The organism is Streptomyces sp. OR43, from assembly GCF_008042275.1.
Classification (GTDB): Bacteria; Actinomycetota; Actinomycetes; order Streptomycetales; family Streptomycetaceae; genus Streptomyces.
This window is the reverse complement of sequence record NZ_RDBK01000025.1, coordinates 456,322-513,754: the sequence shown is the minus strand read 5'-3', so window position 1 is coordinate 513,754 and position 57,433 is coordinate 456,322. Positions and strand designations below refer to the sequence as shown.

Below are 57,433 nucleotides of genomic sequence, written 5' to 3'. Positions count from 1 at the left end.
GGTACGCGTGTACGGGAAGGTCCGCGACCACCTCGACGCGTACGCCGTCGCCGACCACCTGGTGCCGGAGCTGATCTCGAAGCCCCGCTGGATTCCGGAACTGGAGGCGGAGGCGCTGCCGCTGCAGCGGATCTTCCTCGCCGAGAAGTGGATCGTCGCCCGGCTGCACTACGGCCATGTCGACCCGCGCGAGGCGGGCAGCGGGAACATCGTCAACTGCGGTGCGGCGATGTACATGGCGCCCGTCGGCCTGGTGAACGCGGCGGATCCGCAGGCCGCGTACGCCGAGGCACTGGAGGTCGCAAGCGCCCATCAGTCGTCGTACGGGAGGGAGGCGGCGGCAGTCTTCGCGGCTGCCGTCGCCGCGGCCTGCGTCCCGGGCGCGACGCCCACGAGCGTCGTCGAGACGTGTCTGTCGCTCGCCAAGGACGGCACCCGGACCGCGATCGACGCGGTCTGCGAAACGGCGGTCGGACACCGGGACTTCGAGTCGGCGCTCGTCCCGCTGCGGGAGGCCATCGCCCCCTTCGACACGGTCGGCCCCGACTACCGCGCCCCCTCGCTCGGCGCGCGCCGCCCGTCCCGGCTGCACGCCATCGAGGAGCTCCCCGTCGCGCTCGGGATGCTGCTGGTCGCGGACGGGGACTACCGGCAGACGGTCCTCGGGTCGGTCAACTACGGGCGGGACTGCGACTCGATCGCCACGATGGGCGGCGCGATCGCGGGCGCGCTGCACGGCGAGCGGGCGGTCCCGGCCGACTGGGCGAAGACGGTCGGCGAGGCCAGCCGGCTCGATCTGCGTGCCCCGGCCCACACCCTGGCCGAGGTCGCGCGCGAGGTGTTCGCCCATGACACGGCCCGCCGCCGCGCCCACGAGGCCGCCTTCGCCGCACTGGCCCGGCCGTGACCGCGACGGTGCGGGCGACCTGGGTCCAGCCCGAGGACCTGGTCGGGCACGAGTTGCGGCAGGCGGCCGAGGACGGGCGGGACGTCCGGGACATCGAACGCCGTTGGTACGAGGCCGGCGGCTCGCCGGCCCCGGACCGCGCGGGCGCCTCGGCTCCCCCGGCTCCGCCCGGGCTGCGCGCGGTCGCCGTACGTCTGCTGGACGAACTGGCCCTGCTGGACTCGCCGCTGGCCGACGACGAACCGACCGCCCTCGCCGCGATCCGGGACGCCTGCCCGCAGTGGCCGCGCCCGCGCACGGAGCCGGGCGCCGTGGACCGCGAGCGGCTGCACGCGGCCTGGCTGGGCCGCGCCGCCGGCTGTCTGCTCGGCAAGCCGGTCGAGAAGCTGCCGCTGGAGGGCATCCGCGCCCTGGCCCGGGCCACCGGCAACTGGCCGCTGAGTACCTGGTTCACCGCCCGCGGCCTGCCCCCGGCGCTGGCCGCCACCTACCCCTGGAACCGCCGCTCGGCGCCCACCTCGCTGGCCGAGAACATCGACGGGATGCCCGAGGACGACGACCTCAACTACCCGCTGCTCACCGTGTTGTTGCTCCAGCGCCACGGCAGCTCCTTCACGACCGCCGACCTGGCCGGGCTCTGGCTGGAGGAGCTTCCGGCGGGCCGGACGTTCACCGCCGAGCGGGTCGCGTACCGCAATCTGCTCGACGGCCTCGAACCGCCGGACACCGCCCGCCACCGCAATCCGTTCCGGGAGTGGATCGGGGCGCAGATCCGTGCCGACGTCCACGGCTGGACCCATCCCGGCGATCCCGGCGCGGCGGCGGAACAGGCGCATCGCGACGCGGTCCTCACCCACACCGGGAACGGGGTGTACGGCGCCATGTTCACCGCGGCGGCGCTCGCGGAGGCGGCCGGGGGCGAGGCCGATGTGCACGGATGCCTCGCCGCCGGTCTGCGCGTGGTGCCGCCGCGCTCGCGGTTCGCGCAGGCCGTGCGGGACGGTATCGCCACGGCCCGCGAGGAGGACCGTTTCGATACCGTCGTCGACCGGCTGCACGCGGCGTACGGCAGGTATCACTGGGTACATGTGCTGCCCAACGCCGCTCTGCTCGCCGCCGCCCTCACCCATGCCGACGGCGACTTCAGCGGCTCGGTCTGCCGTGCGGTGTCCGGCGGCTGGGACACCGACTCCAACGGGGCGAGCGCCGGTTCGCTCGCCGGCCTGCTGGCCGGACGGCCGGACGCGCTGCCCGACCGGTGGACCACCCCGCTGAAGAACCGGCTCGCCACGTCCGTCCCCGGTTTCGACTCGGTCGGCTTCGACACCCTCGCCGACCTGACCCACCGGCTCACACCGCTCGCCCGGCTCACCCACGAGGAGGCACTCCGCCCATGACCAAAGTCGCGGTGCTCGGCAGCACCAATATGGATCTTGTGGCCTACGTCGACCGGGCCCCGGAGCGCGGGGAGACCGTCACCGGGCGGGAGTTCCGCACCGTTCCCGGCGGCAAGGGCGCCAACCAGGCCGTCGCCGCCGCCCGCGCGGGCGGTGACGTGATGATGATCGGCGCGGTCGGCGACGACGAGTACGGCGTCCGGATGCGGGAGAACCTGGAGCATTCCGGCGTCGACACCGATCTCCTGCACACGGCGGAAGGACCCAGCGGCACCGCGCACATCGTGGTGGACGGCAAGGGATCCAACGCGATCGTCGTGATCCCCGGCGCCAACGGCACCGTCACCGCGCTCGGCCCGGGCGAGATCGCCGCCATCGCGGAGGCCGATCTGCTGCTGCTCCAGCTCGAACTGCCGCTCTCCGCCGTGATCGAAGGCGCCCGCGCCGGTCACGCCCAGGGCGTACGGACGATCCTCACCCCGTCCCCCGTACAGCAACTGCCCGCCGAACTCCTCGACTGTGTCGACCTGCTGATCGCCAACGAGTACGAGGCGGCTGAACTGTCGGGACACGCCGAACCGCACGCGGCGGCCGAGATCCTGCTCAGCCAGGTGCCCGCGCTCGTCATCACGCTCGGTTCGAAGGGCTGCCTGTACGCAGCACGGGGCAGCCGGACCGTCCACTTCCCCGCCCCCGAGGTCATCTCCGTCGACACCACCGGGGCCGGGGACACGTTCGTCGGCACGCTCGCCGTGGCACTCGGCGAGGGACGGCCGGTGCCGCGGGCCATCGCCTGGGCCTCGTCGGCCGCCGCGCTCTGTGTCCAGAAACCGGGTGCCTCGATCTCCATGCCGTACCGCACCGAAATCGACGCCGCGTGAGCGCGCCGGGAGCGGCGCCCCTGACGGGGCTGCGCGTCATCGATCTCGCCACCCTGTTCGCGGGCCCCCTGTGCGCCACGATGCTGGGCGACTTCGGCGCCGATGTGATCAAGGTCGAGCATCCGAGCAAGCCCGACCCGTCCCGGGGGCACGGCCCGACGAAGGACGGCGTCGGTCTGTGGTGGAAGCTGCTCGGCCGCAACAAGCGCAACCTCACCCTCGATCTGGCCTGCCCGGGCGGCCGCGATCTGCTGCTCCGGCTCGCCGCCGACACCGACGTGATCATCGAGAACTTCCGGCCGGGCACGCTGGAGCGGTGGGGCCTCGGGCCGACGGAGCTGCACGCCGTCAACCCGCGTCTCGTGCTGGTCCGGGTCACGGGCTTCGGCCAGTTCGGCCCGTACGCGCACCGGCCCGGCTTCGGCACGCTCGCGGAGGCGATGAGCGGGTTCGCGGCGATCACCGGGGAGCCGGACGGCCCTCCGACGCTGCCGCCCTTCGGTCTCGCCGACTCGATCGCGGCGCTGGCCACGTCGTTCGCCGTGATGGCGGCGCTGGCCGGCCGGGACCGCACGGGCGAGGGCCAGGTCGTCGACATGGCGATCATCGAACCGATCCTGACGGTGCTCGGCCCGCAGCCTCTCTGGTACGACCAGCTCGGATACGTCCAGCCGCGCACCGGCAACCGTTCGCGCAACAACGCCCCGCGCAACACCTACCGCACCTCGGACGGGCAGTGGGTGGCCGTCTCCACGTCGGCGCAGTCCGTCGCGGAGCGGGTGATGCGCCTGGTGGGCCGGGAGGAGCTGACCGAGGAGCCGTGGTTCGCCTCGGGCACCACCAGGGCCGAGCACAGCGACGAACTCGACGAGGCGGTCGGCCACTGGATCGGGCGGCGCACCCGGGACGAGGCGATCTCGGCGTTCGAGAAGGCGGAGGCGGCCATCGCGCCCATCCACGACATCCGTGACGTGATGGAGGATCCGCAGTACCGGGCCCTGGACTCCATCACGGAGGTGGACGATCCGGAGCTGGGCCCGCTGCGGATGCAGAACGTCCTCTTCCGGCTCTCCGGCACCCCCGGAGGCATCCGCTGGGCGGGGCGGCCGCACGGGGCGGACACGGAGGAGATCCTCACCGGGCTCGGGCTGAGCGGCGAGGAGATCGCGGCACTGCGGTCGGAGCGTGTCCTGTGACCGCCGAGACCCCGCTGACGTGGCTGTACGTGCCCGGGGACCGGCCGGATGTGGTGCGCAAGGCGCGGGACTCAGGGGCGGACCGGGTGATCGTCGACCTGGAGGACGCGGTCGCCCCCGACCGCAAGGAGTACGCACGGTCCGCCGCCGTCGAGCTGCTCTCCGATCCGGCCTCCCCCACGGCGCCGCCGGTCCACGTCCGGGTCAACGACGAGACGGACGTGCTGGCCCTGGCAGGGCTGCCGGGCCTCGCCGGACTGCGGCTGCCGAAGATCACGCATGCCGCGTCCGTCCACCACATCGCGGCACTGGCCCCGGGGGTCGCGCTCTGTCCGCTGCTGGAGTCGGCGCTCGGCATCGAGCACGCGTACTCGGTGGCCAGTGCCCATCCGCAGGTGCGTTCCCTCGCCCTCGGGGAGGCGGACCTCCGGGCCGATCTGGGGGTGCGCGAGGACGCGGGGCTCGACTGGTCGCGCAGCCGGGTGGTGGTCGCGGCAAGGGCGGCCGGGCTGGCCCCGCCCATCCAGTCGGTGTTCCCGGACGTCCGGGACCTGGACGGGCTCTGGGCGTCCTGCGCCCATGGGCGGGCGCTCGGGTTCCTCGGCCGGGCGGCGATCCACCCCCGCCAGCTCCCGGTGATCGAGCGGGCGTTCCGGCCGACTCCGCAGGAGGTCGAGGCGGCTCAGGAGATCGTCGAGGCGGCCCGGGTCGAGGCGGGTGCCCTGGCCCTGCCGGACGGCCGCTTCGTCGACGCGGCGGTGGTCGCCCAGGCCCACCGCACGCTGGCCCTGGCGGAATCGAGCCCGTCCGGCGATTGAGGACACCGTGCCGCAGCCACGGACATGACGAGGGGCCGCCGTATCGTCCGGCGGCCCCTCGTGGTCGTGCGTGCGGTGTCGGCGTCAGCCCTTGGCCGTCTCCGCCTCACCGTTCGTCTTCGGCGCGTCCTCGTCGGCTTCGGCGTCGGTGTCGGCCTCGGCCTGCTTCGCTTCGGGGGACTCCGTGTCCTCGGCGGCCTCGCCGTCCTTGGCCTCGGGCGTCTTTGACGCCTCCGGCTCGACGATCTCCTCGCGCCCCGGCCGTACCTTCGCCGAGATCACGATGTACGTCACCGCCAGCACGAACATGATCAGCGCGGTCCACACGTTGAGCCGCAGGCCCAGGATGTGGTGGGCCTCGTCGACACGCATGTACTCGATCCAGGCACGGCCCGCGCAGTAGGCCGCGACGTACAGCGCGAACGCCCGCCCGTGTCCGAGCTTGAAGCGGCGGTCCGCCCAGATCACCAGGAGCGCCACACCGATGCACCACAGCGACTCGTACAGGAAGGTCGGGTGGTAGGTGCCGGCGACCCGGTTGGGACCCTCGCTGATCTTCAGCGCCCATGGGACGTCGGTCGCCTTGCCGTACAGCTCCTGGTTGAACCAGTTGCCCCAGCGGCCGCAGGCCTGGGCCAGGGCGATGCCCGGGGCGAGCGCGTCGGCCCAGGCGGGCAGCGGGATCCCGCGGCGGCGGCAGCCGATCCAGGCACCGACCGCGCCGAACGCGATCGCACCCCAGATACCGAGGCCGCCCTGCCAGATCTTGAAGGCGTCGACCCAGTTCTCACCGTCGCTGAAGTACAGCTGGTAGTCGGTGATGACGTGGTAGAGCCTGCCGCCGACCAGGCCGAAGGGCACGGCCCAGACGGCGATGTCGGCGACCGTGCCGGCTCTGCCGCCTCGGGCGATCCAGCGCTTGTTGCCGAACCATACGGCGACGAAGACACCGATGATGATGCAGAACGCGTAGCCGCGGAGCGGGATCGGTCCGAGATCGATCACGCCGGTCGACGGGCTGGGGATGTAGGCAAGATTCATGGCACGGTCGACGCTACCCTGCCGGGCGGGACGTACGGCAACCCGCCCGACAACGTCTGGGTAACGAGCCGGTCATCGATTCCCCCGGCTGCCCTCCGCTCAGGACCCCGAGGGGGCGGGGGTGACGGTCCCCGGCTTCTTGCCCTTGTTGGCCTCGGCGACCCACTTCTTCAGGTTGGCCACGGTGATCGGCTCGTCGCCCTTCTTGGGGAAGATCGACTCGCCGTTGAGCAGCGCCGTCGGTGTGCCCTGGAATCCGCCGTTCTCGAACGCGGTGTTGGACTTCTCCACCCAGGCGTCGTGCGCCCCGTCCTCCACACAGCTGCGGAACGCGGGCGTGTCGAGGCCCTCGACCTTCTTGGACAGCTCGATGAGCTTGCTGTTGTCGCCGAAGGCGTCGTCGGACTCCGGCGGCTGGTTGCTGTACAGGACGTCGTGGTAGGCGGGGAACTTGCCGGCGTCCTGGGCGCAGGCTGCCGCGTTGGCCGCCTTGAGGGAGCCGCTGCCGCCGAGGTTGCCGTCGATCAGCGTGGCGAAGTGGTACTCGACCTTGAGCTGCCCGCTCTGCTCCATCTGGTGGATCGTGTCGCGGAACGCGTTCTCGAACTGGGCGCAGACCGGGCAGCGGAAGTCCTCCCAGACCGTGAGCGTGGACGGGGCGTCGTCCGCTCCCACCGGAATGGTCAGGCTGTCCTTGCCGGTGGCACCGGACGGTGCGACGGCGGGGCCCGACGCCTTGGCCTTGTCGCCCTTGCCGCCGCTGTTGGCCGCGATCAGGCCGACGACGGCGGCCAGTCCCAGGATTCCCACCACGGCGGCGGAGACGATCAGCGTGCGGCGGCGGCGCTCACGCGCCCGCGCCAGCTCGCGCTGCTGGTTCAGCCGGTCTCGCGCGGCCCGTTTTCCCTCTTGGTTCTTCTCGCTCACACCCGCAGCAACGAACCGGGGAGGCACGCGCGTGCCTCCCCGGTCCCAGGTCCACCCATTCGGGTGAGGCAGGGTGTCAGCGCTTTCGAACACCTTCGGCCAGGTCGGCCGCCAGTGAGCGGACGGCCGTGAGGCCCGCCGCCTCGTCCGGCGCGTCGAGCATCCGCTTGACGAAGGCGGAGCCGACGATGACGCCGTCGGCGAAGCCCGCGACCTCGGCGGCCTGGTCGGCGTTGGAGACGCCGAGGCCGACGCAGACCGGGATGTCCGTGGTGGCGCGAGTACGCCGCACCAGGTCCTGGGCCTGTTCGCCGACCGAGACACGGGTACCGGTGACCCCCATCAGCGAGGCGGCGTACACGAAGCCGGAGCCGGCCGCCGTGATGGTGGCGAGCCGCTCGTCCTTGCTGCTGGGCGCGACGACGAAGACGGTCGCCAGACCGTGCTTGTCGGCGTGCTCACGCCACAGGGCGGACTCCTGGACCGGCAGGTCGGGCAGGATGCACCCGGCGCCGCCGGCCTCGGCGAGTTCGGCGGTGAAGCGCTCGACGCCGTACCGGTCGATCGGGTTCCAGTACGTCATGACGAGGATGGGGATGCCGGTCGCCTCGTGCGCCTCGCGGACCGTGCGCATCACGTCGGCGATCCGCACCCCGCCGCGCAGCGCGATGTCGTCGGCCGTCTGGATGACGGGCCCGTCGAGCACGGGATCGCTGTGGGGCAGCCCCACCTCGACGACGTCGGCGCCGCCCGCGGCCACGGCCTTGACGGCCTCGATGGCGCCGTCCACGGTCGGGAACCCGGCCGGCAGGTACGCGATCAGCGCGGCCCGGTTCTCGGCCTTCGCGGCGGCGAGCGTGGTGTTCAGCAGTTCGATGTTGCCGCTCACTTGGCGTCCCCCTCGATCTCGGCGCCTTCGCTGCCCGCGTCGGCCTCGACGGCGGCGTCGGTGTCGTACAGCCCGAAGTAGCGCGCTGCCGTGTCCATGTCCTTGTCGCCGCGGCCGGACAGGTTGACCAGGATCAGACCGTCCTTGCCGAGCTCCTTGCCGACCTCCAGGGCGCCGGCCAGCGCGTGCGCGCTCTCGATGGCCGGGATGATCCCCTCGGTGCGCGAGAGCAGGCGCAGCGCCTGCATGGCCGCGTCGTCGGTGACCGCGCGGTACTCGCCGCGGCCGACGTCCTTCAGGTAGGCGTGCTCCGGGCCGATGCCCGGGTAGTCCAGGCCGGCCGAGATGGAGTACGGCTCGGTGATCTGGCCCTCGTCGTCCTGGAGGACGTAGCTGCGCGAGCCGTGCAGGATGCCGGGTTCGCCCTCGGTCAGGGTCGCCGCGTGCTCGCCGGTCTCCACCCCGTGCCCGGCGGGCTCGCAGCCGATGAGGCGGACGCCCGCGTCGGGGATGAGGGCGTGGAAGAGGCCGATGGCGTTGGAGCCGCCGCCGACGCAGGCGATGGCGGCGTCCGGCAGCCGGCCGGCCCGCTCCAGGATCTGGCGCCGGGCCTCGACGCCGATCACGCGGTGGAAGTCGCGGACCATGGCGGGGAAGGGGTGCGGGCCCGCGACCGTACCGAAGAGGTAGTGGGTGCGGTCGACGTTGGCGACCCAGTCGCGGAACGCCTCGTTGATGGCGTCCTTCAGCGTGCGGGAGCCAGACTTCACCGCGATGACCTCGGCACCGAGCATCCGCATGCGCGCCACGTTCAGCGCCTGGCGCTCGGTGTCGATCTCACCCATATAGATGGTGCATTCGAGCCCGAAGAGCGCGCAGGCGGTCGCGGTGGCGACGCCGTGCTGGCCGGCCCCGGTCTCCGCGATGACGCGGGTCTTGCCCATGCGCCTGGTGAGCAGCGCCTGGCCCAGCACGTTGTTGATCTTGTGCGAGCCGGTGTGGTTCAGGTCTTCGCGCTTGAGGAAGATCCGCGCGCCGCCGGCGTGCTCGGCGAACCGCTTGACCTCGGTCAGGGCGCTGGGCCGGCCGGTGTAGTTCACCATCAGCTCGTTGAGCTCGGCGGCGAAGGCCGGGTCGGCCTTGGCCTTGTCGTACTCGACGGCGACCTCGTCCACGGCGGCGACGAGCGCCTCCGGGATGAACTTTCCGCCGTACGCGCCGAAGTAACCCTCGGCGCTGGGGATCAGACCCTCCGGGTCCGGAATGAAGAAGTCGGACGACATCTCGACGTTGCTCCTCGGCATGGCAGTGGGTGGGTTCACCGTATTGCGCCGTGAGCGGAGCGCCGCCGCGGCCGTGGCAGGCCGGGCGGTGCGGTCGTGCGGATCCGCCGGGTGGGGCGGGGGTGCGACGGCCGGGGCTCGCTCTACTGCGCGGACCCCGTGCGCCATCGCATGCCGTTGACCTGTCCTGGTTCGTCGCCGATCACGTACCGCACCCGCCGTCCGTGCACGCGGCGGGCGGGGGCGCGGCAGCCGCGGGGGCGGCWGCCGCGCGCCAGCGGCGCGTGCGGGTCGCGTCCCAGCGTCCGCCGTGCCCGAGCGGGGCACAGGCCCGCCCGGGGACGGAGCGCGGAACGGTCGGGGGTCACGGGCAGGGCCTTTCGTTCGGATCAGGCCGGATCGGGAGCGGGTCCGGTGCGTGCGGCTGCAAGGCGGAGGAGGGAGTCACCGCGAGCACTGGCGGCCGACGACGCGGCAGGTGCGCGTGCCGGGGCCCACGAGCCCGGCTCGATCCCAACGAAAGGCCCTGGGTCAGCTCCGTCCGTGCCGGAGCGCCGGGTGGGCGCCGGCGGCGACCAGGTCGGCGACGGCCGCCCGCGGGTCGCGGCCGGTGACCAGGGACTCGCCGACCAGCACACCGTCCGCGCCCGCGTTGGCGTAGGCGATGAGGTCGTGCGGGCCGCGGACGCCGGACTCGGCGATCTTGACGATGTGGTCCGGGATCTCGGGTGCGACGCGCTCGAAGGTGGAGCGGTCGACCTTGAGGTCCTTCAGGTTGCGCGCGTTGACGCCGATGATCTTCGCGCCGGCCTCCACCGCGCGCTCCGCCTCCTCCTCGTCGTGGGCCTCGACCAGCGGCGTCAGGCCGATGGACTCGGCACGCTCGATCAGGGAGACGAGGGCCTCCTGGTCGAGGGCGGCGACGATCAGCAGGGCGAGGTCGGCGCCGTACGCGCGCGCCTCCCACAGCTGGTACGAGGTGACGATGAAGTCCTTGCGCAGGATCGGGATGTCGACCTTGGCGCGGACGGCCTCCAGGTCGGCCAGCGATCCACCGAAGCGGCGCTCCTCGGTGAGGACCGAGATGACGGACGCGCCGCCGGCCTCGTAGTCCGCGGCGAGCGCGGCCGGGTCGGCGATGGCGGCAAGGGCGCCCTTGGAGGGGCTGGAGCGCTTGACCTCGCAGATGACGGTCACGCCCTCGCCGCGCAGGGCGGCGACTCCGTCCTTGGCCTGGGGAGCGCGCGCCGCGCGTTCCTTGAGCTCGTCGAGGCTGACGCGCGCCTGCCGCTCCGCGAGGTCGGCGCGAACGCCGTCGATGATCTCGTCGAGCACACTCACGCGAGAGGCCCCCTTCCGGGACGTTGACAGGGGAACAGGATGGGACATCCCGATGGTATCCGCAGGAGGCCAATGGGCCCGCATCCGCCTGGCGGATGTCCCACTACCTGGGCATTCACGGCGCCAGCGCCGATCCGAACGGCAGGTTCCGCACCACCGTGAAGACCAGCAGTACGGCTCCGATCGCCCACCAGTGGACAGGTTTCGGTTCGATCCGCACCGGCCGTCCGGCGGCCGCGCGGACCATCCAGAGCGCCCAGAGCACGGCGAAGGCCACGTACCCGATGACGGCGACGGCGTTGGAGCCGAATGCCGCCGCGATGTCACCGTGCGCGAAGGCGTGGGCGCTGCGCAGTCCGCCGCAGCCCGGGCAGGAGATGCCGGTGAGCCGGAGCAGCGGGCAGACGGGGTAGTGCCCGGGTTCGTTGGGGTCCACGGTGCCGACATAGGCGAAGGCGGCGACGACGCCCGCCATGACGGCGGCGGGCCTGGCGTTCGGATCGGCGCTGGCGCCGTGAATGCCCAGGTAGTGGGACATCCGCCAGGCGGATGCGGGCCCATTGGCCTCCTGCGGATACCATCGGGATGTCCCATCCTGTTCCCCTGTCAACGTCCCGGAAGGGGGCCTCTCGCGTGAGTGTGCTCGACGAGATCATCGACGGCGTTATCATCGACGGCGTTTTGCGGGGGCGCGGGGTGCCATCGCGCTCGTACCTTCCGGACATCGTGGGCCAGCGGCTGCCGAAGCGCAGGGCGAGCAGCCCGGCGACGAGGATCAGCAGGCCGCCGGCCGCAGTGACGTAGGGCCAGGCGGTGTGGCTGAGTGCGTGGATGGTGGCGGAGGTGTCGCCGGTGGTCTGCGCGGCCTTCTCGTCCAGTGCGGCGCTGTCGGACGCGCCGAGGAAGGCGCTCAGCGCGGCGCCGAAGCCGCTGAGGGCCAGCAGTCCCGCGACGGCCAGCCGGCCGGCGCCGCGGACGGCGAAGACGGCGACGAGCGCGGCCAGGCCGACTATGGCGAGGGCCGCGGGAAGGCCGGTGACGTCCTGCCCCTCGGCGTTCAGTGCCAGGGTGCCGCCGCCGACCGCGGCCTTGCCCCCGGCCCAGGTCTGCCCGGAGGCGAGCAGCACGACGGTGGCTCCGGCTGCCCCGAGGAGCAGGCCGGCGGCCAGGCTTCGGCGGCTTCCCGCGCTGTCGGGCGCGGTGGCGGCTTCGGCACGGGGCTGGGGTACGGGGACAGCGCTCACGTACTCCACTATCCCTTACGGCCCCGCAGAGGCCGACCGCGCCCCGTGTGCCGGTCGTCTCGGGGCATCCGGCAACGGGGGCGGCGAAAGGAGCCCGCGTCGCCGCCCCCGTTGCCGGATGCGCTCAGTTGCCGCCGAGCCGGTTGGCGGTGTGCACGGCGCGCAGCACCGCGGCGGCCTTGTTGCGGCACTCGGTGTCCTCGGCGACCGGGTCGGAGTCGGCGACGACCCCGGCTCCGGCCTGGACGTACGCCGTGCCGTCGCGCAGCAGGGCGGTGCGGATCGCGATGGCGGTGTCGGAGTCCCCGGCGAAGTCGAGGTAGCCGACGCAGCCGCCGTACAGGCCGCGGCGGGTGGGTTCGAGCTCCTCGATGATCTGCATGGCGCGCGGCTTGGGGGCGCCGGAGAGGGTGCCCGCCGGGAAGCACGCGGTCAGGACGTCGAAGGCGGTGCGGCCCTCGGCGACCTTGCCGGTGACGGTGGACACGATGTGCATCACATGGGAGTACCGCTCGATCGACATGAAGTCGACGACCTCGACGCTCCCGGGTTCGCAGACCCGGCCCAGGTCGTTGCGGCCGAGGTCGACGAGCATCAGGTGCTCGGCGCGCTCCTTCGGGTCGGCGAGGAGTTCGTCGGCGAGCGCCTGGTCCTCCTGGGGGGTGGCGCCGCGATGCCGGGTGCCGGCGATCGGGTGGACCATCGCGCGGCCGTCCTCGACCTTGACGAGGGCCTCGGGGCTGGAGCCCGCGACGTCGAAGCCGTCGAAGCGGAAGAGGTACATGTACGGCGACGGGTTGGTGGCGCGCAGCACCCGGTAGACGTCCAACGCGCTGGCCGTGCACGGGGTTTCGAAGCGCTGGGAGGGGACGACCTGGAAGGCCTCGCCGGCCCGGATGCGCTCCTTCACGTCCTCGACGGCGTCCTGGTAGGCCGGGCCGCCCCACAGGGCGGTGTACGGCGGGAGCTCGGAGGGCGGGAGGGCGGCCGGAGCGTTCTCGACGGGGCGGCTCAGGTCCCGTTCCATGGCGTCGAGCCGGGCGACGGCGTCGGTGTACGCCTCGTCGACGCCGGTGGCCAGGTCGTTGTGGTTGATCGCGTTGGCGATCAGCAGGACGCTGCCGTCCCAGTGGTCGAGGACGGCGAGGTCGGAGGTGAGCAGCATCGTCAGCTCGGGGAGCTTCAGGTCGTCGCCGCCGCTCTCGCCGATCTTCTCGAGCCGGCGCACGATGTCGTAGCCGAGGTAGCCGACCATGCCGCCGGTGAAGGGCGGCAGCCCGGATTCCTGGTCGTGCGGGGTGTGGAGGGTCTCGATGGTCGCGCGCAGGGCCCGGAGCGGGTCGCCGTCGACGGGGACGCCGACGGGCGGGGTGCCGAGCCAGTGGGCCTCGCCGTCGCGGGTGGTGAGCGTGGCGGCGCTGCGTACGCCGATGAAGGAGTAGCGCGACCAGGTGCGGCCGTTCTCCGCGGATTCGAGGAGGAAGGTTCCGGTGCGTTCCCCCGCGAGCTTGCGGTAGAGGCCGACCGGGGTGTCGCCGTCCGCGAGGAGCCGGCGGGTGACGGGGATGACGCGCCGGTCGACGGCCAGCTTGCGGAAGGTGTCGAGGTCCATGGCGGCAGACCCTACTGTCCGGGGAACAGGACGTCGGCGTCGAAACAGGTGCGGTCGCCCGTGTGGCAGGCGGCGCCCGTCTGGTCGACCCTGACGAGGACCGTGTCGGCGTCGCAGTCGAGGGCGACGGACTTGACCAGCTGGATGTGGCCGGACGTGTCGCCCTTGACCCAGTACTCCTGGCGGCTGCGCGACCAGTAGGTGCAGCGGCCGGTGGTGAGCGTGCGGTGCAGCGCCTCGTCGTCCATCCAGCCGAGCATCAGCACCTCGCCGGTGTCGTACTGCTGGGCGATGGCCGGGACCAGCCCGTCGGCGCCGCGCTTGAGACGGGCGGCGATGGCGGGGTCGAGGTCGCTGGCGGGCCGGGGCGTGCCGGGCGTGGGCGTGCTGGTCATGTGCCCATTGTGCCGTGGGTACGGAGCGCATTCGGGTGTGCGTCCACTGGGCGGACGGCGGACGGCGGTCGTACGCTGGCGGGCATGTCGACCCATGCGAAGCGCGAACGACTTCTGCTTGCCGACCTGTTGGAGGCCGTGGGCCCGGAGGCCCCGACCCTCTGCCACGGCTGGACCGCCCGCGATCTGGCGGCCCATGTGGTGGTGCGTGAGCGGCGGCCGGACGCGGCCGCGGGGCTGGTCATCGGCCCGCTGAAGAACCGGCGTGACCGGGTCATGACCGAGTTCACCGAGAAGCCGTACGAGGAACTGATCCAGCTCATCCGAACGGGTCCGCCGAGGATGTCCCCGTTCGGGCTGAAGCAGCTGGACGAGGCGGCGAACACCGTCGAGTTCTACGTGCACACGGAGGACGTCCGCCGGGCGCAGCCGGACTGGTCGGCGCGGGAGCTGGACCCGGTCTTCGCCGACGTCCTGTGGTCGCGTACGGAGAAGGCGGCGCGGGTCCTGGGCCGGAAGGCCCCGGTGGGGCTGGTGCTGCGCCGGCCGGACGGCCAGACGGCGGTGGCGCACAAGGGGACCCCGGTGGTGACGGTGACGGGAGAGCCGGGTGAGCTGCTGCTGTTCGCGTTCGGGCGGCAGGACGCGGCGCGGGTGGAGCTGGAGGGCGAGCAGGACGCGATCGGCCGGCTGACGACCGCGAAGCTCGGGATGTAGCCGCGCGGGCGGGCCTGGCGCGGCCCGCTACCGCGTGACGGACGCGGCGCGGTGCGGCCGCGGCCCGGCCGCTTCGCCGCGGCCGGTGCGGGAGCCGAGGTATCCCAGGAGGAATCCGGCCGGGATAGTGACCAGGCCCGGTGTCTGGAGCGGGAACCAGTGGAAGTCGCGGGTCGGGAACAGCGCGATGTGGGTGCCGGAGAACGCGGGCGAGAAAACCATCAGGAACACGATGAGCGGCAGTGTGCCGTAGACCGTCCAGCGGACCCCGCGCGCGTTGAAGCCCGGCCGGAACAGGGCGTACAGCAGGACCGGCGGCAGTACGGACGCGGCGGCCGCGAACGAGAGCGAGAGCAGCACCTGCGGATTGCGGTCGTGGGTGTACGTCGACACGTAGACGGCGAGCGCGCCCGTCAGGACGACGGCCAGGCGGGCGCGGAGGATCTCGCGCCCCGCGGACCGGTCGGAGCGGGCTGCCGTACGGGAGCGGGCCTTCGCGGCGAAGTCCCGGGCGACGGAGGAGGCGGCGGCCAGCGTGATGCCGGCCACGGCGGCCAGGGTGGTCGCGAACACCGCGCAGGCCACGAACGCGAACAGCAGGCTCTCGCGCGGCCCGTCGGCGCCCGGGTCGAGTGCGCCGGTCACCAGCAGGAGCGCGGTGCCGCCCGCCGGGTCCGCGGCCTGGATGATCTTGTGGCCGAGCAGCGCGGACGCCCCGAGGCCGACCACGACGACGCCGGCGCACAGGAAGGCCACCGGGGCCGCCGCCCAGACGGTGGCGCGGCGCACGGTCCAGCGGTCGCGCATGGGGTGCAGCCGCATCATGATGTGCGGCATGCAGGCGGCGCCGAGGACCAGGGTCAGCTGGAAGCCGATGAGGTCCAGGGTGCCGGCGAAGGTGTGGCCGAACTGCAGTCCGGGGAGCGCGTAGGACCCGCCGGCGCCGCTGCCCTGTTGGGCGGCGTCGAAGAGGGCGAAGGGGTTCCAGCCGTAACGGGCGAGCACCAGCCCGGCGAGCAGGGTCACGGCGGCCAGCACCACCGCGACCTTGACGATCTGGATGTAGCCGGTGCCGCGCATGCCGCCGACCGCCGAGTAGCAGACCATCAGGGCGCCGCTGGCGACGGTGCAGCTGGTGAGCGCGCCGTCGGGCAGCCCGAACATGGAGGCCATGACCCGTCCCGCGGTGGCGAGTTGCACCAGCAGCAGCGGGGCCAGCACGACCAGGGTCGTGATGCCCAGGGCGCGGCGTACGGTCGGGTCGCCGAGCCGGTCCGCCAGGAAGTCGCCGAGGGTGAACACGCCCTTGCGGCGCATCGGTTCGGCCAGGATCCGCATGACCAGGACCAGGGAGGCGACCGTGGCGGCGGCGAAGAGGATGCCGTCGAACCCGGCGAGGGCGACCGAACCCGTGGTGGAGAGCAGGGTGGCGGCCGAGATGTAGTCCCCGGCGATGGCCAGCCCGCTCCCGGCCGGACCGAGGGCGGAGCCGCCGCCCGCGTAGAAGTGTTCCGGGTCGTCCTGGTCCGCCGCGGCGAGCCCGCACAGCAGCAGCGACACGGCGACGAATCCGAGGAAGACGACCACGGCCAGCGACCGGGCGTCGAAGCCGCCGCTCACCGGCGCGGTCCCGGAGCCGGGGCAGGTGGGACGGCAGGTGCGCAGGCGCGCGCGGGGGCGCGAGGCGTGCGGGGTGTCGTGGGCGCTGAGGACATGCCGGTTACGGCATCAGGCGGCCGGGGCTGCGTACAGCGGCCGGAGCGGGGGCGCTGCGCGGGTACAGCCGGTGCGGGCGAGGTCTGTGCGCGAGCACATCGCGCCTGCCGCGCCCCCGGCCACCGGCCCGGGGCGCGAGCGCCTCGGCCGGTACCCCGGCGGACGCGAGCACGTCGTCCCAGGCTTCGGGGCGCCGGCGGTCCGGACGCCCGGCCGGACGCGGGCACGCCGTCCGCCGCCCCACCGCCCCACCGGACGACGGCACGGACGGTGCAGGCTTCCGGACGCCGGCGGTCCGGACGCCCGGTGGGCGCGGGCGCGTCGTCAACCGCCCCACCGCCCCACCGGACGACGGCACGGACGGTGCGGGCTTCCGGACGCCGGCGGTCCGGACGCCCGGTGGGCGCGGGCTCGTAGTGCCTGCCGGGCCGTCAGCCCGCCAGCAGTCGGCGGGCCGTCAGGGCGAGGGAGACCTCGACCGCGTCGGACGGGCGGGTCAGACAGCGGCCGGTCAGCTGCTCGAAACGGCGCAGCCGGTTCAGGACCGTGTTGCGGTGACAGTAGAGCCGGGCCCCCGCCCGCTGCGCGGAACCGTCCGAGTCGAGCCACGCCGTGAGCGTCTCGATGATCACGTCACGGTCGGCCGGATCCAGCCGGTCCAGCGGCCCCAGCACCCGTGCGGCCAGCGCGGAGCCGAGTCCCGGGGACGAGACGACCAGGGCGGCGGGCAACTGCTCGTCGAGCAGCACGACCCCGCCTCCGGCCGGGCAGGCCCGCAGCGCGGTCTCGGCGAGCCGCCGGGCGTCCCCGACGGCCGCCAGTCCGTCCACGACGGAGCTGATGCCGACCCGGCTGCCGGGCGGTGCGGACAACCCGGCGGCCAACGCGGCGAGTTCCGCGTCCCCGTCGACAGGTCCGCCGGGCTGCTCGTCGTCCTCCTCGTCGGTCGCCGGTCCGGTGAGCGGGGCGACGGATTCCGCCGCACCCTCGCCCCGGGACAGCGGCAGGATCGCGAACTCGGCGTCCGGGCCCGGGTGCCAGAGCGCGTCCGTGCCGGCGGGCAGCGTCATGGGCGGCTGCGCGGTGCCGTGCGGGGCGCGGCGGGCGGTGGAGACCGCGAGCACCGCGTACCTGCCGTGTTCCGGCAGCCCCAGCATCGCGGCGGCGTCCGGCAGTTCGGCGATCTGCGCGGTGCCGTCCAGCAGGGCCGCCGTCATCAGGCGCTGGCGGTTCTCCCGCCGCCAGGCCAGCCTGCGCTCGGTCTGGCGGTAGGCGTCCGCGACGACACCACAGTGCTCGTCCACGAAGTTCCAGACGTCCGCAGCGACGTGCACCAGCAGCCGGATGTCCTCGGGGTGGCGGCGCGCGGTGTCGTCCACCAGGTCCTGCCAGACCATCGCGCCGCCCATCCGGAAGGCGTGCAGGACCGCGTCGAGCGGCAGGCCCTGCTCGGCCCGGGCCTCACCGATCCGCCGGGAGGTCCGGTGGGCGGCCTCCCGGAACTCCCGGGGCTGGATCAGCGATCCCACGTTGTGGCGCAGCGAGTGGTGCACCTCCTGCCAGATCTCCGCCGCGTCGGCCTCGATGGCCGAGCGGTAGGCGGGCTCCTGCTCGCGCAGCGCTTCGACGAGCCGGTCCGTGAGCTCCGGCAGCGCCTCCATCAGCACCCGGGCAGCCCGGTGCAGTACGGCGACGGCCTCGCGATCGGCCAGCGAACGGAAGCGGCGCGGCATCGGCGCGACGGGGGGCGGCCCGTGCAGCGCCCTGACCCGTGAACGTACGACCTGCGGCATGGCGGCCTCCACCGGGATTCGGCCGGCTCCAGAAAACGACCGGCTCCGGTTCACCCAGCCCGGCGTTGGGCATGAGCACACCGAATCATCCTGACGCCCGCAGAATGGCATACCGCCCGGTCGGTACCTAGAGGTGTGCGGCGTACTTCTCATCACGGTCCTGCAACCTCCCGGACTCGGAGCCGAAACCGGTGGCGCCTCACCGGCACCCGTCAGCGGTCCAGCAGCCTGGCCAGTTCGGTCCTGGACCGCACGCCGAGCGCCGCGAAGACGTTGCGCAGATGGTGGTCGACGGTCCGCGTGCTCACCGACAGCCGCAGCGCCACCTCACGGTTGGTGGCCCCCTCGGCGACGCATCGGGCGATGCGCTGCTGCTGGGGGGTGAGCGCGGCCAGCGGATCCGTGCCGCCCGCCGCGGACGGGCCCTCCACGGCCTCCCCGGCGGCCCTCAGCTCACCGCTCGCCCTGTCGGTCCAGGCCCGCGCGCCGCACCGCTCGAAGGCCACCAGGGCGTCCCGCAGCGGGCCCCTGGCCTCCCGGGTACGGCGGCGCCGGCGCAACCACGCCCCGTACAGCAGCTGGGTGCGGGCGCGTTCGAAGTCGCCGCCCGCGCGGTCGTGGTGGGCGAGCGCCTCCTCGTACCGTCCGGCGACATCTGCCGGTGCCGCCAGCAGGGCGCGGCAGCGGGCGAGCTGGGCGGGGGCCTGCGGGTCGGTGGTGCGCGTGACCCACACGGCGAACTCCGCCACCGCGTCGGCGACCGGGTCCGCTCCCCTGCCCCGGTCCGCCCGCCCGGCCAGGACGGACGCCTCGACGTAGCACGGTACGGCGAGCATCCGGGTGGCGAAGTGCCCGCGCCGGGGTCCGGGCCGCACGAGCGGGTCGAGCCGGGCCGCGGCCTCGCCGGAGCGGCCCGCCGCCAGATCCGCGCGGGCGAGCGCCCAGGTGGCGAGGGTCGCGGCCTGGACGAGGCCGTGGGGGCCCGCCCCTGCGAGCGCCGCGTCGGCGTGGGCTGCGCAGGCCTCCGTGCCGCCCTCCACGGAAGCGGCGAGTGCGAGCACGGCGTGCAGGTGGGAGCCGATGTTGGGCTGTCCGGTACGCCGGGCCGCGTGCAGGCCCTCCAGCGCGTGGGCGCGGGCGGAGGCATGGCGGCCGGCCCGCAGCTCGGCGTACGCCAGGTGCTCCAGGGCCTGCGGCAGCAGGGCCTCCGGACCGGCCGACCGTACGGCGGCGAGCGCCCGGGTACCGAACCGGCAGGCGGCGTCCACATCGCCCAGCACCAGCGCCGACACCCCGCCGCGCAGCAGCTGGGCCGGGTCGTCCGCCCGGCCGGCCGAGTCGAGGCAGCGGCGCAGCAGCGCCTGCCCTTCGGCGATGCGGCCGCACAGCACCGCGCTCATGCCGTCGCAGTACTGGGCGAGGGCCGGCTCGGGCACGGAGACCGGCATCCGGGTCATGGCGTCGAGGTACGCGAGCGCGTCCCCCATCGCCCAGGCGGCCTCGGCGGCGCCGAGCCGGGCGTCGAGGGCACGGCGCGGGTCGTGCGGCGCGAGCAGCGCCGCGGCGGTGAGGAGGGCCTCGTGGGCGTCGGCGGCCGGTCCGTCGCGCAGGGCGAGCAGTCCGCGCACCAGGTGCGCGCCGTCGTGCGCGGGGCGGGCGCCGACCCGGGCCAGCAGCGCGCGGGCCCGGCCGGCGTCTCCCGCGAGCCGGGTGTGCTCGGCCGCGGCGGCGAACCGGGCGGCCCGCACCGCCTCGTCGCCGGAGAGCACCGCGGCACGGGCGAGCGCGGCGGCCCGCTCGGCAAACGGCCGCGGCGCCACGGCCGCCGCCTCCAGCGCGTCGGCCAGCGCGTCGTCGGGCCCCTCGGCGGCGCAGGCCCGCTGGACGAGCGCGGGCAGCCCGGCCGGTCCGGCAGCCAGGTACCCCGCCCCCGGCGGCAACGCCCCGCGCTGCAACGCGCCGGGCTGCAACGCGCCGGGCTGCAACGCGCCGCGCTGAGGGGACAGCGCCGGGCCGCCCAGGGGACGCTCACCCGCGCCGGTCACCCACCCCCCACCCGGGCGCAGGCCCGAACGGGTCACCGACCCATCCCCCGGTCGCAGGCCCGAACCGGTCACCGACCCATCCCCCGGACGCAGGCCCGAACCGGTCACCGACCCATCCACCACCCGCAGACCCGAACCCGTCACCRGCCCCTCCCCCGGACGGAGGGCGGAACGGGGCGCCCAGCCGTCGCCTGAACGGGCAGCGGGCCCGGGAGCCGTCACATACGGAACACCGGCCCCGGGCCGGGCCGTCTGACCGGCGGGGCCCAGTGCCCCGCTCCCCGCGCCCGCGGACCGCCGCGGTGGCCGGCGGACCCGCCCTCGGGCGCCGGGCGGGGCCGGCGTCAGTAGCGCGGCGAGCAAGCCGTGCACCGCGCGGCGGTGCTGCGGGGAGGCTCGGTGCAGGACCGCCCGGCGCAGCAGCGGGTGGCTGAAGTGGAGCCGGTCGCCCGCTCGTTGGAGGGCCCCGGCGGTCCCGGCCGGGCTCAGCAGGGCCTGGTCGAGCGCGGCGGGGCCGAGGCCCGCCGCGGCGGCGGCGCGGCGCAGGAGCGCGACTTCGGCGCCGGCGCCCTCCGGCTCGTGCTCGTGTGCCGCGGCGGCCAGCAGCAGGAGTGTGCGGGCGTCCGGGGGCAGCCCGTCCAGGCGGGCGGCGTGCGCCTCCAGGACGTCCTCGGCGCCGGGCAGCGGATACGGCGGAGGGGTGCGGCCCGCCAGTTGGCCGGGGGTGAGCCGGGCGGCCAGTCCGGCGAGCAGCCGGGGGTTCCCGGCCGCCTCCCGGATGAGCTCGCCGCGGACCACCGGGTCCACCTGGTCCGCGACGCCGGCGGCCTCGGTGATGCGGTCCAGGAGGGCCGCCGCCGCATCGTCGTCGAGGGGGCCGAGCCGGAGCGCGGGCAGCCCCGCGAAACTGGTCTCGTCACCCGCCCCGATCACCACCGCGACCCGGCTGCCCGCGCCGAGCCTGCGGGCTGCGAAGACCAGGGCGTCGCGCGAGTCGGGGTCCCAGGCGTGTGCGTCGTCCACACATACCAACAGAGGCCGCTCGGAACCGAGTTCGCGGAGCAGGACGAGGAGTTCCGCAGGGGCGATGCCCTCGCGCAGCACCCGGTCCGGCGGCAGGGGGAGCGGGCCCGGCGCGGAGCAGAGCAGAGCGTGCAGCCCGCTGTACGGCAGCCGTTGTTCGGCGGGGGCCGCGGTGGCGGACAGCACGGGGCCGGTATGCCGTTCGCGGTGCGCGGCCACGGCCTTGTCCAGGAGCGCGGTGCGGCCGACGCCGGGCAGCGCGGTCAGCACCAGCGCGCCGCCGTCGCCGTTGCGCAGCCGCACCAACAGGGTGTCCAGAATGGCGAGTTCACCGCTGCGGCCGTACAGCCGGAGCGGACTGTGCACGGTCGTCGATGGAGTCACACCAGCACGTTACTTCCGCGTAAACAGCGCCGGAAGACGCGCGTCCGGGCCCGCCCCGCCCCCGCCCGGTTGCGGGGCGCGCTCCCAAGGCGGGCGGCACTTGGCTGTGCAGGCGCACAGCGCGGGGCCGTTCGCGCGCGGGCCGCCCGTAATGTCGGGCCATGACTGATGAATTCCGCACGGACGACGGTCTGACGCTGCGCTACTGGTCCTGGTCCCGCGGGCCCCGGACGGCGCTGCCCCCGGTGATCCTGCTGCACGGCTTCGCCGCCCATGCCCGGCTGAACTGGGAGGGCCCCGGCGTGGTCGAGGCCCTGGTGGCCCGGGGCCGCCACGTCCTGGCCCTCGACGCCCGGGGGCACGGTTCGTCGGACAAGCCGCACGACGACTCCCTGTACGGCGAGCCGGTGATGGCCCGGGACGTACGGCAGCTGATCGACCGCACCGGGGCCGGCGAGGTGCATCTGGCGGGCTACTCGATGGGTGCGGTCGTGGCGCTGCTCGCGGCGGCCGGCGACGAGCGGATCACCCGGCTGGTGGTCGGCGGGATCGGCGCGGGCGCGGTGGAGGTGGGCGGGCTGGACACCCGGGTCATGCCTCCTGAGCTGGTGGCGGCCGCGCTGACGGCCGAGGACGCGGCCGACGCCCCCGAACGGACCCGGGGTTTCCGGGTCCTGGCGGACACCACTGGCTCCGACCGCCTGGCGCTCGCCGCGCAACTCCGCTCGCTGCACCGGGCACCGCTGCCGCTGGAACGGATCCGGATACCCACGCTGGTGCTCGCCGGGGCGGACGATCCGCTCGCCGTGCGCCCCGAGGTGCTGGCCGACGCCCTCACCGGATCGCGGCTGAAGGTGCTGCCCGGCGACCATCTCACCGCCGTCCGTGATCCGGGATTCGCCGCCGCTGTCGCCGGCTTCCTCACCGAGGACGACTGAAGCGCCCCAACGGCCGAGGGCCGGACCGCTGTGCACGGTCCGGCCCTCACCAGCTGTCAGGAACTACGAGGTGTGCGGGCAGTTGCCCCGCGACTCTGCGATCGTCAGGCTCGCCGCGGGCAGCGGGCACAGGAACTGCTCGTAGCGGGTGTCATTGTCGATGAAGCGCTTCAGCCACGAGATGCTGTACTTCGCGATCGTGGTGTTGGAGGAGTTCGGCGTGAAGTGCGTGGCCCCCCGCAGCTCCACGTACGCCTTGTCGAGCGAGCTCGGCAGCGACTGGTAGAAGGGCTCCGAGTGGGTGGCGACGGGGGCGATCGTGTCGCCGTCCGCACCGAAGATCAGCGTGGGTGTACGGACTTCGGGCCAGGTGGTGTCGAGGTTCCAGCCGGTCAGCGGGATGGCCGCCTTCAGCGAGGTGCGGCTCTTCGCCGCCTCCAGGGTGCCGCCGCCGCCCATGGAGTGGCCCATCACGCCGAGCCGGGAGGTGTCGATCCGGGTACGCACCGAGCTCGACTTCGTCAGGTAGTCCAGCGCTGCCAGGAGCTGGCGGCCCCGGCTGTCGGGCTGGTCCAGCGTGGTGTTGGTGTCGATGGTGAAGACGACGAAGCCCTGCGAGGCGAGCCGCGGTCCGAGCCAGGCGATGCTGGACTGGTAGGCGGTGAAGCCGGGCGAGATGGCGACCGCGCCGAAGGTGCCGTCCGAGGTGGACGTCGGGTAGTAGATCGTTCCGCCGCCGAAGCCGCTGACACCGAGCGAGGAGACGCTGGTCTGAGAGACCGCGTACGAGCCGCGGCTCGCCTCGATGCTCGAGTTGCTGGGGGCCGGGCCGCGCTCGTACGGGTTGTCGGCGGCCTGGGCGCCCGGGATCAGCGCGGTGCACAGACCCGCGGTGGCGACCGTGGCGGCCAGCAGGCCTTTGACGATGCGGGAGCGGCTCTTGGACATCCGGTGGCGCGGGGAGGTGTCGCCGGAGGGCAGGTGCTGCACGAGGGGGGATCCTCTCGGTCGTGGCGGGAAGCCACGCCAGGCAGGGACCGAGACCCCCGTCAACTGTCACCGAGGACCTTCGGAGTGCACCGCGTGGAACCGCCAGGTGTTCTCTGGCGGTCGCCACTGTTGCGGTGCACCCCGGTGCCGCACATCGGCAACTTCACCGGTCTTCACGGCCGGTGCTCCCCCGCACGTCCTCAGCGGACCGGGTGCCCTGCCTCCCGCAGAGCGCCCTTGACCTCGGAGATCCGCAGATCGCCGAAGTGGAAGACGGAGGCCGCGAGTACCGCGTCCGCTCCCGCGTCGATGGCGGGTGCGAAGTCCGCGAGCCGGCCCGCGCCGCCGGAGGCGATGACGGGAACGCTCACGTGCTTGCGCACGGCCGCGATCATCTCGGTGTCGTAGCCGTCCTTCGTGCCGTCGGCGTCCATCGAGTTGAGCAGGATCTCGCCGGCGCCGAGCTCGGCGGCCCGGTGCGCCCACTCGACGGCGTCGACGCCGGTGCCCTTGCGGCCGCCGTGCGTGGTGACCTCGAAGGTGCCGGCAGGCGTACGCCGCGCGTCCACGGAGAGCACCAGGACCTGGCGCCCGAAGCGCTCGGCGATCTCCCGGATCAGCTCCGGCCGGGCGATGGCCGCGGTGTTGACGCCGACCTTGTCGGCGCCGGCCCGCAGGAGTTTGTCGACGTCGTCCGGGGTACGGACGCCGCCGCCGACGGTGAGCGGGATGAAGACCTGCTCGGCGGTGCGGCGCACCACGTCGTAGGTGGTCTCCCGGTCGCCGCTGGACGCGGTGATGTCCAGGAAGGTCAGCTCGTCGGCGCCCTCGGCGTCGTACAGCTTCGCCATCTCGACGGGGTCACCGGCGTCGCGCAGGTTCTGGAAGTTGACGCCCTTGACGACCCGGCCCTTGTCCACGTCGAGGCAGGGGATGACACGTACGGCGAGCGTCATCACGCACCTGCCCGGTAGGCCTCGACCTCGACCTCGACGACCAGGCTGGGGTCGACGAAGCCGGACACGATGATCATGGTGGCGACGGGGCGCACCGCGTCGAACAGCTCCTTGTGGGCGCGGCCGACCTCGTCGGTGTCCCGGGCGTGCGTGACGTACATCCGGGTACGGACGACGTCCTCGCGGCCGAGTCCCACCTGCTTCAGCGCCTCGAAGGCGACCTCGAAGGAGGTGACGGCCTGCTCGTAGGGGCTGCCCGCGGAGATCTGGCCGTTCACCACCGACGTGCAGCCGGCCACGAGCACCAGCCCGTTGGAGAGTTCGACCGCCCGGGAGTAGCCGAACTTCTCCTCCCAGGGGGCGCCGGAGGAGACGCGCTTGACGGAGTCGCTCATACGGAGACCGCCTCCAGCGCCTCTTCGAGGGTGAACGCCTTCGCGTACAGCGCCTTGCCGACGATCGCACCCTCGACGCCCGCCGGGACGAGCGAGGCGATGGCCCGCAGGTCGTCGAGCGAGGAGACGCCGCCGGAGGCGACGACGGGCTTGTCCGTGGCCGCGCACACGTTCTTCAGGAGTTCCAGGTTGGGGCCCTGGAGCGTGCCGTCCTTGGCGATGTCGGTGACGACGTAGCGGGCGCAGCCCTCGGAGTCGAGGCGGGCGAGCGTCTCGTACAGGTCGCCGCCGTCGCGGGTCCAGCCGCGGCCGCGCAGCGTGGTGCCGCGGACGTCGAGGCCGACCGCGATCTTGTCGCCGTGCTCGGCGATGACCTTGGCGACCCACTCGGGGGTCTCCAGCGCGGCGGTGCCGAGGTTGACGCGGCGGCAGCCGGTGGCGAGGGCGGCGGCGAGCGTCGCGTCGTCGCGGATGCCGCCGGAGAGCTCGACCTTGATGTCCATGGCGCCGGCCACCTCGGCGATGAGCGCCCGGTTGTCACCGGTGCCGAAGGCGGCGTCCAGGTCGACGAGGTGCAGCCACTCGGCGCCGGAGCGCTGCCAGGCGAGTGCGGCCTGGAGCGGGGAGCCGTAGGAGGTCTCGGAGCCGGACTCGCCGTGCACCAGGCGGACCGCCTGGCCGTCGCGGACGTCAACGGCGGGGAGCAGTTCAAGCTTCGGCATTACAGCGTCTCGATCCAGTTGGTCAGCAGCTGGGCGCCGGCGTCGCCGGACTTCTCGGGGTGGAACTGGGTGGCCCACAGCGCGCCGTTCTCCACGGCCGCGACGAACCGTTCGCCGTGCGTGGCCCAGGTGACCTTGGGTGCACGGATCTTGGCGTTGGTGACTTCGAGGGACCAGTCGTGCGCCGCGTACGAGTGCACGAAGTAGTACCGGGCCTCGGCGTCCAGTCCGGCGAACAGCCGGGAGTCCTCGGGCGATTCGACGGTGTTCCATCCCATGTGCGGGACGACGTCGGCCTTGAGCGGGCCGATGGTGCCGGGCCACTCGTCGAGGCCCTCGGTCTCGACTCCGTGCTCGATGCCGCGCTCGAAGAGGATCTGCATGCCGACGCAGATGCCCATGACGGGGCGTCCGCCGGAGAGCCTGCGTCCGATGATCCATTCGCCGCGGGCCTTCTTCAGGCCCTCCATGCAGGCGGAGAACGCGCCGACGCCGGGCACGAGCAGCCCGTCGGCGTTCATCGCCGTGTCGAAGTCGCGGGTGATCTCGACGTCGGCGCCGACATGGGCGAGGGCGCGCTCGGCGGACCGGACGTTGCCGAAGCCGTAGTCGAAGACGACGACCTTCTTCTTCGTATCCACGTGTGCTCCCTCAGTCCCAGAGGCCCTGGATCCGCATGACGCCCGCTACGAGGCACATCACGGAGGCGATCCCGAGCAGCACGATGACGCCCTTGGGCATGCCCTGCTTCGAGAAGGAGTAGACCCCGCCGGCCAGGAAGAGGCCGACCAGGATCAGGACGGTGTTGAGGCCGGTCACAGGGCGCCCTTCGTGGAGGGGAGGATGCCGGCCGCGCGCGTGTCGTGCTCACTGGCGTAGCGAAGGGCCCGGGCGAGCGCCTTGAACTGGCACTCCACGATGTGGTGGGCGTTGCGCCCGTACGGGACGTGGACGTGCAGGGCGATCTGCGCCTGGGCGACGAAGGACTCCAGGATGTGCCGGGTCATCGTCGTGTCGTACGCGCCGATCATCGGCGCCATGTTCTCGGGCTCGGTGTGCACCAGGTACGGGCGGCCGGAGAGGTCGACGGTGACCTGGGCGAGCGACTCGTCCAGCGGGACGGTGCAGTTGCCGAAGCGGTAGATGCCGACCTTGTCTCCGAGGGCCTGCCTGAACGCGGCGCCGAGGGCGAGCGCGGTGTCCTCGATGGTGTGGTGCGAGTCGATGTGCAGGTCGCCGTCGGTCTTGACCGTGAGGTCGAAGAGCCCGTGGCGGCCGAGCTGGTCGAGCATGTGGTCGTAGAAGCCGACGCCGGTCGCGACGTCGACCTTGCCGCTGCCGTCGAGGTTGATCTCGACGAGCACGGAGGTTTCCTTGGTGGTCCGCTCCACTCTTCCTACGCGGGCCTCGCGAGTCATGCGTCGTGCTCCTTCTTCAGTTCGCGTACCGCATCGAGGAACGCGTCGTTCTCTGCCGGGGTCCCTGCGGAGACCCGCAGCCATCCCGGTACGCCGTTGTCCCGGACCAGGACGCCCCGGTCGAGGATGTGCCGCCAGGCGGTGTGGCTGTCGGCGAACCTGCCGAACTGGACGAAGTTGGCGTCCGAGTCGGTGACGTCGAAGCCCTGGGCCCGCAGCTCGGTGACGATCCGGTCGCGTTCGCTCTTGAGCTGCGCGACGTACCCGAGGAGCGTATCGGTGTGCTCCAGGGCGGCGAGCGCGGTGGCCTGGGTGACGGAGGACAGGTGGTACGGCAGCCGCACCAGCTGGAGCGCGTCGACGACGGCCGGGTCCGCGGCGAGGTAGCCCAGGCGCAGTCCGGCGGCGCCGAACGCCTTCGACATGGTGCGGGAGAGCACCAGGTGGCGGCGGCCGTCGATCAGCGGGAGCAGCGAGGCGTGGTGGCTGAACTCGCCGTACGCCTCGTCGACCACGACCATCGACGGCTTGGCCGCCTGCGCGGCGTCGTACAGCGCGAGGACGGTCTCGGCGTCCACGGCGGTGCCGGTGGGGTTGTTGGGCGAGGTGATGAAGACGACGTCGGGGCGCTCCCGCGCGATGACGGCGCGGGCCGCGTCGACGTCGATGGTGAAGTCCTCGTTGCGCGGGCCGGAGATCCAGCCGGTGCCGGTGCCGCGGGCGATGAGGGCGTGCATCGAGTACGAGGGCTCGAAGCCGATCGCGGTGCGGCCGGGCCCGCCGAAGGTCTGCAGCAGCTGCTGGAGGACCTCGTTGGAGCCGTTGGCCGCCCACACGTGGGCGCGGGTGACCTCGTGCCCGGCGGTGCGGGTGAGGTAGCGGGCGAGCTCGGTGCGGAGCTCGACGGCGTCCCGGTCGGGGTAGCGGTTGAGGTCGCGGGCGGCCTCGCGGACCCGTTCGGCGATCCGGTCGACGAGTGCGTCGGGGAGCGGGTACGGGTTCTCGTTGGTGTTCAGCCGGACCGGTACGTCGAGCTGCGGCGCCCCGTACGGGGACTGGCCGCGCAGTTCGTCGCGGATCGGGAGCTCGTCCCAGGCGTTCAGGGGGGTGTCGCTGTGAGTCACTGCTGTGGGACCTTCCAACCGAACCTGGCCTTGAGCGCGGCGCCGTGGGCGGGGAGGTCCTCCGCCTCGGCGAGGGTCACCACGTGGTGGGTGACCTCGGCGAGCGCGTCGCGCGTGTAGTCGACGATGTGGATGCCGCGCAGGAAGGACTGCACGGACAGGCCCGAGGAGTGGCAGGCGCAGCCGCCGGTGGGCAGGACGTGGTTGGAGCCGGCGCAGTAGTCGCCGAGGGAGACGGGCGACCAGGGGCCGACGAAGACCGCTCCGGCGTTGCGGACGCGGCCGGCGACGGCCGCGGCGTCCGCGGTCTGGATCTCCAGGTGCTCCGCGGCGTACGCGTCGACGACCTTGAGGCCGTCCTCCAGGTCGTTGACCAGGACGATCGCGGACTGGCGGCCGGCCAGCGCGGGCTCGATCCGGTCGGTGATGTGCTTGGTCGCGGCGACCTGCGGCTTCAGCTCGGCCTCGGTGGCGGCGGCGAGCTCCTCGGAGTCGGTGACCAGGACGGCGGCGGCCATCGGGTCGTGCTCGGCCTGGCTGATCAGGTCGGCGGCGACGTGCACCGGGTCGGCGGTGGCGTCGGCGAGGATCGCGATCTCGGTGGGGCCGGCCTCGGCGTCGATGCCGATGCGGCCCTTGAGGAGGCGCTTGGCAGCGGCGACGTAGATGTTGCCGGGGCCGGTGACCAGGTTGACGGGCAGGCAGTCCTCGGTGCCGTACGCGAACATGGCGATGGCCTGGGAGCCGCCGGCGGCGTAGACCTCGTCCACCCCGAGCAGGGCACAGGCGGCCAGGATCGTGGGGTGCGGCAGTCCGCCGAACTCCTTCTGCGGCGGGGAGGCGACGGCGACGCCCTCGACGCCCGCTTCCTGGGCGGGGACCACGTTCATCACGACGGACGACGGATAGACCGAACGCCCGCCCGGCACGTAGAGCCCGACGCGCTCGACCGGCACCCACTTCTCCGTGACGGTGCCACCGGGGACGACCTGGGTGGTGTGGGTGGTGCGGCGCTGCTCGCGGTGGACGAGACGGGCGCGGCGGATCGACTCCTCCAGGGCGGCGCGCACGGCGGGGTCGAGCCGCTCCAGTGCGCCGGTGATCGCGTCGGCCGGGACGCGGATCGAGCCGAGCCGCACCCCGTCGAGTTTCTCCCCCCAGTCGATCACTGCCGCCGAGCCACGATGGCGTACGTCCTCGCAGATGGGCCGCACCGTCTCCAGGGCGGCTTCCACGTCGAACTCGGCACGGGGCAGCAGGTCGCGCAGGGCGCCGCCCTCGGGGAGGGCATCGCCGCGCAGATCGATTCGAGAGATCACACCGCAATTCTCGCAGACCGCCCCGGACGCCCGGACGCCCGTATCACTGGCTGATACATGTCCCCGGTGTGACGGCTGACTATGAGCGTTCAGCCGGTCACTCAGAGGGAATAAGGGGATTACCGATTTACGGCTCCGAACGGAGGGAGCGTCGGTGACCGAACCGCACGACGGGGAGTTTCCGGAGGGCCTCAGCGCCGCAGAGCTGGGCATGTGGCAGTCCTTCAGGACCGGAACCACTTACGACCTGCGCGCCCGTGACGGGGTGCGCGACGATCCCTTCGCCCCACATGTCTGGGGCCCCGAACGCAGCGTGGCGGCCCGGGTCGTCGCCCGGCTGCTGCTGAGCGGTCCACCGGCCCGGCCGGGCCGGGTGGCGGCGCTGAAGCTCCGGGGGCTGCTGATCACGGGCAGGCTCGATCTGGCGGGCGGGCGCGTCGATCCGTACGTGGAGATGACGGGCTGCCGCTTCGAGGAGGAGGTGCTGCTGCCCGAGTGCCACTTCACGACGCTGCGGCTGGTCGGGTGTGCGATCCCCCGGCTGGAGGCGGCCCGGCTGCGCACCGAGGGCGACCTCCACCTGCCGCGCTGCCGGGTGGAGCGCGGCATCCGGCTCACGGACGCCCAGATCGGCACGGACCTGCTGATCAGCCAGATCGACATCGGCCCCGACCGGCAGGGGCGGGCCCTGATCGGAGACGGGCTCACGGTCGCCCAGGACCTTCAGGCCGAGATGATCGAGACGCTCGGCGAGCTGAGCCTGCGCGGGGCGAAGGTGGGCGGTTCGCTGAGTCTGCGCGGAAGCCGGCTGCGGGCGACGCAGGGCCGCCGGGCGCTGAACGCCCCGCAGCTGAGTGTGGAGCGGACGCTGTACATGAGCGAGGCCTGGGTCAGCGTGGACACGGGCAACCTGGGCACCACTCCCCCGTACGGCATCGCCAACTCCCCGACACCGGCCCGCGGCACCCGTCCGCAGGTCTTCCGGTGCCGGGGCGGGGTGCGGCTGGACGACGGGCGCTTCGGTGACGCGGTCGATCTGCACAAGGCCGTCTTCGTGCTGGCCGGCCACGAGGAGCTTTCGCTGCGCCGCATAGTCGCTCCGGAACTGCGCTTCAATCCGGAGCGCCCGGCGCAGGGACGGGTGGTGCTCAACGGGGCGAAGGTCGTCACCCTGATCGACGTGTCGACCAGCTGGCCGGGCCCGGGCGGACTGGCCATGGGCGGTTTCGTGTACGAGAACCTCGTCCCGTACGGGCACTTCCCGCTCTCCCGCCGTCTGGAGTGGGTGGCGGCGGCTACCCCCGAGTACGTGCCGGAGCCGTACGAGCGGCTGGCCGCCGTGCTCCGGAGCAGCGGGGAGGACGCGGACGCCCGCGAGGTGCTGCTCGCCAAGCAGCGGCGCCGGCGCGAGACGCTGCCACCGGCCGCGAAGCTCTGGGGCTTCGTCCAGGACTGGACGGTGGCGTACGGCTACCGGCCGGGGCGGGCCGCGGTCTGGATGGCGGTGCTGTGGGCGGCGGGCACGGTGGCCTTCTCGCGGTACGAGCCGGCCTCGCTCAAGGGCAGCGAGCACCCCGAGTGGAACCCCGCGCTGTACGCGCTGGATCTGCTGGTGCCGGTGATCGACCTCGGCCAGGACGGCTACTGGCGGATGGAGGGCGACTGGCAGTGGATCGCGGCGGCCCTCGTCATGCTCGGATGGATACTGGCCACCACCGTCGCGGCCGGCGCCTCACGGCTGCTGCGCCGCGGCTGACCGGGGCGCGCGGCCCGCCGGACGGCCTCGCGGGCCGCGCGCCGTGTGCTGGCGGGCCCGACGGGGCCCGAACGGATGCGCTCGGGCATCGGACGCACCATCGACCGTTCTCACCCGGAACAACAGGAACAGGCCAGATTCCGCGATTTCCTTTACTCTTTCTTGGCTCCGGTCAGGGCAACCCATCCACTCGGCACCAAAGCTTCACAGCGTCCCTCTGGCGCCCGCCCCGACCAGCGCTTTTCAATGGTCTGCACCATGCCTTTCCTCCGCGCTCTGCTCCGTACCGCGCGCGTGATCCGGCACACCCCGGACCTGTCCGCCGGGTTGCCCGCGGACCATGCGGTGATGCTCGACGCCCCCGACGAGCGGCTCTCGCCCGCGCTGGTGGCCGCCGCCCTCGGGGAGTACGAACCGGCGGCGAAGCTGTTGGCGACGACCCGGGACGCCGCCGAATGGGAGAGCCGGGACCGCTATCTGAACCGGCTCGTCGCCTTCGCCCGCAATCGCGACGGCTGGCTCCGCGGCTGGCTGGCCGCCGCCCCGCGCGACTGCGACGCGGTTCTCGTCAAGGCCCAGCTCGCGGTCGAGCGGGCCTGGGAGTCGCCGGCCCGCGCCGAGCAGCTGCGCGCGGTCGGGCCGATGATCACGGCAGCCGCGGAGGGCGATCCGCGCGATCCGGTGCCCTGGCGCCTCGCGCTGGACCACGCCCGCGGCACGCATGCCACGCACACGACGTTCGAGGCGCTGTGGGAGCAGGCACTCCAGCGCTCCACGCACCACTACGGCTGCCATGTCGCCGCCCTCCAGTACCTCTCCGCCGCCTGGTACGGCTCGCACCGCGAGTGCTTCGACTTCGCCGAGCGCGCCGCCGAGGACTCGCTGCCCAGCTCCCTGGTGCAGGCGCTGCCGCTGCGGGCCGCCTTCGCGGTACTGACCGAAGGCCCGGGCGCCGGTTTCACCTCGGTGCAGGAGGAACGGATCGACGCCGCGGCGGATCTGGCGATCTCGCTGTCCGGCGCGTTCGCACCGGGCGACCCATGGCCGGCCGAGGTCCGCAATCTGCTCGTGTACGTGCTGGTGGCGCGGGGCCGCTGGGGCGAGGCGCTGGAACAGTTCCGGCAGATCGGACCCCACGCGGCGTCGTTCCCGTGGGCCTCCGTGTCCGACGATCCGCTCGGCAGTTTCCTCGACGCACGGGACGGAGTACGGCTCAAGGTGGCCTCCCGGACGCCGCTCGGCCACCGGGCCGACCGGGGGCGGGCCCGCGGCCATTACGCTTGACCGTTGTGACCACCGCTCGCCTGCCTCTGTTCCCGCTGAACGCGGTGCTGTTTCCCGGCCTTGTGCTGCCGCTGAACGTCTTCGAGGAGCGTTATCGCGCCATGATGCGCGAGCTGCTGAAGACCGATGAGGACGAACCGCGCCGTTTCGCCGTGGTCGCGATCCGCGACGGCCGCGAGACCGCTCCGACGGGTTCGGGCATGCCGGACGCCATGACGGTGCGCGTCGAGCGCGGTCCGGGGGACGGCTTCGGCCCCGACCCGGTCCAGACGTTCCACCGGGTCGGCTGTATCGCCGACGCGGCGAAGATCCGGGAGCGTTCGGACGGCAGCTTCGAGGTCCTGGCGACCGGCACCAGCCGCGTGCGGATCCTGTCCGTGGACGCGAGCGGCCCGTTCCTCACCGCCGAGCTCGAAGAGCTGGACGAGGATCCGGGCGAGGAGGCGGAAACACTCGCCGAGGGCGTCCTGCGGGCCTTCCGCAGCTACCAGAAGCGGCTGGCGGGGGCGAGCGAGCGTTCGCTGACCACGGGCGCGGACCTGCCCGGCGAGCCGTCGGTCGTCTCGTACCTGGTGGCCGCCGCCGCGGTCCTCGACGTCCCCGCCAAGCAGCGGCTGCTCCAGGCCCCGGACACCGCGACCCGGCTCCGCGAGGAGCTGGCCCTCCTGCGCTCCGAGACCGCCGTCATCCGCCACCTCCCGTCGCTGCCGGCCGTGGAACTCACCCGCGCCCCGACCCACCCCAACTGAGCGAGCGGAGGGCCACTCCCCCGTGGCGAAGAAGCCGAAGAAGCAGCCCCAGTCCGGCGGCACCCCCGCGACGGTCGCGCTGACCGCGGCGGGCGCGGAGTTCACCGTGCACGCGTACGAGCACGACCCCGCGGCGGCCTCCTACGGCGAGGAGGCGGCCGAGGCGCTCGGCGTCTCCCCCGACCGGGTGTTCAAAACCCTGGTGGCCGACGTGGACGGCCGGCTGACGGTCGCCGTCGTCCCCGTGGCGGGCTCCCTGGACCTCAAGGCCCTGGCCACGGCGGCAGGCGGCAAGCGCGCCACCATGGCGGACCCGGCGGCGGCGGAGCGCACCACGGGGTACGTCCGGGGCGGCATCTCGCCCCTGGGCCAGCGCAAGCGGCTGCCCACGGTGCTGGACGCGTCGGCGCGGTCCCACCCCACGATCTGCGTATCGGCGGGCCGCCGCGGCCTGGAGGTCGAACTGTCCCCCACGGACCTGGCCACCCTGACGAACGCGGTCTTCGCCCCGATCGGCCGGAACTAGCCCCTCCGGGAGGGACCGGCCCCCACCGCACCCGTTCCGTTCCGGGAGGGACCGGCCCCCACCGCACCCGTTCCGTCCTCAAACGCCGGACGGGCTGGATGTGCGGGCGACATCCAGGACCGGGGCGAATTCCAGGGGCCGGGGCGATTTCCAGGGCCGTGGGCAAATTCCAGGGCCGTGGGCAAACTCCAGCCCGTCCGGCGTTTGAGGACCGGGGTCCGGGGCGGAGCCCCGGTYAMGGGAAGGGGCGGGTAGGGGAACACCCCCGCGCRGCGGCCCCGCTCACGCCGACGGACCGGGCTGCGGCGGCCCTTCCTCGGGCGAGGACGAGGGCGCGGGCGCAGGCCCGGACACCCCCCCGTACACCCCCCACTCCGGCTCCGGATCCCGAGGCCCGAACACCGCCGTCAACCCCAGATGCACGGCCATCGCCGCCAGCGACCACGCCAGCAACGCCCCCTTCGCGTGCAGCTCCAGCGGCGCGTCGAAGATCACGCCCTTGCCGACCTCACGCGCGTGCGCGACCACGTCGTCGGTCGGTCCCAGCCGGGTACCGAGCTGCCACGCCACGAGCGAGCCGAGTACGCCGCCCACCGCGAGCGCCACCACGAGGGCGATCCCGCCCTTCCGGTGGAACCAGAAGGCCAGCCCCGCCGACACCGCTCCGAAGGCCAGCGCGAGCAGTGCGAACGTGCCGTCGGCGCCGATCGCCTCCTCGCCCTCGCTGTCGCTGAGGAAGACGGCCGTGTCGTCGGAGACCAGCGGAACGCGCGGCGCGAGCCACAGCCAGAGCAGCCCGAGCGCGAGTCCGGCGACCGTCACGGCGACGGCGACCAGCGCCGCCCGGCGCAGTTCCGTACGGAGTTCCCCCTCCTCCGGCGACCGCAACAGGCTTCCGAGGTGGGAGCCGCCGGAACCGCCCCCTTCCGGCGGCTTCTGCCACGGGTCGTGGGGCGAGGGCTGGTGCGGCGGCGTCAGAGGTGCTGTCACCGTGCCATCGTGCCAGGCGTCCCTGTGGCGCGCCTCACCGGACCGCTGCCCTGCGGTAGGCCCAGGTCGCCACGGCGAGCGAGAGGACGCCCACGACGGCGCAGACGGCGAGGTCGAGGGCGACGACGGCCCAGTCGGGGTGGGCGTCGAAGGACCGGGAGAGCGCCTCGACCCCGTACGTGGAGGGCAGCAGGTCGCGCGCCCAGCCGATCGGCTCCGGCAGCCGGGCCGCGGGCAGCACGCCCAGCAGCAGCGCCGCGGACATGCCGAGCTGTCCCAGCAGCGTCGCGAGCTCCTGCCGCGGCGCGAGCAGCCCGAGGGCGGCACCGAGCCCGGCGAGGGCCGCCCCGGAGAGCGGGATGACGGCGACGAGCACCCACAGGTGGGTCATCGGCAGCCCGAACAGCACGCTGCCGGTCACGGCCGTCACGATCGTGCCGGGCACGGTGAAGGAGGCGTACGCCCCGGCCGCGCCGAGCACCACCGCGGCGGGCGGCACCGGCAGGGTGGCGTAGTGGTCGAGTCCGCCGCCGGCCCGCAGCTGCCCGAAGTACTGGGCCAGCAGGTTCAGCGCGACGAAGGCGACCACCAGCACACTGGAACCGGCCACGACGGCGCGGGCCTCGGAGCCGCCGTCCACGACCCCGCGCATCAGGACCATGATCCCGACGGACTGGAAGGTCGCCACGAAGAGCAGCGGAATGCGGGCGACCCGGGCCCGGGACAGCTGGGCCCGGTAGACCGCGGCGAGCGAGGGAAAGAGCCGGGCGCGCGGCGCCAGCGGCGCGGGCGAGGAGCCCGGTGCGCCGTCGTCACCGGCCGGACCGGACGGGCGACCCGGCGCACGTCCGGCCACCGCTTCCGCAGGAACGATGCTCGTCACCTGGCGCTGCTCCTGTTCGGTCCCTGCCCGGCCGCGCACCCGCGCCGGTCCGTTTCGGCCACTGTGGCCACCGCGCTGATCCGGCATCGCGTCATGCCTTCACCAGTCCCTTGGCCGCGTCCCCGCCGAGCGCCAGATAGACGTCCTCCAGGCTGGGCGTCGCGAGGGTGAAGTCGTCGAGTGCGGCGAAGGCCGCACCACCGGTCACGGCTGCGACCGCCGCGCGCGCCTCGTCGGGCCCGAGCCGCAGCACCCAGCGGCGCCCGGACTCCTGCGCGGACGCCCGGAGGGCGGCGACCTCGGGCACGTCCAGCGGTGCCCGCTCGCGCCACACCAGTTCCACCCGGACCTCGCCCGCGACCCGTTCCTTGAGCCCGGCCGGGGTGTCGCAGGCGATGACCTTGCCGCGTTCCATGACGGCGACGCGGTCGAGGACGGTCTCGGCCTCGATGACGTTGTGGGTGACCAGCAGCACCGTCGCACCGCGTTCGGCACGGCGCCGGTCGACGGCGGCCCAGACGGCGCGCCGGGCGACGGGGTCCATGCCGGTCGTCGGCTCGTCGAGGATGAGTACCGGACGCTCCCCGATCAGCGCGGCCGCGACACAGGCGAGCCGTCGCTGACCGCCGGAGAGCTTCTTCAGCGGGCGGCCGGCGAGTTCGCCGAGGCCGAGCTCGCCGAGCACCGCGTCGCGTTCGGCACGGGCCTCGCCCACCGGCAGGCCGCGCAGCCGTCCGGTGGTCTCGGCGGCGAGCCCGACGGTCAGCTCGTCGAGCGCGGTCGACTCCTGTCCGAGGTAGCCGATCAGCCGGGAGGCCCGTTCCGGGTGGCGGACGAGGTCGTGGCCCAGCATGTCGACGCTGCCCGAGTCGGGCCGCATCAGTCCGGTGAGCTGGCGTACGAGGGTGGATTTGCCGGCACCGTTGGGGCCGAGCAGGCCGAAGATCTCGCCGCGGCGGATGTCCAGGCTGATGCCGTCGGTGGCACGGACCTCGGGTGTGGCGGGGGTGCCGCGCCGGCCCCGGGCCGCGGGGTAGGTCTTGACCAGATCACGCACCGCGCACACGGTGCCGTTCGCCGACTGCGCCTGTGCTGTGCCCGTACTCACGAGGTACGAGGGTACGGGGTCCGGGCACCCGCATTACGCCCGGGGCCGCACCGATCGGACATCAACGCCGCGAACAGCGACCGGGTTGAGCGCCTCGGGTACCGATGCGGGCTCAGTCCCCGGACGACGCCGCGTTCCCGGGTTTCACGGCAGCCGAAGCCGGCGTGGGGTGCTTCTCGCCCGCCGGGGGATGCTCGGCCGCGGCCCGTACGTCGATCTCGCGCCAGAATCCCGCCCGGATCGCGTACCGGTCGTGCTCGTCGATCTGGTCGTCCTTGTGGGCGAGCAGCCCGAAGCGGGCGGCGTACCGCAGGAGCTCGCCGTCGATGCGGTGCGGGATGCGGGGGTACATGGTGGACAGCTTCTGCAGGTGGACGGTCTCCGGCAGGCGTTCCATCCAGCGCCGGGCGAAGACCTGGCCCACTTCGAAGGGGTCGCCGCCGACCGTGGTGATGTCCTCCTCGCGGTCCGCCCAGCGCTGCTCGGCGCTGGTGAGCTGCGCGAGCGTCGGCAGGGACGCGGTCTCGGGCGGTTCACCGAGGGGGCCGCCGCGCTCCACCCAGCCGCGGTCGGAGGACCAGCGCAGGGTCGCGTTGGCGGCCGGCGGGGCGGGCTGCTGGCGGTCGGCGGGGCCGCGCAGGGTGCCGGCGAGGTCCTTCGGGGTGGGCACGCCCCGTCCGCCGTGGCCGTGCCCGCCGTGGCCGGTGTTCTCCTCGGGCGGCACGTCCGTTCCGTTGTGGGCGGCGGCTTCGGCCTGGGCCTGGGAGGCCCGCTCGGCGGAGGCCGCGAGGGCCGCTTCGGGCAGGGGCGCGGAGAGGATCGCGGCGATCTCGGGATTGCGCGGGGCGGGCGGCGGGGCGCAGGCGCCGCCGGTCTCCTTGGCCTGTACGGCCCGGGTGATCCAGGCACGGTCCAGCACGCGCCGCTCGTCGGCCTCGGCGACCAGGTCCTCCGACTGGTTGTAGTCGCCGTCGGCGGCCTGGACGGCCCAGAGGTGGACGGCGACGCCGTGCTCCTTGGCGGACATCAGGCCGGGCAGCAGGTCCCCGTCACCGGTCACCAGGACGACGTCCGAGCAGGCCCGGTTCCTGGCGAGTTCGGTGAGTTCGGCGTGCATCGCCGCGTCGACGCCCTTCTGCGCCCACCGGCCGTCACTGCGCGTCAGGGCGCCCAGCCGGACCGTGACCCGCGGCATGACGCGCAGTCTGCGGTGTTCGGGCTGCGGTACGCGGTCGGGGGCGCCGTCGAACCAGTAGATCCGCAGCAGGGGCTGTTCCGTATCGGCTTCGGCCCGGTCCCGCAGGCCCTGGATCAGGGCCGCGTGGTCGACGGTGATGCGGGAACGGGCGGGCTCTCCGGCCAGCAGACTCGCGGCTGCGCCCAGCAAGTAGCCGGCGTCCACCAGGACGACGCAACGGTCCACGCGTTCCACCCTCTTCCAGGAATTCGGGAACGGGTCCAGCGGGTCCGGTCTTGGCCGAAGGCGCGGATCCGCTTACTCAGGGTTTCCTTCGAGTCTGCCCGACCGCGCGAAGGTTGACGGCCGGAACTCGATCATCGGCGTGGCGGATCCGGAAAACCGCGCATCATACCCCCTCACTACGCACGGTAATGATCCAACATGCGGGGTTTATCCGATTATGTGAATCTGACAGCGGTCCTGGCCCCGAGAGTCCTTATAGGAGGAACACCATGGCCAAGAACAAGAACCGCAAGCAGGGCAGCCAGCAGGATCGCGCCTCCGAGTCGGAGCGCGGTGCGCAGGAGGCGCGTTCCACGGCTTTCGAGTCGCAGAACCAGCCCCAGGCACAGTCCCAGGGCAGCCCTGCCGATGTTGCGCGTAAGCATCAGCGGCGCTTCGGCCACAACTGACCGGACTTCTCCGGTACGGCCACAGGCCGGTAGCCGGGAGGGGCGCACCCGCTGTCGCGGGGCGCCCCTCCCGTGCGTGTACGGACGATCGCTCAGCCGGCCAGGCAGGACGGGCCGAGCAGTACCTTCAGGTCGCCGAAGAGCGCCGGGTCGGCCTTCACCCGGTGCCGGTCGAGGCGGAGGACCGTGGTCTTGCGGGGGCCCTGGAGCCTGATCCGTACCTCGGTGTCGCCCCGGTGGCTGTTGAGCACCTCGCCGAGCCGGCTGACCATGGGCGGGGTGATCTTGACGGTGGGGATGGTCAGCACCACGGGGGCGTTGGTGCCCGCGTTCGAGATGTCGGGGACCTGCATCTCCATGGCGACCAGCCGGGGCACGTCCTCGCGCTTGTCGAGGCGCCCCTTGACGAAGACGACGGTGTCCTCGACGAGCTGGGTGGAGACCAGCTGGTACGTGGCCGGGAAGAACATGCACTCGATCGAACCGGCCAGGTCCTCGACCGTGGCGATGGCCCAGGCGTTGCCCTGCTTGGTCATCTTGCGCTGGAGGCCGGAGATGATGCCGCCGATGGTGACGATCGCGCCGTCGCTGTGCTCGCCGCCGGTGAGCTGCGAGATCGCCGCGTCGGACTTGTCGCTCAGCACGTGCTCGATGCCGAAGAGCGGGTGGTCGGAGACGTAGAGCCCGAGCATCTCGCGCTCCTGGGCCAGCAGGTAGGACTTCTCCCACTCGATGTCGGAGAACTCCACGTCGAGACCGAAGCCCGGCTCGTCGCTGTCCTCCTCACCGCCGCCGAAGAGGTCGAACTGCCCCTCGGCCTCCTTGCGCTTGACCTGCACCACGTTGTCGATCATGGGTTCGTGGTGGGCGACGAGGCCCTTGCGGGTGTGGCCCATCTCGTCGAAGGCGCCGGCCTTGATGAGCGACTCCACGGTCCGCTTGTTGCAGACGACCGCCTCGACCTTGTCGAGGAAGTCGGGGAAGCTGCTGTACTTCCCCTTCGCCTTGCGGCACCGGATGATCGAGTCGACGACGTTCTGGCCGACGTTCCGGATGGCCGTCAGCCCGAAGAGGATGACGTCGTCACCCTGTGCGGCGAAGTTCGACTCCGACTCGTTGACGTTCGGCGGGAGCACCTTGATGCCCATGCGGCGGCACTCGTTGAGGTAGACCGCCGACTTGTCCTTGTCGTCCTTGACCGAGGTGAGCAGCGCCGCCATGTACTCGGCGGGGTAGTTCGCCTTGAGGTATCCGGTCCAGTAGGTGACCAGGCCGTACGCCGAGGAGTGCGCCTTGTTGAAGGCGTATCCGGCGAAGGGGACCAGCACGTCCCACAGCGCCTTGATCGCGGCGTCGGAGAAGCCGTTCTTCTTGGCGCCCGCCTCGAACAGGACGAAGTTCTTCGCCAGCTCGTCGGCCTTCTTCTTGCCCATCACGCGGCGCAGGATGTCGGCCTCGCCGAGCGAGTACCCGGCGACGATCTGGGCGGCCTTCTGGACCTGCTCCTGGTACACGATCAGGCCGTAGGTGAGGCCGAGGACCTCCTTGAGCGGCTCCTCCAGCTCCGGGTGGATCGGGGTGATCTCCTGGCGGCCGTTCTTGCGCTCGGCGTAGTTCGTGTGCGAGTTCATGCCCATCGGGCCCGGCCGGTACAGGGCCGAGACGGCGGAGATGTCCTCGAAGTTGTCGGGCTGCATCTGGCGCAGCAGGGAGCGCATGGGACCGCCGTCGAACTGGAACACGCCGAGCGTGTCACCGCGGCAGAGCAGTTCGTACGTCTTGGGGTCGTCCAGCGGCAGGGCGAGCATCTCCAGGTCGATGCCCTTGTTGGCCTTCACCATCTTGATGGCGTCGTCCATGATCGTCAGGTTGCGCAGGCCCAGGAAGTCCATCTTCAGCAGGCCGAGCGACTCACACTGCGGGTAGTCCCACTGCGTGATGGTGACGCCGTCGGTGTGCCGGACCCAGACCGGGGCGTGGTCGACGATGGGCTCGCTGGACATGATCACGCCGGCGGCGTGGACGCCCATCTGCCGGACGAGCCCCTCGACGCCCTTCGCGGTGTCGATGACCTTCTGGACGTCCGGCTCGTTCTCGTACATCCCCCGGATCTCGCCCGCCTCGCTGTAGCGCGGGTGCTTGGGGTCGGTGATGCCGCTGAGGTCGATGCCCTTGCCGAGGACGTCGGCGGGCATGGCCTTGGTGAGCCGGTCGCCCATCGCGTACGGGTAGCCGAGAACGCGGGCGGAGTCCTTGATCGCGTTCTTTGCCTTGATCTTGCCGTAGGTGCCGATCATGGCGACCTTGTCGGCGCCGTACTTCTCGGTGACGTACCTGATCACCTCGACGCGCCTGCGCTCGTCGAAGTCGATGTCGACGTCGGGCATGGAGACGCGCTCGGGGTTGAGGAAGCGCTCGAAGATCAGTCCGTGCTCGATCGGGTCGAGGTCGGTGATGCCCATCGCGTACGAGACGATCGAACCGGCGGCGGAGCCTCGGCCGGGGCCGACCGCGATGCCGTTGTTCTTGGCCCACATGATGAAGTCGGCGACGACCAGGAAGTACCCCGGGAACCCCATCTGGATGATGATGTCCATCTCGTACTCGACCTGCTTCTGCCGGTCCTCGGGGACCCCGCCCGGGAAGCGGCGGTTCATCCCGGCCCGGACCTCCTCCTGGAACCAGGTGATCTCCGTGAAGCCCTCGGGGATGTCGAACTTCGGCATCAGGTCGCGCTTCTCGAACATCCCGGTGGTGTCGATCTGCTGCGCGACCAGCAGGGTGTTGGCGCAGCCCTCCTGCCAGGCGTCCGAGGAGTCGACGGCGTACATCTCGTCCGTCGTCTTGAGGTAGTAGCCGGTGCCGTCGAAGCGGAAGCGGTCCGGGTCGGAGAGGTTCTTGCCGGTCTGGATGCAGAGCAGCGCGTCGTGCGCGGTCGCCTCGCTGGCGTAGGTGTAGTGCGAGTCGTTCGTCACGAGCGGCGGGATGTTCAGCTTCTTGCCGATTTCGAGGAGCCCGTCACGGACCCGGCGCTCGATCTCGATGCCGTGGTCCATCAGCTCCAGGAAGTACTTGCCCTCGCCGAAGATGTCCTTGTAGTCGGAGGCCGCCTGGACCGCCTCGTCGAACTGTCCGAGCCGCAGCCGGGTCTGCACCTCGCCCGAGGGGCAGCCGGTGGACGCGATCAGGCCCTCGGACCACTGGGAGATGGTCTCCTTGTCCATCCGCGGCCACTTCTGCAGCCAGCCCTCGGCGTAGGCGTCCGAGGACAGCTTGAAGAGGTTGTGCAGCCCCTTGGCGTTCGACGCCCAGATCGTCTTGTGGGTGTAACCACCCGAACCGGAGACGTCGTCCCGCTTCTGGTGCGGCTGCCCCCACTGGATCTTGCGCTTGTGCTTGCGCGACTCCGGAGCGACGTACGCCTCGATGCCGATGATCGGGGTCACGTTCGCCTTGGCGGCCGAATGGAAGAAGTCGTACGCGCCGTGCAGGTTGCCGTGGTCGGTCATCGCGATATGGGACATGCCCATGTCGTTGCATGCCTCGAACATGTCCTTGAGCCGCGCGGCACCGTCCAGCAGCGAGTACTGGGTGTGGACGTGAAGGTGCGTGAAAGGCGGCTTGGTCACGGCGCTGTGCCTCCGGGGGAACTGCGGATGTCGGCTGGGGGGACAGCGTGGAAGTCTACTTCTCCGAGGTGACAACCGACGGGCACTACGCGATACGGTCGCGCGTTGGAAGGGCGAGGACACCCGTCCGTTTTGTCATGTACGTCGTCATGCAGGCCAGGTACCAGGAGGCACCCAGAGATGTCGGAACCGCAGACCGGCGCAGCGCAGCGCGGGGAGCAGATCCTCGAGGTCTTCGACACCGCCTTCGGTGAGCTGCTGGCCGCCGATCCGGCTGCCTTCCGCGTGAAGTTCCGCAAGATGGCGGGCTCCGCGTTCGCCTTCTACCGGGGCACAGCGTGCCTCTTCTACGACGACCTGGAGCGGGAGCGCCACGGGGGGCCGTATCTCGACGAGCGCACCGGCCGGGTGTGGATCCACGGCGATCTGCACGCGGAGAACTTCGGCACGTACATGGACGCCAACGGGCGCCTGGTCTTCAACGTGAACGACTTCGACGAGGCGTATGTGGGCCCCTTCACCTGGGACCTCAAGCGCTTCGCCGCCTCCGTCGCCCTGATCGGTTACGCGAAGGCCCTGGGCGACGACCAGATCACCGAGCTCGTCCGGGTGTACGCGGCGGCCTACCGCGAGCGGATCCACGCGCTGGCGACGGGCGCGAAGAACGACGAGGTGCCGCCGTTCACGCTGGACACCGCCGAGGGGCCGCTGCTGGGCGCCCTGCGGGTGGCCCGGTCGCTGACCCGGTTCTCGCTGCTGGACTCGATGACCGAGATCCGTGACTTCGAGCGCAGGTTCGCGGAGGGCGGCGGCTCGATCGACCTCGACGCGGCGACGCGCTACAAGGTCCTCGCCGCGTTCGACGGCTATCTGGAGACTTTGCCGGACTCGAGCCTGACCCGCCCGGACTCGTACCGCGTCAAGGACGTCGTCGGCAGGCGCGGGATCGGCATCGGATCGGCCGGGCTGCCCTCGTACAACATCCTTCTGGAGGGCAACAGCGACGCCCTGGAGAACGATGTCGTGATCTACCTCAAGCAGGCCCAGACGCCCGCCGTCTCCCGGCACATCACGGACGCGGCCGTGCGGAGCTACTTCCAGCACGAGGGGCACCGCACGGTGATCTCGCAGCGCGCGCTCCAGGCGCACGCCGACCCGTGGCTGGGCTGGACCGAGCTGGACGGGGCCGGTCAGCTGGTCGCCGAGGTCTCGCCGTACGCGGTCGACCTGGACTGGTCCGACATCGACGAGCCCGAGGAGATCGCGGCGGTCGTCGCCGACCTCGGCCGGGCCACGGCCACGATGCACTCCGCCGCGGACGACGAGAGCGGCCACTCGCTGGTGCCGTTCTCCACCGAGCGGGCGATCGACGCGGCGATCGCGGCGGACGAGGAGGGCTTCGGGGACCTGCTGGTGGACTTCGCCCACAGTTACGGGGCCCGGGCGCGCGCGGACCACCAGATCTTCGTGGACCTCTTCCGCAACGGCCGCATCCCGGGGCTGTAAGCCTTCCCACAGCACAGCTGCCCTTTAGGGCTGGCTTACAGGTTCGCATGCGACACTCCCTGACGATGGATATCTCCGGGACGCAGCTCAGAGTCGTACGCGCGGCGCTTTTCACAGCGCTCGTCGTGACGCTCTCGGCTGCCTCCCACGTGCTGCTCTCCCGGGTCCCGCTGCCGCTGACCCTCGTCGCCGTGCTGGCCGCTGCCGTCTTCGCGACGGCCTACGCGCTGGCCGGCCGGGAGCGCGGCTTCGGGGCCATCGCCGGACTGCTGGTGCCGCTGGAGCTGGCCGCCGACACCGTCTTCACCACCGGCCAGCACCTCTGTTACGGGGCGGCCGGTGGCCCGATCGCCGGACCGCTGCGATCGGTCGGCGTCGATGTGCTGTGCGGCGGCGGTGACGTCGGAAGAGGCGCGGCAGGGCTCGGCGGTGTCGGCGAGGTGGGCACTCCGCTGGCCTCGGTGACGGCCGGCGGTCACGGCGCGGCCGCGCTGCTGGCCTCGCCCGGGCCCCTGGTGCCGTGGCTGCTGCTGGCCGCGCATGTGACGGTCGGGCTGCTCGCCGCCGCCTGGCTGCACCGCGGTGAGCTGGCGCTCGCCGGGCTGCTGGGCGCGTTCACGCTGCTGGCGTTCCGGCCGCTGCTGATCGCGGTGGCCGTGGCGGGGGCGGTCCGCCGCTCCGCACGCGCCGAAGTACCCGCCGCCGGTCCCGGCCCGCATCTGCTCGCCCACGCCCGCCTCCTGGTGCACTCCGTGGGACGGAGGGGACCGCCGCGCTCGGCCTGCGCCACCGCCTGAGCACGCAAGTCCCTGACGACGTACGACCACGCACCCCACGGAGAACCGATCATGAGCAAGCGCAACAGCCAGGCCAACAAGTCCGCCGCCCGCGAGCGGCTGCGCGTGGAGCGCGAGCGCCAGGCCAAGAAGGACAAGACCCGCCGGCAGGTGGTCGTCGGCGTCTCGGTCGTCGCCGCCCTGGCGATCATCGGCGGCGGCGCCTACGGCGTGATGCAGCTGAACAAGCCCGGCCACTGGGACGAGGCGAAGGACGCGAAGAACGTCACCGCGCCGAAGAACACCTCGGGCGAGAACGGCACGACCGTGGTGGTCGGCAAGTCGACCGCCAAGAAGACGCTGGAGCTGTACGAGGACTCCCGCTGCCCGATCTGCGCCACGTTCGAGCAGACGGTGGGCGAGACGGTCCACAAGGACGTCGACGCCGGCAAGTACAAGGTCAAGTACGTCGGCGCCACGTTCATCGACAACAGCGACAACGGCGAGGGCTCGAAGAACGCGCTGAGTGCCCTGGGCGCCGCGCTGAACGTGAGCCCCGAGGCCTTCCTCGACTACAAGTACGCCCTCTACTCCGCGAAGTACCACCCGCAGGAGACGGAGGACAAGTTCAAGGACGACTCGTACCTGATCAAGGTCGCCGACACGGTCGACGCGCTGAAGGGCAACGACGCCTTCCAGAAGAACGTCAAGGACGGCACGTACGACGCCTGGGCGATGAAGATGTCCGCCGCCTTCGACAAGAGCGGTGTCCAGGGCACGCCCACGCTGAAGATGGATGGCAAGGCGCTGACCGGATCGGACGAGAAGAACGCCCCGATGACGGTGGCGGACTTCAACACCGCGATCACCGCCGCGCTGAAGGGCTGATCACCCGGACCCGCTCGAACGGGCAGGTGAACCCGCACGGTTCACCTGCCCGTTCGCGTGCGCCGAGCACATCGACCGACGGGATCCGGCCACCGCCGGCCGTGTTGACGGCGGATGACAGCACCGTGTCGGGCGGCGTTCCGGACGGATCCAATGCGGACACACCGGCCATCGCGACGACCCGGTAGATGACGCCCGTCTCCCAAACTCCGGAGCGGGCAGAAGATTTTCTTCCCGTTGTACCGGTTCGCACCCCGAATGATTGGGCCGGATCGATTCTCCCGCACATATGACATGCCCACGTAATCTCCCCGGCGGCGGGTGAGGAAATCCCTCCCCCACACATCCGCTAGGAGACCCTGTGCGCACTCTTGCCCGTATATCCCCGCGTATGCGCCACCGTGCGATCGGCACCGCCGTCCTGGCCGGAACCCTGGCCCTGGCACCCCTCACCGTCTCCTCCGGCGCCACCGCCGCATCCGGCACGGCCACCGCCACCGCCGCCGCTTCGGCCGAGGCCTGTGCCGACGCCCCGGCCGCCGCCACCGCCCGCCAGTCCCGCCCCTCGGGCCCGCAGCACGCCGCGGACCCCAACGAGCTCACCACCTCCCAGGCCGCGGCCATCGACAAGCAGCTGAAGCAGAGAGTCGCCGAGCGCCGGCTCACCGGCTCCACGCTCGCCGCGGGCGCGACCGTCCCCGTCTACTTCCACGTCATCCACTCCGGCACCACGGGCAAACTCACCGCGGGTGACATCAGCAGCCAGATGAGCGTGCTGAACGCGGCGTACAGCGGCCAGGGCACCGGCAACTCCCCCACCGGCTTCCAGTTCTCCCTGGCGGGCACCGACTACACGGACAACGCCTCCTGGTACAACCTCTCCTCGGGCTCCTCGGCCGAGAAGGCCATGAAGACGGCGCTGCGCAAGGGCGGCAAGAACGCGCTCAACGTCTACACCGCCAACCTCGGCGGCGGCCTGCTCGGCTGGGCGACCTTCCCGAGCTCCTACAACTCCAGCCCGTCGATGGACGGCGTGGTGATCCTGGACGCCTCGCTGCCGGGCGGCTCGGCCACCAACTACGACGAGGGCGACACCGCGACGCACGAGGTCGGCCACTGGATGGGGCTGTACCACACGTTCCAGGGCGGCTGTAACGGCAACGGCGACTACGTCTCCGACACCCCCGCGGAGAAGAGCGCCGCGTTCGAGTGCCCGACCGGGCGCGACACCTGCACCAACAAGACCGGCGTCGACCCGATCCACAACTTCATGGACTACACCTACGACTCCTGCATGTACCAGTTCACCGCGGGCCAGGTGCAGCGGATGAGCGACAGCTGGACCGCGTACCGCGGCTGATCCCGCTCCGTCGCGCCCGAAGGACCCCGCGCCGGTACCCGCGCGGGGTCCTTCGGCGTACTCACAGGGTGGCGAGGAAGCCGATCGCGACCTTCCACGCCAGCTCGGCCGACGCCTGGTCGAAGTCCGGCAGCTCGGCGTCGGTGAACAGGTGCCCCGCACCGGGGTACCGGTAGACCTCGACATCGGCGCCGGTCCGCTGCATCTGCAGATACCAGGAGTTCAGCCAGTCGTGCGTCTCGAACGGGTCCGGGTCGGCGACGTGCAGCTGAACGGGCAGCTCGTCCACCGAGGCGTTCTCCGCGATGTCCGACGTGCCGTGGAACAGCAGCAGCCCGCGCGCCTTCGCGTCCCCGAGCGCCAGCGTCTGGGCGACGGACGCGCCGAGCGAGAAGCCCACGTAGACCAGCCCGCGGTCCGAATAGGGCGCCGCGGCCAGCACGGCCCGCTTCAGCAGCTCCTCCTTGCCCGTCTCCTCCTTGAAGGCGAGCCCCTCCTCGACGGATTCGAAGGTGTGTCCCGCGAAGAGATCGGGCACGTGCACCTCATGCCCGGCGGCGCGCAACCGGTCGGCGGCCGCGTGCACCGCGGGGCGCAGACCGTACGTCGAGTGGAAAAGCATGATGTTCATGAGCCCCATGGTGCCATTCGGGAAGGCCCGGGCTCATCAGGAAGGTCCGGGCGGAGTCGAGAGCATGGAGAGCGAGAGCATGGAGAACGTACTGCGCCCGCTGATCGTCCTCGGCGGCACCGCCGTGATCACGCTGGTGGCGGGCTGGCTGCTCGACCTGCTGCTCAGGCGTGCTGACGGCCGCCACCACGAGACACCGTTGTGGGGGCTGCTGCGGCGCTGCCGGATCCCGTTCCAGCTGACGCTGGGCACGGCGCTGCTGCGGGCCACGTACACGCACACCCGGCTCGGCCTGGTCCGCGAGCACCGGACGGGCATCGGGCAGGTGCTGACGCTGGTCCTGATCGGGGCGTCGGCCTGGCTGGTGGTGCGGATCGCCGTGGCGGTCGTGGACTCGGTGTACGCGCGCTACGCGGCGAACACCCGCGATCCGGCGCGGGTGCGCCGGGTCCGGACCCAGGTGACGCTGATCCAGCGCGTGGTCATCGCGATCGTGACGACGGTCGCCGTCGCCGCGATGCTCCTGACGTTCCCCGCCATGCAGACCGTCGGCACCTCGATGCTGGCCTCGGCGGGTGTCCTCGGCATCGTCGCCGGTGTCGCCGCCCAGTCCACGCTCGGCAATCTCTTCGCGGGCCTGCAGATCGCCTTCGGCGACATGGTGCGGATCGGCGACACGGTGGTGGTGGACGGCGAATGGGGCACGATCGAGGAGATCACGCTGACCTTCCTCGCGGTCCGGACCTGGGACGAGCGGCGGATCACGATGCCGGTCTCGTACTTCACCAGCAAGCCCTTCGAGAACTGGTCGCGCGGCGGGATCCAGATGACCGGCTCGGTCTACTTCCACCTCGACCACTCCGCGCCGGTCGCCGCCATGCGGGAGCAGCTGCGGGACATCCTGGGCGAGTGCGCCGCGTGGGACGGCCGGGACTGGTCGCTGGCGGTCACCGACACCACGCCCTCCACGATCCAGGTGCGCGCGGTGGTCACGGCGAAGGACGCGGACGACATCTGGACGGTGCGCTGCGCGGTCCGTGAGCAGCTGATCGGCTGGCTGCGCGACCACCACCCGTACGCGCTGCCGCGGATCGCCACGGCCCCCGCGGCCCTGCCGCCGGGCGATTCCTGGCCGACCGCCGGCGGGGAGACGGACGAGAAGCCGGCGGGCTGGGGCAGGGCGCCGCGCACCGGCCGCGGCTGACCTCCCGGGCGCCGGGGCGGACGGTCAGCGCAGGCTGCGTACGTCCAGCTGCCGCAGTACCCGGTCGACCACCTCGGGATCCGCGCCGGCCTCGCTGCGCGCGGAGAGCACCGCGTGGCGGGCGGCCGACATCATCTCGCGCTGGATCCGGCTGACCGCCTTGAACCGCTCGGCGCGCTGGGCGTACGCCTCGCGGCGCTCCTCGTCGACCATGTCGGGGCTGATCCGGGCACCGACGTCGTAGGCCAGGCGCTGGAGGCGTTCCACGACGTCCTCGGGGAACTCCTCGACCTCCTGGATCTCCTTGAGCCGCTGCTTGGCCGCCTTGGCGGCACGGATCGCGAGGTCCCGCTCCAGTGCGGCCTCGGCGTCCACGTCCGCCCGCACCCCCAGCCGGCGGACCAGCCAGGGAAGCGTGAGGCCCTGGAAGACGAGGGTGACCATGATCACGGCGAAGGCGATGAAAACGATCTCGTCGCGGCCCGGGAACGGCTTCCCGTCGTCCGTCTCCAGCGGGATGGCGAGCGCCAGGGCGACCGACGCCACGCCGCGCATCCCGGCCCACCACATGATCACGGTCTCCCGCCAGCTGGTGGGGATGTCCTCGCTGACGTCGCGGCCGGTGTGCAGCCGCTTGGCCAGCCAGGTCGCGGGGAGCAGATAGAGCAGCCGTACGCCGACGACGACGGCGACGACGGCCAGTGCCCAGCCGGTCATCTCCAGCCGGTGCCCGTCGGCGGTCCCGAAGACGTTGTGCAGTTCGAGGCCGATCAGCCCGAAGGCGACACCGGTGACGAGGGTGTCGACGATCTCCCAGAAGGTACGGCCGGTGAGCCGGCCGAGGACGTCGTCGGCGTCGGCGGTGTGCTCGGCGAGGAAGAGCGCGGTGGTCAGGACGGCCAGCACACCGGAGCCCATCAGCTCCTCGGCGAGCACGTAGCTGACGAACGGCACCAGCAGCGTGAGCCCGACCTGGAGGGTGGCATCGCCGAGCAGGCCCATGAGTTTGATGGTGAGCCAGCCGAGCGCGACGCCCACCGCCACGGCGACGACGGCGGACAGGACCAGCAGCCCGAACGCCTCGGGCAGCGAGAAGGTGCCGCTGACCGCCGCGGCGATCGCCACGTGGTAGAGCACGATCGCGGTCACGTCGTTGAACAGCCCCTCGCCCTCCAGGATCGAGATGAGTCTGCGGGGCAGTCCGACCGATCCGGCGACGGCGGTGGCCGCGACCGGGTCGGGCGGGGCGACGAGCGCGCCGAGCGCGAAGGCCGCGGCGAGGGGCAGTCCGGGGATGACCGCGTTGGCCACGGCGGCGACGACGGCCGTCGTGAGGAAGACCAGGGCGACGGCCAGCAGGAAGATCGGCCGTTTGTTGGCGGCGAACTGCCGCCATGAGGTGCGCTGCACGGAGGCGTAGAGCAGGGGCGGCAGCAACGCGGGAAGAATGATCTCCGGCGGGATGTCCACGTTCGGTACGAAGCTGAGGAAGGCCATCACGACGCCCATGAGGGTCATCAGCACCGGCGCCGGAAGCCCGAGCCGGTCCCCCAGGGGCACGGTGACCACGGCTCCGAGCAACAACAGGAGCAGCAGGGCCATTTGATCCACGAGGTGCCTTCCGGAGCGCGCCGAACCGGCCGCGTCCACCGGCCGGTCTCCCGTGCAAGCCTGCCACGCAGGCACCACAATCCGGACAACGCCCCCTGATCCGGCCCGGTCCTCCCCGGTCCGGACGGGAGACCTACGGGTGCACGGTGCGACGCATCGCCCGGTGCGGAATGCCCGCGTCCGGGAACTCGGGGCCGTAGGCCGCGTACCCGAGCCGCTCGTAGAAGCCGAGCGCATGGGTCTGGGCATGCAGATCGACGGCTGTCAGGCCGAGTTCGCGGGCGGCGTCCTCGATGGCGCGCACCAGTGCCGCGCCGACGCCGAGACCGCGCGCCGCCTTGGTCACGGCGAGCCGGCCGAGCGAGCCGACGGCCGGATCGCCGCCGGTCTTCGCCGCCGCGGCCGGGCCGTGCAGCAGCCGGCCGGTGCCGAGCGCCGTACCGTCCGCGGCGACGGCGATGACATGCACCGCGTCCGCGTCGTAGGCGTCGTACTCGATCTCCTCGGGCACGTTCTGCTCGCCGACGAAGACGTCCCTGCGGATCCGGAAGCAGGCGGCACGGTCCTGCTCAGCGGTGACCGTGCGGGTGGTGTAGGAGGTCATTCGCTCTCGGCCGCGATCCTGTCGAGGGCCTGCCGGAGGTCGTCGGGGTAGCTGCTGGAGAACTCCACCCAGCTGCCGTCCGAGGGGTGCTCGAAGCCGAGCCGGACCGCGTGCAGCCACTGCCGGGTCAGTCCCAGGCGCTTGGCCATGGTCGGGTCGGCACCGTAGGTCAGGTCGCCGACGCAGGGGTGGCGGTGGGCGGACATGTGCACGCGGATCTGGTGGGTGCGGCCCGTCTCCAGCTTGATGTCCAGGAGGCTGGCGGCGCGGTACGCCTCGATCAGGTCGTAGTGCGTCACGGACGGCTTGCCCTCCGCCACGACGGCCCACTTGTAGTCGTGGGTGGGGTGGCGTCCGATGGGGGCGTCGATGGTGCCGCTCATCGGGTCCGGGTGGCCCTGGACCAGCGCGTGGTACTTCTTCTCGACGACCCGGTCGCGGAACTGGGCCTTCAGCAGGGTGTAGGCGCGCTCGGACTTGGCGACGACCATCAGGCCGGAGGTGCCGACGTCGAGCCGGTGCACGATGCCCTGGCGCTCGGCGGCGCCGGAGGTCGAGATCCGGTATCCGGCCGCGGCGAGACCGCCGATGACGGTGGTGCCGGTCCAGCCGGGGCTCGGGTGCGCGGCGACGCCGACCGGCTTCATGATCACGACGATGTCGTCGTCGTCGTGGACGATCTCCATGCCCTCGACGGGCTCGGCGACGATCTGTACCGGAGCGGGAGCCTGCGGCATCTCCACTTCCAGCCAGGCACCGCCCCGCACCCGTTCGGACTTCCCGACCACCGAACCGTCCACCTGCACCTTCCCGGCGGCGGCCAGCTCTGCGGCCTTGGTGCGGGAGAACCCGAACATCCGGGAGATGGCGGCGTCGACGCGCTCGCCTTCCAGGCCATCGGGTACGGGCAGGGTTCGGATCTCGGGTTGCGTACTCACCTGTCGAGTATGCCTTGCACGGCCTAGTCCTTGTGCACGGTGCCGTCGGGGTCCAGGCCCTTGAAGGACAGCAGCACGATCAGGATGCCTCCGCAGACGATCGCGGAGTCCGCCAGGTTGAAGACGGCGAAGTGGGCGGGGGCGATGAAGTCCACCACCGCACCCTCGAAGACACCGGGCGCGCGGAAGATGCGGTCGGTGAGGTTGCCGAGCGCCCCGCCGAGCAGCAGGCCGAGCGCGATCGCCCACGGCAGGCTGTACAGCTTGCGCGCGATCCGGGCGATCACCACGATGACGGCCGCCGCGATGATGGTGAAGATGATCGTGAAGGCCTCTCCGAGGCCGAACGCGGCGCCCGCGTTCCGGATCGCGTCGAGCCTGAGCCAGTCGCCGAAGATCTCGATCGGCTCCTGGTGCTCCAGCTTCGCCACCACGAGCATCTTGCTGCCCAGGTCGAGCAGGTAGGCGAGGACGGCGACGGAGAAGAGCAGGATGATCCGGCGCCGGCGTGTGGCCGGCGACCGGTCGACCGTCGCTCCCCCGTCGCCGGCGTCCGCGGCGTCCTGTCCGGCCGGCTCCGCGGCCTCCGGGGACACGCTCCCGTCGGCCTGCTCCGGCTCGGCTCCTTCGTGTCCCTCAGCCTCAGGGATGTCCGGCGTACCGATGATGCGCTCCGCCTCTGCCACGTGAGTCCCTCAACCTAGTTCCCGACTGAGGACGAGGGTACGACACACGGGTGGCAATCAGCCGCGTCGCTCCTGCTTCTGTTTGTCCTCGACACAGAGGGTGGCCCGGGGGAACGCCTGCATCCGCGCCTTGCCGATCGGATTGCCGCAGATCTCACAGAGTCCGTACGTGCCCGCGTCGAGCCGGGCCAGTGCCCTTTCGGTCTGCTCCAGCATCTCCTGGGCGTTGGCGGCCAGCGACATCTCGTGCTCGCGGGTGATGTTCTTGGTGCCGGTGTCCGCCTCGTCGTCACCTGCCCCGTCGCCCGAGTCCCGCATCAGGCCGGCCAGCGCCAGGCCCGAAGCCTCCAGCTCGTTGCGGAGCCGGGTGATCTCGCCGGTCAGCTCGGTGCGCGCGGCCGCGACCTCCTCCGGCGTCCAGGGGTCCTCGCCCGGCCGTACGGCCAGCTCTCCCGGGGCCGTCGCCACCCGTGCCGGGGGCACGGGTGCGGCGCTCCGGCCGGCCGGCCGGGTCCTGGCCGCGCTCTTCTTGGCTACCACCGTATGGGCTCCCGTCTGCTCGGCGGCCTCGGCCGCCCCCGTGGCCGCGTCGGCGGCCTTGTCCGAAGCCTGGTCGGCCGCGGTCTTCTTCGCTGCGGCCTTCTTCGCCGCGGTCTTCTTCGCCGTCGCCTTCTTGGCCGTCGTCGTCTTGACGGCCTTCTTCGCGGCCTTCTTGACGGCCTTCTTCGTGGTCGTGGCGGCCGCGGTGGTCTGCGCGGCCGTGTGCTCCGGCCCGGTCAGCGCGTCCGTGTCCGACGCGCTCTCCCGGCCGGTCTCTCCCGCCGTCTCCCCGGCTTCCGCGGCCGTGGATCTCGCCGACGCCGTCTTGTCTTCGGCAGTCTTCTTCGCCACCATGGCCGCGGCCCCTTCACGCATTGTGATCTTGCTCGCGAGTCGTGCTGGGACGATAAGTCGACCCCAGCCCCGCGGCAACGGGGCACGCCGCCGCATCGCCCCTCCCCGTGTCCGGATCACCGCCCGCCTGAAACCGTTGTGCCCAGCTCCCCGCCCGGTAATCCGCCTTCCGGCCGCCCGGCGGGCACCGCCGCGACCCGGTGCGCCCGGTCTGGCCATTCGGGTCACGCCGAGCGCTCCCGAAATCCGGTCGGCCGCCGACCCCCGCGGCCCGTACACTGGCCCCAGCGAGAGGCATGGATGGGACGAGTAGCGTCGTACGCAGCCCAGAGCGACCCGGGGACGGTGGAAGCCCGGGGGCGAGCGCGCCGTGAAGATCACCCCGGAGCCGCCGGAAGAAAGCTCGGGACACGTGGGCACCGCCCACGGACCCCGGGCCGGTAGAACCGGCATCGCACCCCAATGAGGGGGCCGCGGGCGGCACGTCCGGGGCCAAGGAGGGTGGTACCGCGGGATCCGGCATCGGTTCTCGTCCCTCCGACGGAAGTGGAAAACGTCCGCCGGAGGAAGCCCGCACATGACATCGCCGCAGTACCGCCAGGTACCCGCCCAGGTCGACCTGCCCGCGCTGGAGCACGCCGTGCTCGACTTCTGGCGCGAGAACAAGGTCTTCAGCCAGAGCCTCGAACAGTCCGAGGGCCGCCCCGAGTGGGTCTTCTACGAGGGCCCGCCGACCGCCAACGGCATGCCGGGCGCCCACCACATCGAGGCCCGCGTCTTCAAGGACGTCTTCCCGCGCTTCCGCACCATGCAGGGCTACCACGTCGGCCGCAAGGCAGGCTGGGACTGTCACGGTCTGCCGGTCGAGCTCGCGGTCGAGAAGGAGCTCGGCTTCAACGGCAAGAAGGACATCGAGGCGTACGGCATCGCCGAGTTCAACGCCAAGTGCCGTGAGTCCGTGACCCGGCACACCGACGCGTTCACCGAGCTCACGACCCGGATGGGTTACTGGGTCGACCTCGACGACGCGTACCGCACGATGGACCCCGAGTACGTCGAGTCCGTCTGGTGGTCCCTGAAGGAGATCTTCAACAAGGGCCTGCTCACCCAGGACCACCGCGTCGCCCCGTGGTGCCCGCGCTGCGGTACCGGACTCTCCGACCACGAGCTGGCCCAGGGGTACGAGACGGTCGTCGACCCCTCGGTCTTCGTACGCTTCCCGCTGACCTCCGGCCCGCTGGCCGGCGAGGCGGCCCTCCTGGTCTGGACGACGACGCCCTGGACCCTCGTCTCGAACACGGCGGTCGCCGCGCACCCCGAGGTCGAGTACGTCGTCGCGACGAACGGCGAGGAGAACCTCGTCGTGGCCCGGCCGCTCGTCGAGAAGGCGCTCGGCGAGGGCTGGGAGCTCACCGGCCAGTCCTTCACCGGCCGCGAGATGGAGCGCTGGACCTACGAGCGCCCGTTCGCCCTGATCGACTTCCCGGCCCCCGCGCACTACCTCGTCAACGCCGAGTACGTGACGACCGAGGACGGTACGGGTCTGGTCCACCAGTCGCCCGCCTTCGGCGCCGACGACCTCCTGGTCTGCAAGGCCTACGGCCTGCCGGTCGTCAACCCGGTCCGCCCCGACGGCACCTTCGAGGAGGACGTGCCGCTGGTCGGCGGCGTCTTCTTCAAGAAGGCCGACGAGACGCTCACCGAGGACCTGGCCGCCCGCGGCAAGCTCTTCCGCCACGTCCCGTACGAGCACAGCTACCCGCACTGCTGGCGCTGCCACACCGCGCTGCTCTACTACGCGCAGCCGTCCTGGTACATCCGCACGACCGCGGTCAAGGACCGGCTCCTCGAGGAGAACGAGAAGACCAACTGGTTCCCCGACTCGGTCAAGAACGGCCGCTTCGGTGACTGGCTGAACAACAACGTCGACTGGGCCCTGTCCCGCAACCGCTACTGGGGCACGCCGCTGCCGATCTGGCGCTGCGAGGACGACCACCTCACCTGCGTCGGCTCGCGCGCCGAGCTGACCGAGCTCACCGGCACCGACCTGTCCGGTCTGGACCCGCACAGGCCGTTCATCGACGAGATCACGTTCACCTGCTCCCACGAGAGCTGCCAGCTGGAGGCGTACCGCGTCCCCGAGGTCATCGACGCCTGGTACGACTCGGGCTCGATGCCGTTCGCGCAGTGGGGCTACCCGCACAAGAACAAGGAGATCTTCGAGAGCCGCTACCCGGCGCAGTTCATCTCGGAGGCGATCGACCAGACGCGCGGGTGGTTCTACACGCTGATGGCGGTCGGCACGCTGGTCTTCGACAAGTCGTCGTACGAGAACGTGGTGTGCCTGGGCCACATCCTGGCCGAGGACGGCCGGAAGATGTCCAAGCACCTGGGCAACACCCTGGAGCCCGTCCCGTTGATGGACCAGCACGGCGCGGACGCGGTCCGCTGGTTCATGGCGGCGGGCGGCTCCCCGTGGGCGGCGCGCCGCGTCGGCCACGGCACGATCCAGGAGGTCGTCCGCAAGACGCTCCTCACGTACTGGAACACGGTCGCCTTCCAGGCCCTGTACGCCCGCACGTCGCAATGGGCCCCCTCGGCCGCCGACCCGGCACCGGCCGACCGCACGGTCCTGGACCGCTGGCTGCTGAGCGAGCTGAACGCCCTGGTCGACCAGGTCACCCAGGCGCTGGAGGGCTACGACACCCAGCGGGCCGGCAAGCTGCTGTCCGCGTTCGTCGACGACCTGTCCAACTGGTACGTACGCCGCTCCCGCCGCCGCTTCTGGCAGGGCGACAAGGCGGCCCTGCGGACCCTGCACGACGTCGTCGAGACGGTCACCCGGCTGATGGCCCCGCTGACCCCGTTCATCACGGAGCGGGTCTGGCAGGACCTCGTCACCCCCGTCACCCCGGACGCCCCCGCCTCGGTCCACCTCTCCACGTGGCCGAAGGCGGACCTGTCGGCGATCGACCCGAGCCTGTCCGCGCAGATGGCCCTGGTCCGCCGCCTGGTCGAGCTGGGACGCGCCACGCGTGCCGAGTCGGGCGTCAAGACCCGCCAGCCGCTGTCGCGCGCCCTGGTCGCGGCCTCGGGCTTCGAGGCCCTCTCCCCCGAGCTCCACGGCCAGATCACGGAGGAGCTCAACGTCTCCTCCCTGGCCTCCCTGTCCGAGGTGGGAGGCTCGCTGGTCGACACGACGGCCAAGGCGAACTTCCGCGCTCTCGGCAAGCGGTTCGGCAAGGGGGTCCAGGCGGTGGCCAAGGCCGTCGCGAACGCGGACGCGGCGGCACTGTCGCTCGCCCTGCGTGAGGGCACGGCGACGGTCGAGGTCGACGGCGAGCAGATCGCCCTCGCGCCCGACGAGGTCATCATCACGGAGACCCCGCGCGAGGGCTGGTCGGTCGCGTCCGACTCGGGCGCCACGGTCGCCCTGGACCTGGAGATCACTCCGGAGCTGCGGCGCGCGGGCCTGGCCCGTGACGCGATCCGCCTGATCCAGGAGGCGCGCAAGAACAGCGGCCTGGACGTGGCGGACCGTATCGCCGTCCGCTGGACGTCCACGTCCCCCGCGACGGCCGAGGCCCTGACCGAGCACGCGTCGCTCATCGCGGACGAGGTCCTGGCCCTGGACTACGCCGAGGGCGAGGCGGACTCTGCGTACGGCGAGCCCTTCGAGGACGAGGGCCTGGCCCTGACGTTCCGCCTGCGCAAGACGGAGCGGTAGCCGGCAGCGCGCGAGGGGCCCGGCCGGGCAGTGGCAGTTTCCGGCCGGGCCCCTTCTTGTTCCCCGCCCCGCCCCTTCCCGAACCGAGGGCTCCGCCCCGGACCCCGCMCCTCAAACGCCGGKGYGGCTGGTGGTGAAACGGCTCTGCGAGGGTGGCGATGAAACGGCTCTGCGAGGGTGGTGATGACGGGGTTCGGCGAGGGTGGTGATGACGCGGCTCGCGTGGCGGCGGCCAGCTTGGCGCGCAGGTCCTCGTTCTCACGGAGCAGGCGGGTCAGCTCGGACTCGACCTCGTCGAGGAAGGCATCAACCTCGTCCTCGTCATAGCCTTCTCGGAGGC

General features: G+C 72.2%; 50 protein-coding genes and 2 pseudogenes (1 of these 52 cut by a window edge). 18 read left to right on the top strand and 34 right to left on the bottom strand.

Features of this window, described 5'->3' with window-relative positions:
• The 5 genes in view from EAO72_RS15030 to EAO72_RS15010 are tightly spaced (each overlapping or abutting the next) and all read left to right on the top strand, a layout consistent with a single transcriptional unit that may run on beyond the window.
• Window positions 1-907 carry the 3' portion of an ADP-ribosylglycohydrolase family protein gene (locus EAO72_RS15030; RefSeq protein ID WP_148017788.1) on the top strand. The gene continues 293 nt to the left of window position 1, outside the view, so 907 of the gene's 1,200 nt are visible here — the last part of the coding sequence; its start codon lies off the left edge, out of view; it ends in the stop codon at window positions 905-907.
• On the top strand, window positions 904-2,304 hold the full coding sequence (locus EAO72_RS15025; protein WP_148017787.1) for an ADP-ribosylglycohydrolase family protein: 1,401 nt from the start codon (window positions 904-906) through the stop codon (window positions 2,302-2,304). The genes EAO72_RS15030 and EAO72_RS15025 overlap by 4 nt, the downstream gene beginning before the upstream one ends.
• Window positions 2,301-3,185, top strand: a complete 885-nt coding sequence (gene rbsK / locus EAO72_RS15020) for a ribokinase (RefSeq protein WP_148017786.1) — start codon at window positions 2,301-2,303, stop codon at window positions 3,183-3,185. The genes EAO72_RS15025 and rbsK overlap by 4 nt, the downstream gene beginning before the upstream one ends.
• Window positions 3,182-4,381 carry a CaiB/BaiF CoA transferase family protein gene (locus EAO72_RS15015; protein WP_148017785.1) on the top strand — a complete coding sequence of 400 codons (1,200 nt, stop codon included), beginning with the start codon at window positions 3,182-3,184 and terminating at the stop codon, window positions 4,379-4,381. The genes rbsK and EAO72_RS15015 overlap by 4 nt, the downstream gene beginning before the upstream one ends.
• The gene (locus EAO72_RS15010) at window positions 4,378-5,199 is read left to right on the top strand and encodes an HpcH/HpaI aldolase/citrate lyase family protein (RefSeq protein ID WP_148017784.1); all 822 of its coding nucleotides are present in this window, start codon (window positions 4,378-4,380) and stop codon (window positions 5,197-5,199) included. Before EAO72_RS15015 ends, EAO72_RS15010 begins: the two co-directional genes overlap by 4 nt.
• 84 nt (window positions 5,200-5,283) lie before the next feature.
• On the opposite strand, the gene lgt is transcribed toward EAO72_RS15010, so the two are convergent.
• The 10 genes and pseudogenes from lgt to hisI all read right to left on the bottom strand — a co-directional run bounded on the left by lgt (window position 5,284) and on the right by hisI (window position 13,931).
• Window positions 5,284-6,240 carry a prolipoprotein diacylglyceryl transferase gene (gene lgt, locus EAO72_RS15005; RefSeq protein ID WP_148017783.1) on the bottom strand — a complete coding sequence of 319 codons (957 nt, stop codon included), beginning with the start codon at window positions 6,238-6,240 and terminating at the stop codon, window positions 5,284-5,286.
• Window positions 6,241-6,339: 99 nt separating this feature from the next.
• Window positions 6,340-7,167, bottom strand: coding sequence for a DsbA family protein (locus EAO72_RS15000; RefSeq protein WP_148017782.1), 828 nt, complete (start codon window positions 7,165-7,167; stop codon window positions 6,340-6,342).
• A gap of 76 nt (window positions 7,168-7,243) precedes the next feature.
• Entirely contained in the window at window positions 7,244-8,056 is an 813-nt protein-coding gene (trpA, locus tag EAO72_RS14995) for a tryptophan synthase subunit alpha (RefSeq protein ID WP_148017781.1), read from the bottom strand.
• Window positions 8,053-9,339, bottom strand: coding sequence for a tryptophan synthase subunit beta (trpB, locus tag EAO72_RS14990; RefSeq protein ID WP_148017852.1), 1,287 nt, complete (start codon window positions 9,337-9,339; stop codon window positions 8,053-8,055). The genes trpA and trpB overlap by 4 nt, the downstream gene beginning before the upstream one ends.
• A 143-nt stretch (window positions 9,340-9,482) precedes the next feature.
• The gene (gene trpM / locus EAO72_RS43045) at window positions 9,483-9,668 is read right to left on the bottom strand and encodes a tryptophan biosynthesis modulator TrpM (protein WP_148017851.1); all 186 of its coding nucleotides are present in this window, start codon (window positions 9,666-9,668) and stop codon (window positions 9,483-9,485) included.
• A 202-nt stretch (window positions 9,669-9,870) separates the two neighbouring features.
• Window positions 9,871-10,680 carry an indole-3-glycerol phosphate synthase TrpC gene (gene trpC / locus EAO72_RS14980; protein WP_148017780.1) on the bottom strand — a complete coding sequence of 270 codons (810 nt, stop codon included), beginning with the start codon at window positions 10,678-10,680 and terminating at the stop codon, window positions 9,871-9,873.
• Between the two features lie 115 nt (window positions 10,681-10,795).
• On the bottom strand, window positions 10,796-11,218 hold the full coding sequence (locus EAO72_RS14975; RefSeq protein WP_148017779.1) for a DUF2752 domain-containing protein: 423 nt from the start codon (window positions 11,216-11,218) through the stop codon (window positions 10,796-10,798).
• Window positions 11,219-11,354: 136 nt separating this feature from the next.
• Window positions 11,355-11,933: pseudogene (locus EAO72_RS14970) on the bottom strand (TIGR02234 family membrane protein); the annotation flags it as partial.
• Between the two features lie 115 nt (window positions 11,934-12,048).
• Window positions 12,049-13,536, bottom strand: coding sequence for an anthranilate synthase component I (locus tag EAO72_RS14965; protein WP_148017778.1), 1,488 nt, complete (start codon window positions 13,534-13,536; stop codon window positions 12,049-12,051).
• Between the two features lie 11 nt (window positions 13,537-13,547).
• Window positions 13,548-13,931 (bottom strand): phosphoribosyl-AMP cyclohydrolase, encoded by a 384-nt coding sequence (gene hisI, locus EAO72_RS14960; RefSeq protein WP_148017777.1) that lies wholly within the window; start codon window positions 13,929-13,931, stop codon window positions 13,548-13,550.
• Between the two features lie 84 nt (window positions 13,932-14,015).
• On the opposite strand from hisI, the gene EAO72_RS14955 reads away from it, so the two are divergent.
• Window positions 14,016-14,648 carry a TIGR03085 family metal-binding protein gene (locus EAO72_RS14955; RefSeq protein WP_148017776.1) on the top strand — a complete coding sequence of 211 codons (633 nt, stop codon included), beginning with the start codon at window positions 14,016-14,018 and terminating at the stop codon, window positions 14,646-14,648.
• A 27-nt stretch (window positions 14,649-14,675) separates the two neighbouring features.
• Here EAO72_RS14955 and EAO72_RS14950 read toward each other — a convergent pair whose 3' ends face one another.
• The 3 genes from EAO72_RS14950 to EAO72_RS14940 all read right to left on the bottom strand — a co-directional run bounded on the left by EAO72_RS14950 (window position 14,676) and on the right by EAO72_RS14940 (window position 21,609).
• A complete protein-coding gene (locus EAO72_RS14950) occupies window positions 14,676-16,268 on the bottom strand; it encodes a sodium/solute symporter (protein WP_148017775.1) in 1,593 nt (530 codons plus the stop codon).
• Window positions 16,269-16,795: 527 nt separating this feature from the next.
• On the bottom strand, window positions 16,796-18,157 hold the full coding sequence (locus EAO72_RS14945) for a PucR family transcriptional regulator (protein ID WP_148017774.1): 1,362 nt from the start codon (window positions 18,155-18,157) through the stop codon (window positions 16,796-16,798).
• Between the two features lie 212 nt (window positions 18,158-18,369).
• A complete protein-coding gene (locus EAO72_RS14940; RefSeq protein WP_261991471.1) occupies window positions 18,370-21,609 on the bottom strand; it encodes an AAA family ATPase in 3,240 nt (1,079 codons plus the stop codon).
• Window positions 21,610-21,770: 161 nt separating this feature from the next.
• Between EAO72_RS14940 and EAO72_RS14935 the strand changes: the two genes are divergently transcribed.
• Complete coding sequence (locus EAO72_RS14935; protein ID WP_148017773.1) at window positions 21,771-22,547, top strand: alpha/beta fold hydrolase; 777 nt, start codon at window positions 21,771-21,773, stop codon at window positions 22,545-22,547.
• A 63-nt stretch (window positions 22,548-22,610) separates the two neighbouring features.
• Here EAO72_RS14935 and bdeA read toward each other — a convergent pair whose 3' ends face one another.
• The 9 genes from bdeA to hisD all read right to left on the bottom strand — a co-directional run bounded on the left by bdeA (window position 22,611) and on the right by hisD (window position 29,471).
• Complete coding sequence (gene bdeA, locus EAO72_RS14930) at window positions 22,611-23,495, bottom strand: bis(hydroxyethyl) terephthalate hydrolase (RefSeq protein WP_148017849.1); 885 nt, start codon at window positions 23,493-23,495, stop codon at window positions 22,611-22,613.
• A 242-nt stretch (window positions 23,496-23,737) separates the two neighbouring features.
• A complete protein-coding gene (gene hisF / locus EAO72_RS14925) occupies window positions 23,738-24,493 on the bottom strand; it encodes an imidazole glycerol phosphate synthase subunit HisF (RefSeq protein WP_148017772.1) in 756 nt (251 codons plus the stop codon).
• A complete protein-coding gene (locus tag EAO72_RS14920) occupies window positions 24,493-24,888 on the bottom strand; it encodes a RidA family protein (RefSeq protein WP_148017771.1) in 396 nt (131 codons plus the stop codon). The genes hisF and EAO72_RS14920 overlap by 1 nt, the downstream gene beginning before the upstream one ends.
• Window positions 24,885-25,610 (bottom strand): bifunctional 1-(5-phosphoribosyl)-5-((5-phosphoribosylamino)methylideneamino)imidazole-4-carboxamide isomerase/phosphoribosylanthranilate isomerase PriA, encoded by a 726-nt coding sequence (priA, locus tag EAO72_RS14915; protein WP_148017770.1) that lies wholly within the window; start codon window positions 25,608-25,610, stop codon window positions 24,885-24,887. The genes EAO72_RS14920 and priA overlap by 4 nt, the downstream gene beginning before the upstream one ends.
• A complete protein-coding gene (gene hisH / locus EAO72_RS14910; protein WP_148017769.1) occupies window positions 25,610-26,251 on the bottom strand; it encodes an imidazole glycerol phosphate synthase subunit HisH in 642 nt (213 codons plus the stop codon). The genes priA and hisH overlap by 1 nt, the downstream gene beginning before the upstream one ends.
• Before the next feature lie 10 nt (window positions 26,252-26,261).
• The gene (locus EAO72_RS41945) at window positions 26,262-26,429 is read right to left on the bottom strand and encodes a hypothetical protein (RefSeq protein ID WP_168713658.1); all 168 of its coding nucleotides are present in this window, start codon (window positions 26,427-26,429) and stop codon (window positions 26,262-26,264) included.
• Entirely contained in the window at window positions 26,426-27,028 is a 603-nt protein-coding gene (hisB, locus tag EAO72_RS14905; protein ID WP_148017768.1) for an imidazoleglycerol-phosphate dehydratase HisB, read from the bottom strand. The genes EAO72_RS41945 and hisB overlap by 4 nt, the downstream gene beginning before the upstream one ends.
• A complete protein-coding gene (locus EAO72_RS14900; RefSeq protein WP_148017767.1) occupies window positions 27,025-28,152 on the bottom strand; it encodes a histidinol-phosphate transaminase in 1,128 nt (375 codons plus the stop codon). The genes hisB and EAO72_RS14900 overlap by 4 nt, the downstream gene beginning before the upstream one ends.
• Window positions 28,149-29,471, bottom strand: coding sequence for a histidinol dehydrogenase (gene hisD / locus EAO72_RS14895; RefSeq protein WP_148017766.1), 1,323 nt, complete (start codon window positions 29,469-29,471; stop codon window positions 28,149-28,151). Before hisD ends, EAO72_RS14900 begins: the two co-directional genes overlap by 4 nt.
• A gap of 154 nt (window positions 29,472-29,625) precedes the next feature.
• Here hisD and EAO72_RS14890 point away from each other — a divergent pair, with 154 nt between their 5' ends.
• The 4 genes from EAO72_RS14890 to ybaK all read left to right on the top strand — a co-directional run bounded on the left by EAO72_RS14890 (window position 29,626) and on the right by ybaK (window position 33,786).
• Window positions 29,626-31,227, top strand: a complete 1,602-nt coding sequence (locus EAO72_RS14890; protein ID WP_148017765.1) for an oxidoreductase — start codon at window positions 29,626-29,628, stop codon at window positions 31,225-31,227.
• A gap of 246 nt (window positions 31,228-31,473) precedes the next feature.
• Window positions 31,474-32,511, top strand: coding sequence for a hypothetical protein (locus tag EAO72_RS14885; RefSeq protein WP_148017764.1), 1,038 nt, complete (start codon window positions 31,474-31,476; stop codon window positions 32,509-32,511).
• Window positions 32,512-32,516: 5 nt separating this feature from the next.
• Window positions 32,517-33,260 (top strand): LON peptidase substrate-binding domain-containing protein, encoded by a 744-nt coding sequence (locus tag EAO72_RS14880; RefSeq protein WP_148017763.1) that lies wholly within the window; start codon window positions 32,517-32,519, stop codon window positions 33,258-33,260.
• Between the two features lie 22 nt (window positions 33,261-33,282).
• Window positions 33,283-33,786, top strand: a complete 504-nt coding sequence (ybaK, locus tag EAO72_RS14875; protein WP_148017762.1) for a Cys-tRNA(Pro) deacylase — start codon at window positions 33,283-33,285, stop codon at window positions 33,784-33,786.
• Window positions 33,787-34,068: 282 nt separating this feature from the next.
• Here ybaK and EAO72_RS14870 read toward each other — a convergent pair whose 3' ends face one another.
• The 4 genes from EAO72_RS14870 to EAO72_RS14855 form a co-directional block, all read right to left on the bottom strand.
• Entirely contained in the window at window positions 34,069-34,776 is a 708-nt protein-coding gene (locus EAO72_RS14870) for an ABC transporter permease (protein ID WP_148017761.1), read from the bottom strand.
• A 34-nt stretch (window positions 34,777-34,810) separates the two neighbouring features.
• On the bottom strand, window positions 34,811-35,659 hold the full coding sequence (locus EAO72_RS14865; protein ID WP_148017760.1) for an ABC transporter permease: 849 nt from the start codon (window positions 35,657-35,659) through the stop codon (window positions 34,811-34,813).
• Between the two features lie 91 nt (window positions 35,660-35,750).
• On the bottom strand, window positions 35,751-36,725 hold the full coding sequence (locus tag EAO72_RS14860) for an ABC transporter ATP-binding protein (RefSeq protein ID WP_148017848.1): 975 nt from the start codon (window positions 36,723-36,725) through the stop codon (window positions 35,751-35,753).
• A gap of 154 nt (window positions 36,726-36,879) precedes the next feature.
• Window positions 36,880-38,199, bottom strand: coding sequence for an NYN domain-containing protein (locus EAO72_RS14855; protein ID WP_148017759.1), 1,320 nt, complete (start codon window positions 38,197-38,199; stop codon window positions 36,880-36,882).
• A gap of 260 nt (window positions 38,200-38,459) precedes the next feature.
• On the opposite strand from EAO72_RS14855, the gene EAO72_RS14850 reads away from it, so the two are divergent.
• Complete coding sequence (locus tag EAO72_RS14850; protein WP_148017758.1) at window positions 38,460-38,639, top strand: hypothetical protein; 180 nt, start codon at window positions 38,460-38,462, stop codon at window positions 38,637-38,639.
• A 92-nt stretch (window positions 38,640-38,731) separates the two neighbouring features.
• On the opposite strand, the gene dnaE is transcribed toward EAO72_RS14850, so the two are convergent.
• Window positions 38,732-42,268 carry a DNA polymerase III subunit alpha gene (gene dnaE, locus EAO72_RS14845; protein ID WP_148017757.1) on the bottom strand — a complete coding sequence of 1,179 codons (3,537 nt, stop codon included), beginning with the start codon at window positions 42,266-42,268 and terminating at the stop codon, window positions 38,732-38,734.
• A gap of 180 nt (window positions 42,269-42,448) precedes the next feature.
• On the opposite strand from dnaE, the gene EAO72_RS14840 reads away from it, so the two are divergent.
• From EAO72_RS14840 to EAO72_RS14825, 4 genes are all read left to right on the top strand, one after another.
• Window positions 42,449-43,774: a DUF2252 domain-containing protein gene (locus EAO72_RS14840; RefSeq protein WP_148017756.1), complete on the top strand. Its 1,326-nt coding sequence runs from the start codon at window positions 42,449-42,451 to the stop codon at window positions 43,772-43,774.
• A 65-nt stretch (window positions 43,775-43,839) separates the two neighbouring features.
• A complete protein-coding gene (locus tag EAO72_RS14835; protein ID WP_187285053.1) occupies window positions 43,840-44,571 on the top strand; it encodes a hypothetical protein in 732 nt (243 codons plus the stop codon).
• 51 nt (window positions 44,572-44,622) lie between these two features.
• A complete protein-coding gene (locus EAO72_RS14830) occupies window positions 44,623-45,438 on the top strand; it encodes a DsbA family protein (RefSeq protein WP_148017754.1) in 816 nt (271 codons plus the stop codon).
• Between the two features lie 391 nt (window positions 45,439-45,829).
• The gene (locus EAO72_RS14825) at window positions 45,830-46,798 is read left to right on the top strand and encodes a zinc metalloprotease (RefSeq protein WP_148017753.1); all 969 of its coding nucleotides are present in this window, start codon (window positions 45,830-45,832) and stop codon (window positions 46,796-46,798) included.
• A gap of 61 nt (window positions 46,799-46,859) precedes the next feature.
• On the opposite strand, the gene EAO72_RS14820 is transcribed toward EAO72_RS14825, so the two are convergent.
• Window positions 46,860-47,438 (bottom strand): dienelactone hydrolase family protein, encoded by a 579-nt coding sequence (locus tag EAO72_RS14820; protein ID WP_148017752.1) that lies wholly within the window; start codon window positions 47,436-47,438, stop codon window positions 46,860-46,862.
• Between the two features lie 70 nt (window positions 47,439-47,508).
• On the opposite strand from EAO72_RS14820, the gene EAO72_RS14815 reads away from it, so the two are divergent.
• Window positions 47,509-48,633, top strand: a complete 1,125-nt coding sequence (locus tag EAO72_RS14815) for a mechanosensitive ion channel family protein (RefSeq protein WP_148017847.1) — start codon at window positions 47,509-47,511, stop codon at window positions 48,631-48,633.
• Between the two features lie 24 nt (window positions 48,634-48,657).
• Here EAO72_RS14815 and EAO72_RS14810 read toward each other — a convergent pair whose 3' ends face one another.
• From EAO72_RS14810 to EAO72_RS14790, 5 genes are all read right to left on the bottom strand, one after another.
• A complete protein-coding gene (locus EAO72_RS14810; protein ID WP_148017751.1) occupies window positions 48,658-50,244 on the bottom strand; it encodes a Na+/H+ antiporter in 1,587 nt (528 codons plus the stop codon).
• Between the two features lie 133 nt (window positions 50,245-50,377).
• The gene (locus tag EAO72_RS14805; RefSeq protein WP_148017750.1) at window positions 50,378-50,848 is read right to left on the bottom strand and encodes a GNAT family N-acetyltransferase; all 471 of its coding nucleotides are present in this window, start codon (window positions 50,846-50,848) and stop codon (window positions 50,378-50,380) included.
• Entirely contained in the window at window positions 50,845-51,786 is a 942-nt protein-coding gene (locus EAO72_RS14800) for an RluA family pseudouridine synthase (protein WP_148017749.1), read from the bottom strand. Before EAO72_RS14800 ends, EAO72_RS14805 begins: the two co-directional genes overlap by 4 nt.
• A 23-nt stretch (window positions 51,787-51,809) precedes the next feature.
• Window positions 51,810-52,472, bottom strand: coding sequence for a signal peptidase II (gene lspA / locus EAO72_RS14795; protein ID WP_148017748.1), 663 nt, complete (start codon window positions 52,470-52,472; stop codon window positions 51,810-51,812).
• Window positions 52,473-52,529: 57 nt separating this feature from the next.
• Window positions 52,530-53,366, bottom strand: coding sequence for a TraR/DksA family transcriptional regulator (locus tag EAO72_RS14790; protein WP_187285052.1), 837 nt, complete (start codon window positions 53,364-53,366; stop codon window positions 52,530-52,532).
• A 577-nt stretch (window positions 53,367-53,943) separates the two neighbouring features.
• Between EAO72_RS14790 and ileS the strand changes: the two genes are divergently transcribed.
• Window positions 53,944-57,093, top strand: a complete 3,150-nt coding sequence (ileS, locus tag EAO72_RS14785) for an isoleucine--tRNA ligase (RefSeq protein ID WP_148017747.1) — start codon at window positions 53,944-53,946, stop codon at window positions 57,091-57,093.
• Window positions 57,094-57,302: 209 nt separating this feature from the next.
• On the opposite strand, the pseudogene EAO72_RS14780 reads toward ileS, so the two are convergent.
• Window positions 57,303-57,433: pseudogene (locus EAO72_RS14780) on the bottom strand (DivIVA domain-containing protein); the annotation flags it as partial.

Excerpts from the sequence above, each read along its gene's own strand:
- EAO72_RS14805 (WP_148017750.1), bottom strand. The coding sequence starts at position 50,848 with ATGACCTCCTACACCACCCGCACGGTCACCGCTGAGCAGGACCGTGCC.
- priA (WP_148017770.1), bottom strand. The coding sequence starts at position 25,610 with ATGCCGAAGCTTGAACTGCTCCCCGCCGTTGACGTCCGCGACGGCCAG.
- ileS (WP_148017747.1), top strand. The coding sequence starts at position 53,944 with ATGACATCGCCGCAGTACCGCCAGGTACCCGCCCAGGTCGACCTGCCC.
- EAO72_RS14830 (WP_148017754.1), top strand. The coding sequence starts at position 44,623 with ATGAGCAAGCGCAACAGCCAGGCCAACAAGTCCGCCGCCCGCGAGCGG.
- EAO72_RS14945 (WP_148017774.1), bottom strand. The coding sequence starts at position 18,157 with ATGCCGCAGGTCGTACGTTCACGGGTCAGGGCGCTGCACGGGCCGCCC.
- hisI (WP_148017777.1), bottom strand. The coding sequence starts at position 13,931 with ATGACCAGCACGCCCACGCCCGGCACGCCCCGGCCCGCCAGCGACCTC.
- EAO72_RS14935 (WP_148017773.1), top strand. The coding sequence starts at position 21,771 with ATGACTGATGAATTCCGCACGGACGACGGTCTGACGCTGCGCTACTGG.
- EAO72_RS14975 (WP_148017779.1), bottom strand. The coding sequence starts at position 11,218 with ATGTCCCACTACCTGGGCATTCACGGCGCCAGCGCCGATCCGAACGCC.
- EAO72_RS14965 (WP_148017778.1), bottom strand. The coding sequence starts at position 13,536 with ATGGACCTCGACACCTTCCGCAAGCTGGCCGTCGACCGGCGCGTCATC.
- EAO72_RS14820 (WP_148017752.1), bottom strand. The coding sequence starts at position 47,438 with ATGGGGCTCATGAACATCATGCTTTTCCACTCGACGTACGGTCTGCGC.
- lgt (WP_148017783.1), bottom strand. The coding sequence starts at position 6,240 with ATGAATCTTGCCTACATCCCCAGCCCGTCGACCGGCGTGATCGATCTC.
- hisB (WP_148017768.1), bottom strand. The coding sequence starts at position 27,028 with ATGACTCGCGAGGCCCGCGTAGGAAGAGTGGAGCGGACCACCAAGGAA.
- EAO72_RS14815 (WP_148017847.1), top strand. The coding sequence starts at position 47,509 with ATGGAGAACGTACTGCGCCCGCTGATCGTCCTCGGCGGCACCGCCGTG.
- EAO72_RS14825 (WP_148017753.1), top strand. The coding sequence starts at position 45,830 with ATGCGCCACCGTGCGATCGGCACCGCCGTCCTGGCCGGAACCCTGGCC.
- EAO72_RS14955 (WP_148017776.1), top strand. The coding sequence starts at position 14,016 with ATGTCGACCCATGCGAAGCGCGAACGACTTCTGCTTGCCGACCTGTTG.
- EAO72_RS14885 (WP_148017764.1), top strand. The coding sequence starts at position 31,474 with ATGGTCTGCACCATGCCTTTCCTCCGCGCTCTGCTCCGTACCGCGCGC.
- rbsK (WP_148017786.1), top strand. The coding sequence starts at position 2,301 with ATGACCAAAGTCGCGGTGCTCGGCAGCACCAATATGGATCTTGTGGCC.
- EAO72_RS14840 (WP_148017756.1), top strand. The coding sequence starts at position 42,449 with ATGTCGGAACCGCAGACCGGCGCAGCGCAGCGCGGGGAGCAGATCCTC.
- EAO72_RS14835 (WP_187285053.1), top strand. The coding sequence starts at position 43,840 with ATGGATATCTCCGGGACGCAGCTCAGAGTCGTACGCGCGGCGCTTTTC.
- EAO72_RS14850 (WP_148017758.1), top strand. The coding sequence starts at position 38,460 with ATGGCCAAGAACAAGAACCGCAAGCAGGGCAGCCAGCAGGATCGCGCC.
- bdeA (WP_148017849.1), bottom strand. The coding sequence starts at position 23,495 with ATGTCCAAGAGCCGCTCCCGCATCGTCAAAGGCCTGCTGGCCGCCACG.
- trpB (WP_148017852.1), bottom strand. The coding sequence starts at position 9,339 with ATGTCGTCCGACTTCTTCATTCCGGACCCGGAGGGTCTGATCCCCAGC.
- hisF (WP_148017772.1), bottom strand. The coding sequence starts at position 24,493 with ATGACGCTCGCCGTACGTGTCATCCCCTGCCTCGACGTGGACAAGGGC.
- EAO72_RS14790 (WP_187285052.1), bottom strand. The coding sequence starts at position 53,366 with ATGGTGGCGAAGAAGACTGCCGAAGACAAGACGGCGTCGGCGAGATCC.
- EAO72_RS14920 (WP_148017771.1), bottom strand. The coding sequence starts at position 24,888 with ATGAGCGACTCCGTCAAGCGCGTCTCCTCCGGCGCCCCCTGGGAGGAG.